The sequence below is a fragment of the Microcoleus sp. PH2017_24_DOB_U_A genome, assembly GCF_020738205.1.
GTDB lineage: Bacteria > Cyanobacteriota > Cyanobacteriia > Cyanobacteriales > Microcoleaceae > Microcoleus.
On sequence record NZ_JAEQCT010000017.1, the window covers coordinates 1 to 57,671 of the forward strand.

A 57,671-nucleotide genomic window follows, 5' to 3' on the forward strand; every position below is an offset into this window, starting at 1 on the left:
AAATAGTCTCGTGCGATCGCCCGAGTTGCGGACAAAGCTACCCAAATAGTCAAGGATGGGTAGCTTTGTCCATAAATTAAGTTACAGTTTCAAACCCCGACTTCTTAAAGAAATCGGGGTTCTAACAGAAAAAAACAATTCTACACCTAGGCTTCAGCAGAAACCAATTCGACTTCATCTTCTTTGAAGTGAGCTCTAAATTTTTTGTCAAACTGAACTAGCACCGGCCAATTGGCACTGACAGGTCTGCCGTGCCATTCGTGAACGATCGCCACGATTTCTCCTTCCATACCCTTAATCTCAACTGGTTGACTGCGATTTTCCGGGTGGTGGTAGACAACAACAGAGTTTTTAACGCAAACGCGATCGCCAATTTTCATAGCTAAAAAATTTAGTGTTCTTTCTTCAAAACTCTACAAAGCCTGCAAGTGCAGAACACTTGTTGGCTTTGGGGACAGTCTTTTCATCTTCCCACAGAAGTAGAGCGAATACTCAAAGAAAATTGGCGGTTGTTTGTCGGTACTTCGATTCCGGGAAGCCTGAATGCCGATCGACTCTAGCTCGATCCCCACCGCCCGATCGGCATTTAAACCGATCGGGCGGATTCTGCTGTGCCGGAATTGATCCAGGCTAATCGACCAGCGATCGGCTTAACTGATCCAACCAACACTCAACATCAACGGCGAGAGTTTGACCCAACTCCAGCAACTGCCGGATCGAAGACAACTCCCAGCCACCGTCTGAGCCGACGATATCTAAAGCAACCGGGTCAACCTTATTTTCGCCGTCCGAAGTAGCTTGCCGTTGCAGCCAGCCCAAACACAGAGGCACAATTTGACTGTACAGAGAATCGAAATACAGTTCCTGCGATTTGTCCAAACACAAACCCAGACTCAGCCGATCGCCCACAGCAATCAAACGCTCGATGTACCGGATATCGGCTTCTAACTCCAGAGGCGATCGTTCATCTACGCCCGATCCTGCTTGCAGCAGCGTGTCTAGCGATCGCCAAACCAGCCGTTCCAAAATTTGCTTAACTTCAGGAACCTTCAACCGACTGCGGAGGAGACCGGCTTCAGTGGCGATCGCTTCAATGTCAGCCAGCAGAGGTTCCGCGTCTCCGGTTTCCAGTTCCAGCGCCTTCGCCGCCGTCAAACAGCGGTGTCCCAAAGCCACCTCAGCAGCCACTTGCAACTCAACCGGCACCGGCAACTCATCGCGATGGAAAGCCATCATCACCCCGTAATTTTCCCGATAAACCTGAGTGTAAAGTTGATCCAAGCGAGTCAAATTTTCTTGACTCAGCAACTGGACGATGCGGTGGCGTTCCTCTGCGAACAAATCCCGCAAGCTAAACGACTGATCCCCAAACAACCGCACCATTTCCAGAATCGCGTGGGCCGCCGAAGCTTCTTGCAGAACTCCAAACAACCGCTCTTTGAGCATATTGTAAGACCGGCGGCTGCCAAAAGGCTGAATGCAGCAGTGGAAATCCCAGCCCCCAAGGTGGAATGCAGCAAACACAAACACGTCTGTTTCCCGGGTAATTTCCGAGGTTAACTGCAATTGACCCACAGCCAGAGTCATCGAACCCATGCGCTGAATTTGGAAATCTTGCTGTTCGGCCTGATAGCAGTAAACTCGCTGTTCGCGGGGATATTTGGCAAACAGAGCACTAATCGCGTAGTGGGCGGCGACTTGTTTGAGACTGACTTGGGCTGTTGTCACCAGTTGGCGGTAAACTTCTGCGCCTGTTTTGAAAGAGTCAACGTTGCTGGGTATTAGGGCTAGTCGATCGATAAAATCCTGTTCTAGCTGAACACCAGCAACTTCCCCCGCCAATTCCAGCGCCCTGGCGGCGTAGCGCAAAATTTGCACGCCTTCGGGGCGAGAGACTTCTTCAAAAAACCAGCCGCAGCTAGTGAACATTAACAAAGTGTGGCGCTGCATTTCCAGCAGGCGCAGGGCGTCTACCTGTTCGGCGGCATCCAGTTCGCGAATTTGATGGCGTTGGAGGAAACTGTCAACATTCGCGGGCGATCGATCGCGGATGACATCAATATATTCATCTCTGGCTTTCCAGGGATCGCAAAACAGCTTGCGCCCCGCTTCCTCATAAATCGGAATCAGTCGATCGCGCAGCCAATTCAAAGTATCGCGCAAAGGCTTGCGCCACAGGAGATGCCACCCGCCGCCGCCACCGCACCCACAATCATCTTGCCAGCGATCGACCCCGTGAGAACAACTCCAAGCCGTCACCGGTTTGAGTTCCACTTCCCAAGTGCTGGGATTTTGACCTAAATAATGAGCATAATTCGTCACAGTCCAGCCGCGGCGGGGAAACTCCTCTGTGAAAGCGTAGGCGAGACATTTTTCCGTACTGTTTTTGTGGTGGCCGAAAGTTTCGCCATCTGTGGCCACGGAGATTAATTGAGCCGGTCTGTGGTCTCCCCGCACTGCTTGACCCAAGCGCCCAGCCAAGTGGTGGCTGCTGCTGAGAACGTCATTGAAGCCCATATCCCGCGAGATCGGGCCGTCGTAGAAAAAGATATCGATGTAGGGAGTGTGAGGATTTGGGGCTGAGGACTGCTGGCCGTGTCCGCGAGTAAAGTGGTAAGTGCTCAGGGGCGAAAGTTGGTGGTCAGCCATCAACCGCATTTCCGGCTTCAAATAGCAGCGGTAGGGGCGAGTCGGATCGATTTGGCCGCCGCCGACTTCGTGCCATTCGCCATCTGTTTGTTGCTCTCCTTCTTGGTTTTGCGCGATTAGCGGGCGGCAGCGTTCGGCTTGGGAGGGGGCTAAGACAATAAAACGAATGCCTTCAGCCACCAAAACTTCCAGGGTGGCGTAGTCTACGGCGGTTTCGGCCAGCCACATTCCTTCGGGATGGCGATCGAATCTAGAGCGAAAATCTGCGATCCCCCAGCGAATTTGGGTGTATTTGTCTCGCTCGTTCGCCAGCGGCATGATGATGTGATTGTACACTTGGGCGATCGCGTTGCCGTGACCGTTGAGGCGCTGACAGCTTTTGCGATCGGCTTCCAGAATCCGTTGGTAAACTTCGGGATCGTAGCGTTCCAGCCAGCTCATCAGAGTCGGGCCGATGTTGAAGCTGAGATATTCGTAGTTGTTGACGATCCCGGCGACTTCACCGCGATCGTTGAGTATGCGCGCAAAGGCGTTCGGGCGGTAGCACTCGTTGTCAATGCGTTCGTTCCAGTCGTGGAAGGGAGAGGCGCTCCCTTGGCGCTCGATCGCGTCTAGGTAAGGGTTTTCTCGGGGGGGTTGGTAAAAGTGACCGTGAATCGTCACGCACACTCCAGTTGCAGTTGCGGCGGTGCTTTGGGTTGCAGTCGTTACGGTTGGTGCAGACACAGAGAGCACGTTGGACTGAGTTTTAGAAATCGAAACCATGCGATCGAATCCTCAAGTAGTTAAAGACATGAAAACCAGCCTAATCAGTAAGTTAAACCTTACGCAGCAGGCGTTTGGGCTAGGCATCTGTAGGTGCTAAATTTTGGCAGATAATTTTTGATTCATTTGTAGTATTTCGAGCAAAGCATTCGTTGCAATATACCAACCGTCGATCCCTGAGTTTTTCTGCCAATGCTTTGCTGTTGAAAGAGTTATAAAAGTTAGCTGTTGCTGCTTTGTGGCACTTTCGACCCATTTCAGGTTAGTGCGTGCAGGGCTGCTCGTTGAGAGTTTATATTTACATTGCTGCATCTTAAAGTCTTATTCATTAAATGGCAAGTTTTCCCCGGAAAAATTTAATCTTTGGCGATCGATGGTGGTTGTGCTGTTGAAAGTTAACAATAGGGTGAAACCCCTCAGCAGGCAAAACTTTGGCTGAGGGGGGCTGCTGCACGAAATTGCTGCGTTGTGTCGGCGCAAAATCTTTTGTTGAGTTTTCTTGGTGAAAAGTTACTTTTACCCGACACCAGTAACTTATGGAAGCCAACAGATAGCCTCATTAATGCGATCGCGTGCGTGGGGATTTTCATGTCTTACCTCGACTTGATGCCGACTGCTGAAACAGCCTCGATACAATAATAGACTTGAATTGCATAAGTCTTCGATCGCTCCCTCAAGCGCAGATGTCAGACAGATGCAACCGACGATGCAACGCAGATAATTTCAGGGTGTTTTCCGATTTTTGCAATTCAAGTCTATTTTTTATCGATTGTTGGGGTATTCGAGCATCATTTTTGGTGGGCGGGGAAACAGACTCACATACTCGCGGGGCGATCGAGCAATTGACGGTTGATGCTGCTGCATGGCACATTTACCGTTCAGGACTATTCCAATTATATGCGACTGCTGTCCCGGCTCCTTTCGTCCGCCCTCACCGTGCCGTGCAAGTGCCGTTCAGCCCCTGCACAGCCTATTTTCAGCCAACTTTCTCCACCGTAAATCCAATTTCTTGCCCGTAGGATAGTTCCAGAGTATGACCGTCCGGGTCTCGCAAAAAGGCCCAATAGCCGATCGGATATCCAGAATCTTTTGGTTCATCAACCAGCACACCTTCTTGACGTGCACTATCGCAGAGAGAATCCATATATTCCCTACTCTTGCAACCAACCCCAAGGTGTGCCAGCGGAGACAAAACTGGATGTACAGAGTTTGTCTGAATCAGCACAATTACAAAAGGACGAGTGCCATCAGAAAGCCATACAACAGCAACACCTGCTGCTGCATCAATCCGGCGGTGAACGACCTGCATCCCAGCATACTTCGAGTAGAATTCAATACTTTTCTCAACATCGGAAACTGGGAGTGCGATGTGAGTAAAACCGATATCAATCATTTGAAATTTCCTCCATGCTTTAGACTTAAAACTTTGCAAATACTCCTGGACGCAGCGGATGTTAGAAACCGTTTTTTCAGAAATATATTTCACGGGAACATCATATATTATGTTAAAAACCCGGTTTCTTTGGTCTTAATGCGTAAGTCATGACCAAATGACTTCATAATGTTCGACTGTTGGAAATGGGTCGTAAAAATGATGCAATAAGGAACGCCACATTTGATAATCTGGCGATTCTCGAAATCCAACGGTATGGTCTTCCAAACTTTGCCACCGCACCAGCAAAATATAACGATTTGTGTTTTCTATGCAGCGTTGCAGCTCGTGCGAGATATACCCCGGCATAGAAGAGATAATCGCTGAAGCTGTTTTGAAAGCAATTTCAAACTCAGCAGTCCTATTAGGTTTAATGTCAAGAATTGCAACTTCTAATATCATAGATTTAATCAGATGCTCTCCACTTGGCAGCCTTCATATCCATTGCTTTAATAAATCCAGCTTTTCCGTCCATGTACCCCTGAATATTATCATAGTATTTATTGGCGAGTTCTTGTTTTAGTTCGCTGTATTGCTGCGCTTCTTCAGATCTACTAAAGCGAGATAAACCCTTAGGGGACACAGATTTGATACTTGACACAGTTTCCCGATGCTAGTATCATTTGTTAGTAAACCGTCGAACAAAAATGGAAGATTACAAATCTGCTTTTTTACAGCGCTATCAGGATACCGAAATACTTTGTTACTCTGCCAGAAAAGTGGCGGCCATGCACTTTGCTGGTGTGACAATAGAATGTCTGCTAAAATCAATGATATTCGCTTCCCTACCCAAAAATGCCAAGCGAGAATGGAAAACGGATTCTAACACTCCTGGTCATACACTTACTAATCCAGGACATAGTTTTCAAGATGCTTTGAGACGGCATAATAAGCTGCATGATAGGATTCAGAAATTTCCACAGGTAATGAAATGGCTGGTCACAGTTGAAAATCCCAAAAATCAACATTTTATAGATATGCGCTACTCTGGTAGTGAACCTAACGATCCAGACTATAAGCAGTGGCTGTCTGCATATAAGGGTCTCATAGGTTGGCTACAGAAGCAAGCTACTACACTTTGAGGATACAGAGATGCAGGAAACCTGGCAAATATCACTTAAACGGGAGCTGACAGACTGTTATGTGCAGAGTCCGCAGGAATGGACTGACATCAATATTTCTACTTCTGGACTTTTGAATTTGACGATTGTGAGCAATACCTTTAATGGCTTATGTTTCGAGCGTCGAAAGGAACGAGTACATAGCATCCTTAGGAAATTTAAAATATCCCCAGGTTTTATTTCTTTATATACGGTAGACGAAGCAATTTCCCTGAATTTGTCACGCCCACAGCTTACAAATGGAAGTTCAGTGCAAACTTGGCAAGATTTAGCTTTGTGGGCTGCAAATCCACAAAATCAATCCCAACTTTCTCAACCTGAACCCCGCATTCCTCGAACCATTACATTCTATTCCTTTAAAGGAGGAGTGGGGCGAACAACTGCCTTAACCCATGTGGCTTGGATTTTAGCTATGCGCGGTCGAAAAGTTGTGGCTGTTGACTTAGATTTAGAAGCGCCTGGTTTAAGTACAGCTTTTAGTTTAAACCCACTACCTGAATTTGGTATTGTCGATTATTTTTATGAGCGCTCCTATTTGCCTGAAGAGTTAGAACCCAATATTTTAATCACTAAGATATTTGGTGAAGTTACAATACCTGATGCAACAGGAAGACTCTTTATTGTTCCTGCTGGTTATTTAAGTCTTGACTACATTGCTAAAGTTGATGATCTGCGAGCAACTACTATTCTGGATAATGGTGAAACCCTCTGGTCTATTTTTAGTCGTGAAATTAAAGAACAGCTAAAACCAGATGTGATCTTGGTGGATTCACGTACTGGAATCAATGAATGGGGTGCTTTATCTCTACTCCAGGCTGCTGATGAGGCAATTATATTTTTGTTTCCCAACGAACAAAATCGGCAAGGAATTGATCTTCTTTTAAAATCACTCAATTCTTTTGGCAAGCTGTCAATTAATTTTGTATTTTCACCTGTTCCTGATATCAGTGATACTGGAACGACTAAAGTTACAGAAATTTGGCAGCTTTTACGCAAAGTCATTGAGCGCGAAATAGATCGAGATGAACCAAATGAAAATGGTGATGACTTAGATGAGTATCAATCTGAAATAGCAGAACCATTAATAGTACCTTACCTTCCCTCAATTGCTCTAGCAGATCGTCATCCTGTAACAGGATTGTTGGATTACTACAATCGAATTGCTAACTTAATTGATGAAGAAACTAATCAAATTCGCTCACAGGAAATTCTAGCTGCAACAGATACCGAACAACGCTGGAAAATTATTGAAAGCCTTCAATTTCCAGCCTTAAATGCTGCCGATCCTACGTCAAACCTTCTCGCTTTATTTCAGAAGACTGCTAATTTTGAAAAATTCTTAGATGAGACAACTTGCCTAATCAGAGGCAGAAAAGGAACTGGCAAGACAGCACTTTACTTGCTTTTATTAAAGCATGAATCTAAGGCTAGACAGCTAGCTCGCGATCGATTAGATTCTGTATTTTTCCTCTCGGGTCATGGTGGATTCCAGAACAGTCGCCCAACACGCAATGAATTTCAAATTATCAATCAAAGTCTAAAAGATAATGAGGGAACTTGGGAGGCATTTTGGCGAGCCTACCTGATATTTCGAGTTTATCAAGCAAGTTATTTAAAACTGCCAGATAAAGGGAGTCAAAAACCTAAATTTGAAAGTATACGCAACATTTTGAAGGGACTGCCGGGAGAAAACTGGCAGTCTGAACATACGCTCGCCTTAATTCAATTATCAACTGATTCGCAGTTGAGACTTGTTTTGTCGGATGTCTTAGACATTCTGAACGAACAGCAACGGGATAAAAATCAAACACTTTGGCTTTTATATGATGATTTAGATGAAGACTTCCCCGAAAAAGATGGAGTGAGACAGCAAGCTTTAAGTGGTTTGTTTCAACTTATTCAGGCTTGCGATGCCCGTCGATTAACATCAATTCGCTTTAAAATATTTATCCGAGAAGACATTTGGAATCGTTTAAATTTTGACAATAAAAGTCACTTCAATGGACGCGATCTTTTTTTGAAGTGGACAAGGGTAGATTTCTTGCGATTAGCTCTTCGCCAAGCCATGCAATCAGCAGAATTTAAAAATTTAGTCGATCGTTCTTCGCCTGTTGAAAACATTGATAGTGCTAATGAAGAAACCTTAAACCGCGCCCTAGACTTATTGTGGGGAATTCGTCGAAGAACCGGAGACAAAGCTAAATATGTTTATAGATGGGTTTACGAACGTTTATCAGACTCAAATAACACGGCTTTTCCCCGCAGCTTAAGTGCCTTGCTTGATGGAGCAAAAGAGCAGGAGTTAACTTACAAAGGACAAACATCAGTTAAGGCTCCAACCGATCGTTTACTGCGACCAACATCTCTGGAGATTGGTTTAGAAAAAGCATCAGAGGAACGTTGTGATGCCATTAAACAAGAATATCCTGAGTTATGCCAATTTTTTGAAGCTCTAGAAGGTGTTCCAGCTTTACCTACCAGACAAGACCTTGAGAACGCATGGCAGAAAAGTGTACGGGAAATATATCCTGACTTTGATGAATTTGCCAGTTTTTTAACTGAAATTGGTCTGGCTAAATGGCGGCAGAAAGAAACCCGTTATGGGTTTCCTGATATTTATGTGTATGGTTTCAAGATGATTCGTACAGGGACGAAGTAGCAAATTATGAATTTCATTGCCACTTCATCTACCATACCTAAACGAGCATGGTTAAATGACACCATCTTTCTATCCTCCCCAACAACCTGGCTCTTGGTGAAATCGCGTTCATTTCAGTTGAGGGAGGACAAAAAAGCGGAATGGTGCAGTCTCCTGTGCTAGTTGATTTCAATCATCGTCAAGCTTCGATCGCCCGAATCGATTCCAACTCCCGTACAACAGGCAATCCCGATGCGACAAGTTCAGGCGGCACCTGATGGGTTTCCAGGTATTTTCCGTCGTGAATTAGCTGCACAACGTTCATCCGGTGAGGGCGGGTGTAATAGCGGTGGGTTGGTTCCGTCTTTTGCCTTTCTTGCAAGCTGTCGTTGGCAATTTTCTTGCGGAGTTTGACGATCGCATCCATAATCGCTTCCGGCCGCGGCGGACATCCAGGTAAATAAACATCCACCGGAATTAGCTTGTCCACACCGCGCACAACAGTCGGAGAATCTGCACTAAACATTCCGCCCGTAATCGTGCAAGCGCCCATTGCAATCACGTATTTGGGTTCGGGCATTTGTTCGTACAGCCGCACCAACACAGGAGCGTACTTCATGGTAATCGTGCCGGCGGTAATCATCAAATCTGCCTGTCGGGGAGACATCCGGGGAAATACACCTAATCGATCCAAATCGAAGCGGGAAGCGAGCATGGCGCTAAACTCAATGAAGCAGCAAGCAGTGCCAAACATCAGCGGATACAGGCTGGACATTTTTGCCCAGTTGTAAAGGTCATCGACGGTTGTGAAAATTACGTTTTCCGATAGCTGTTGCGTAACTTCGGGATAAGCAGCCGGATTGGCGATCGACAAATCTTCTGAAGCAATATCTCGTGTCATGTCAGGTGAATTCATGTTGACAAAACTCCTGGAACGATATAGCTGTTGGTTGTTCGTTGACACTCTAATTCTGGCATCGAATTTTAGCTCCCGCCACGAACTGTCAGATATCTTGATACTCGCGCACTCTCTCATCTTCAGAACAGGCAATTTATCTGTGTAGCAGCTTAGTTCTCGGCTGAGTCATTTTCAAATTATCGATCGACCTTTTCAATTTTATTAAGTATCTTCGCCAACTTCTGACCAAAAAAAGTGAGTAAGTGCGATCGCCAATAGCCTTAAACCAGCATCCAATTCCTTTCCCCCTCCCCTTGGCTAAACTTGCTGGCAGGCTATGATTGACGGTTGGGAGCTTTTCAGAATTTAAATGCTAAACACAACCAACATAATTTCCAGCCTGCTGCTATTTATCCCAGTTTCGATCGCCGGACACTTTCTCGGCTGGGAATCCTCCACAATCTTCATCACCTCCGCCCTAGCCATCATCCCTTTAGCAGCCTGGATGGGTACGGCCACCGAAGAAATCGCCGTTGTCCTCGGCGCCAACTTGGGGGGTTTGCTGAATGCTACCTTCGGAAATGCCACGGAATTGATTATCGGCATCGTCGCCCTCAACGCCGGACTAATAGATGTTGTTAAGGCCAGCATCACCGGTTCAATTATCAGCAACTTACTGCTGGTGATGGGATTTGCAATGCTGCTAGGCGGCTTGCGCTACAAAGAACAAGAATTTCAGCCCACAGTCGCGCGGTTGAATGCTTCCGCGATGAACTTAGCTGTGATTGCCATTTTGGTGCCGACGGCTGTTAATGTCACTTCTATCGGCATCGCCCCGGAAACTATGCAAAATCTCTCTAGCGCTGTTGCGATAGTCCTGATTATTGTCTACGTGCTGACTCTGCTGTTTTCGATGAAAACCCACAGTTATCTTTACGATGTAGGGGTGGCAGAAGTCGAAGGTCTCGAAGAATTAGCCGAAAGTAACTTAGCACCAGACAGTCCCGACCACAAGGTGAATCTACCGTTGTGGATTTCGGTACTGTTGGCTTGTACGCTGATGGTGGCGATCGAGTCAGAACTCCTGGTTAGTAGTCTAGAAGAAGCGACGGCGCGTTTGGGGCTGACATCACTGTTTACCGGGGTGATTTTAGTGCCGATTATTGGCAATGCTGCCGAACACACGACGGCGGTGACGGTGGCGATGAAAAATAAAATGGATTTGTCGGTTTCTGTGGCTATGGGTTCGAGTTTGCAAATTGCTTTGTTTGTTGCCCCGCTGTTGGTTTTGGTGGGTTTTATCGTGGGCCAACCGATGGACTTGAACTTCAATCCGTTTGAACTTGTAGCAGTTACGGTGTCGGTGCTGATTGCGAATTCTATCAGTTCTGATGGCAAGTCTAACTGGCTCGAAGGTACTTTGCTGTTGGCTGCTTATGCGGTTTTGGCGCTGGCGTTTTTCTTCCATCCCGTAATCGAAGGACTCGTTTAAAAGGGTAAAGAAGTCAAGCGTGAAGTCGGAAGTTCGGCAACGAGAAATGTGCGGGATTTAACTCATGTAACGGATAGAATTCCCGATTACCCATCAGTTATGCCGTCATCGGGAAGAGGGAAGTCCTAGGGAAGAAAGCAGAAGGAAGTTCGGCCTTACTCGCAATGTGCGGGATTTAACGGATGTAACGGATAGAATTCCCGATTACCCATCAGTTATACTCGCAATGTGCGGGATTTAACGGATGTAACGGATAGAATTCCCGATTACCCATCAGTTATGCCGTCATCGGGAAGAGGGAAGAAAGCAGAAGGAAGGAAGATGGAAAAGGCATTAGGCAGATGTTTGTCCCCCACTCTCCCCATCTCCCCCTCTCCCCCTCTCCCCCTCTCCCCCTTTCTCCCTCTCTTTTATTTCTTCCTTCCAGAGTGCTCCGGAGCGATCGTACAATGGAAAGCGGAAAACGAGCTAGAGTTCACTCCGCTTGACATTAGCGACGCGAAGGATTTAAATCAAGAGTGCTCATCAGTCTTGTACTGGGTGTGATACGATCGTCACAGGTTGAAAATTGAGTATAACTAGACAACGTAAAAACTTAACTGGATTGTTGAGTACGCAGTCACACCGATCGGTGTTGCCGTCTAGGAAAACTCGTATTTGAACGAAAACCTGACTAGATCGAGACGATCGAGTACGGTAGGGCATACCGGAATTTACGCTTCAGGAGAAGACACTTTTACTTGACCTGGAGTAATCCAGTCGCAAGCAAGTGACTTCGTTGAACCAAGAATCTCAGTCACCAAGAGTGCTGAGAGTGCCAAAGTAAAACTTGATAGAGGTTAACTTACAGGGCGAAATAGTTATCTAAACTTAGTTAAAGCTCGCTGGACAAGATAAGTCTAGAAAGGCTATGATATCTGCAATGCCGAAAACCAAGGCTCAATTATCCGGTTTGTAAACCGCAGTTATGTCTGTACTAGCCAGCCTGTTAAGGTCGAGAAGGAAGTCCACAACTCGTTAAATTGGCTGAAAATAGTGGGTGACTCATGGCTAATAGCGACCGCTAGAATTGTTTTTTTGAGAAAGTTTAGCTAAGTTTTGTGTAGCAGCAACCTCAATCAGGGTTATGTGGCTTCGTGAGTTATTGCCTCAATCCCAAATGCCCGAATCCCTCCGATCCAGCCAACTCTGGTAAATCCGCGTGCATCCACTGCGGGTCTGAACTTTTGTTGCAAGGTAGATATCGGCTAGTCGCGCCTCTCGGAGGCGGTGGCTTTGGCAGAACATTTGAAGTGGACGACAACGGCGCCCGAAGAGTGCTCAAAGTCCTGCTGAAAGAACATCCCAAAGCTGTAGAACTGTTTAAGCAAGAAGCCGACGTATTGGTCAGGCTGAGACATCCAGGTATTCCAAAGGTCGATCGCGACGGTTATTTTACATTTTCGCCAGCTCACAGCACAGAGTCTTTTCACTGTCTGGTGATGGAGAAAATTGCTGGGGCCAATTTGCAAGACTGGCTGAAACATCGGGGCCGCCCGATCAGTCAAGAACAAGCTCTGAACTGGCTCAAACAACTGTCGGAAATTTTAGACCAAGTTCACCGACTCAACTATTTTCATCGGGATATCAAGCCGCACAATATTATGTGCAAGCCGAACGGGCAGCTAGTGCTGATTGACTTCGGGACTGCTCGGGAAGTGTCGGCGACTTATTTCGCTAAGGTGGGCCAGGGGCAAAATGTCACTGGTATTGTTTCCCCTGGCTATACCCCGCCCGAACAAACTAATGGCAAGGCTGTTCCGCAGTCGGATTTTTTTGCTCTGGGGCGCACTTTTGTTTATTTGTTGACTGGGAAGCCACCGACTGCGTTCCCAGAGAACCCCCGCACGGGCAGATTAATGTGGCGCAAAGGAGCTCCTCAGGTTTCCGACCCCTTGGCTAATGTCATCGATTACCTGATGGCGCCTTTTCCCGGAAATCGACCTCAAAGTCCGCAGATGGTTTTGCAGTGCTTGGAGGAAATTAATCTTGACGGTGCGGAAACTCAGTTACCAACTCAGTTGCCGACGACGGGACAAACTAAAATTCGCGGAACTTCCGGGGTGTCTGGGGCGACGAAGCAGACTTCCATCAACCGCCTCAAACCTCTGAATTCTGGTGGCTTGAACCAGTCGGAGCAAGAGGTTTTAGATTGGAAAAAGAAGTTGGTGGCGGGCGCTGCTGTTTTGATGCTGGGTATTGGCGCGTCTCAAATTTATGGTTCGATGCGTTACGGGGTGTTTCCGGCAAATCCGTTGTGGCTGCTTTCTAGTTTGCCTAGCAGTCAGTTTTTGCAAAGAAGTTTGGATAATGTCGGAAGTGTAAATGCGATCGCCCTGTCGCCGGACGGTCAAACTTTGGTCAGCGCCAGCTTTGGGACGATTAGAATTTGGAATCTGAAGACGGGACGCCTGGTGCGGACTCTGAATCCGGTGCATTCTAAAAAATCGGTTAGCACGCTAGCGGTGAGCCCGGACAATTCGACTTTGGCCAGCGGCGGCAATGACAATAATGTGATTTTGTGGGATTTGAAGACGGGGCGGCGGGTGCGGACAATTCCTGCTCACAAAGCCCCTGTCAACGCGATCGCCTTCAGCAGCGACGGTCAAAATCTGGCTAGCGGGAGCGATGACAAAACTGTTCGCTTGTGGAATGTCAGAACCGGCAGCAGGTTGCTGACTTTGACCGGTCACACCGGAGGAGTAAACGCGATCGCTTTGAGCCGGGACGGTCAAACTCTCGCTAGTGGCAGTGAGGACAAGACTGTGCGTTTGTGGAATCTTGACACCGGAGAAGTCAGAAGAATTATCACTGGCCACGGGGGCGCGGTTAATGCTGTGGCTTTTAGCCCGAACGGTCAAGTTGTGGCTAGCGCTAGCAGCGACAATACGATCCGTCTGTCGAACGTGCAAGACGGGAAGCGCACTCGCACTTTTAAAGGCCATTCGAGCTGGGTGAGGACGATCGCTTTTAGTCCCGATAGTCGCACTTTGATCAGCGGGGGCGGAGATATTATAGTGTGGGATTTGAAGACGGGGAAAGAAAGAAACACTCTTTCTGGTCACGGCCAGTTTGTGAATTCTGTGGCTGTTGCCAGAGATAGCAAGACTTTGGTGAGCGGCAGTCCCGATCGCACGATTAAGATTTGGCGAATGCCTTAGTCAGTTGTTATTGGTTATTAGTTATTGGTTATTAGTTATTTGTGATTAGAAGAGTGCAAATAACTAATAATCAAGTAGCAATTATATCATCTCTGGTGAATTAACCATCATATAATTGAAGGGTATTTTCAGCTTTTCCCCTATCTTTAAACAGAGAAGAAATCTTCAGTGCCGATGAAATTGGGAGGAACGCCTGTCAAAAATGCTAAAACTTCACCGCTGCTGGCTACTCCAATTAATGTGCCGTTCATTCCAGCAGAAATTGATAGTTGTCCGAAGGTCAAACCATTAATTAATTGAATGGTATCTTGGCCGTTGGCAAAATCAGAGATGGTATCAATTCCCAACCCCGTACCTAAAACAAATACATCGTTGCCCAAGCCGCCGACGAGATTATCGTTGCCCAAACCGCCGTTGAGGGTGTCAAAACCTTTGCCGCCAGACAGGATATCGTTGCCGTCGCCGCCATTTAAGACATCATTAGCCCGCAAACCGGTCAGCACGTCATCACCTTCCAAACCGTTGATGATATCGTTGCCACTTGTGCCAGTCAGGTTGTCGTTGCCGAGAGTGCCGTTGATGACGTTTGGAGTGCTGCTGGTGTCAGCAACAAAAATGTCGTCTGTATTGTTAGTATCCCCCGGCACTACGTTGGAGGGAGATGCATAAAACGCCACAAACCGCCCGTCGGCTGAGATGGAGGGATTACCTCCCTCCTCCGGATAGCCTGCTGAGTCAAAAGAGACGTTGGTGGTGGTATTGGTGAGCGTGTCCCGCACGAAGATGTCGAAGGTCTTGGTACCCACTATGTTGAAGACACCAGATTCAAACGCCACAAACCGCCCGTCGGCTGAGGTGGAGGGGTTGTCGGAGCGAAAGTTCCTCTGATTGCCTGCTGAATCTACAGAGACGCGGGTGGTGGTATTGGTGAGCGTGTCCCGCACGAAGATGTCTCCGCTACTGTTAGTATCCCCCGGCACGAGGTTGGAGGTAAAAGACTCAAACGCCACAAACCTCCCGTCGGGTGAGATGGAGGGGGTTTGGGAGACACTGTTCCCCTGATTGCCTGCTGAGTCTACAGAGACGCGGGTGGTGGTATTGGTGAGCCTGTCCCGCACAAAGATGTCTGTGTAACCGTTGGTATCCCCCGGCACGAGGTTGGAGGCACTAGAATCAAACGCCACAAACCGTCCGTCGGCTGAGATGGAGGGGAAGTTGAAGAAGCTCCTACTACCATACTGCTGATTGCCTGCTGAGTCTACAGAGACGCGGGTGGTGGTATTGGTGAGCGTGTCCCGCACAAAGATGTCTCCGCTACTGTTAGTATCCCCCGGCACGAGGTTGGAGGCATCAGAATAAAACGCCACAAACCGCCCGTCGGCTGAGATGGAGGGGCGGCCGGAGGCATCGTTCGCCTGATTGCCTGCTGAGTCTACTGACACGCGGGTGGTGGTATTGGTGAGCGTGTCCCGCACGAAGATGTCGTCTGTATTGTTAGTATCCCCCGGCACGAGGTTGGAGGCAGCAGAAGAAAACGTCACAAACCGCCCGTCGGCTGAGATGGAGGGGCGGCGGGAGTTACGGTTCCCCTGATTGCCTGCTGAGTCTACAGAGACGTTGGTGGTGGTATTGGTGAGCGTGTCCCGCACGAAGATGTTGTTGTTATTGTTAGTATCCCCCGGCACGAGGTTGGAGGCAGCAGAAGTAAACGCCACAAACCGACCATTGGCTGAGATGGAGGGGCTGTAGGAGTCATTGTTCGCTTGATTGCCTGCTGAGTCTACAGAAACGCGAGTAATTGTCATAAGCCCTCACATTTAAAAGTACAAGTTTGGATTTGCCCTTTATCTACATGAGCTAATAACTAATTCCTCGCCCGTTTTTGGCAAATTCATCAACTGTTTGCTGCGACAATTCGTGAACGGCCATTGCTTGCAACACATCCAAAGGCAATGTCAAATGATGCGCGCCCGCTAATAAAGTCTTCACCGCTTCTTCCGGCGACTTAATACTGGCTGCCAAAATCTCTGTATTCGTTCTCTTTAAAACATTTGCCATATCCCGCACTAAGGCAAAACCATCTCCCAACAATCGGGTGGCACGATTCACGTAGGCGATCGCATATTTGGCGCCGGCTTCTGTGGCAACAACGGCCTGGGCTGCACTGTAAATAGCCGTCACTGCACAAGGAATTTCCGGCGACAAATGGGCTACTGCTTGGAAGCCCGCCGCCGTTGCTGGAACTTTCAAAACTGTCTGTTGTCCAATTAATCCAAAAGCTGCCTTTCCTTCTACTACCATGCCATCAAAATCAGATGCTGTTAGCTGATAATAGACTTCCCCGGAAATCAGTTGTGCCAGTTGTTTTAGTGTCTCTTCAGGAGATAGCTCGCTTTTTGCCAAAAGTGTGGGATTAGTAGTAATTCCCGCTATCCACCCGAACTTGCTCGCCCGTATGGCTTCCGCTACAATTGCTGTATCAACATAAATCGCCATCGGCTCTACACCTTCAGTTTCTTAATATTTTCCAGACCCTTGCTTTCAGCTTGAGAGCGATCGCAGTCAAATTAATTGTTAAGCTTTAACCATATCAGAATTTCGGAAATATTACTGTTAAGTAAATATAACAATTCAGTGATGTGCATCACTGGCAGTGTGTGAGTTAGGAATGCTTCAACAGTTGACAGTTGACAGTTGACAGTTGACAGTTTAAGAGCGACCTCTACCTAGAAGGAAGAGGATTGGAGTAATGAATAGCGTGATTTTAATTTCTCCCGGGCGGGCGGGCTTTCAACCAATTCTGTCTGGTAATATCGTGCCTGCGGTCACGAGCGCAATGAAATTAGTTTGTATGGAGGACTCGCATTCCTCACTCAAAACCGGATCGCGGTTATTTTATCGGAAAATACGAGGTATTAATTCAACAGGACTTACCCAAAAAGAATGGGTTTCTGAGGGAAAGTGCATAAGTGCTGTTGAAGATATCTGATAACTGAACTCAAAACTTTCAAGTCTCTTGGTAACTGCGATTCTCGGGGACTGAAAAATTTACTTCCCAAATCCCGGATACAGATAAGTTGTATTTGTAGTCATGGTTATGTATCTAATCACTCAAGGAGGTGACTCAGAAATGACTGAAAAAGAAAATCAGCACCCACAAATCAGATTTGAGGCGTCTTCTGAACCAGCCCAATCGCAAAAAGCACCAGCAACCGCTGACGAATTTTCGGCAAATGTTCAGTCTGAAAATGCGTTTCAACTTATTCAAAATATCCAACAAGACAATTTAAAAGCTCTAGAACGTTTCTTGATGGCGAGCATAGATTGGAAGATTTCAGAATTTTCTAAACGCAAGTAATTTAGGGAGCGCTACCGCAACTGGCGAGTTCTGAGTTGTGAGTTGCGTTGGCAATTTTGTTTGACTCAAAACTGACAACTCTTGAACTTAAATAATTTGCTGTTCTTGATAAACAACCCCGTTTGTAGTGAGGACTTTAGTCCTATTTTTAAGGGCTAAAATCTTGAACGCAGCGCTCATAACTTTTATTTTATTACTCTTGAAAAAGTGCTTGGATAAGCTGCTATTTTGGTGTCAGATTATTATGTAAGCATTTTTTTTAAGTGCTGTACTCAGATCCAGGTATGTAGTTGCGCTTCAGCGCTCTTTCTTTATATCTATGAAAGAGCGCTGAAGCGCAACTACGTACCTTGAAAAATGTTCGACTATTTAATATTTTCCGAACCAACGGCCTCTGAAATTGAATTAAATCCTTTTTCTTCTAACTTTTGCAGCAAGCCTGCCAAAATTCGGCGTACCATCCAAGGCCCTTCGTAAACCCAACCTGTGTAAACTTGAATTAAACTCGCACCGGCGGCAATTTTTTCCCAAGCATCTTCGGCGGTGAAAATGCCACCTACTCCAATTATTGGTAATTCGCCTTTGGTATATTGCCAGATAAATCTGATTACTTCTGTCGATCGCACTTGCACTGGTATTCCGCTAATTCCGCCCGCTTCTTCGGCGATGGGTTTGCCTGTTTCTGGCAAGATTTGGGTTTTCAATCCGTCGCGGCGGATCGTGGTGTTGGTGGCGATAATTCCTGCTAGTTGGTAGGTTTTTGCTAAGTCGAGGATGGATGCGATCGCCTCTGGTTCCAAATCCGGCGCAATCTTGACTAAAATTGGCTTGATTCCCCGATTTTCTTGTTGCAAAGTTTCCAAAATTGTGCTAAGCCCAGCAGCATCTTGGAGCGATCGCAATCCAGGCGTATTGGGAGAGGAAACGTTGACTACAAAATAGTCGCCCCAATCTTTGAGCAGCTTAAAACTCTCCAAATAATCGGCTGCGGCCAGCTCTAACGGTGTTACCTTAGATTTACCAAGATTGATGCCCAAGGGGAAAGGAGGCTCAGGCATGGGGCGCGAGCCGTCTAATTTTAACTTTTTCTGTGCTTCCTGAAACCGGGCTGCCATTGCCGCGGCTCCTTGATTGTTAAATCCCATGCGGTTGAGGGCTGCACTGTCAGCAGACAAGCGAAACAACCGAGGTTGGGGATTTCCCGGCTGCGCTTGGGAGGTGACTGTACCGAGTTCGGCAAAGCCAAAGCCAAAATTTGCCCAAATGTCCGCAGCTACGCCATTTTTATCAAATCCTGCGGCTAAGCCGACAGGATTTTTAAAGCTCAGTCCCCACTTCGATTGTTCGAGGCGAGAATCTTGGACTCCCAAAGATTTCTGCAATCGAGAGAGCATTTGACTGGTGGCAGGATTAGACTGGGTTCGGGCTGCTATTTCTAGAACTTGAAGAGTGCGGTTGTGCAGCCACTCGGCATCGGTTTTCAATACTGAAAACAACAGCGGGCGCACACCTAATTGATAAATATCCAATGACTTGTCCTGGGGCTATTGACAAATGAGAAATCAGAAGGGAAATAAAAATAGTCAGCAGGAGACTGGAAAGGGGGAGTATCTCAGTTTTGCCTTGATAGTGCTGTCCCCGCTCGCTTGCGGTTATAACCAAGCGAGCCGGGACAGCACTATATATATACAATAAAATGCTTTTTATAAAAATGAGCTACTCCCCTGGGAAGGTGAGATTTTTACTTTTACTGCGATCGACCGGATCGACATTTTAGATTGAAGCATAATTTAGACGACTATATTATAGGTTGATTCTTTTCCATTTTAAATTTTGAAATTTTTAAGTTTGTAAGTTGAAATTGGACAAAGGTGTGGGGAATCTGGGACATGGGGCAGGAGCAAAGAGCGAAGGATTTAGACGAACAAATCGCGGGGCTGGAGCGCGTGCTCCAGACTCTCCGAGAAGAGGAGAATGTGGAAGTGCTGCTGGAGACGGCACTCGGTTATTTGCAAGCGGAATTTGACTGGCGGTTGATTTGGATCGGGTTGTACGATCGACAGGCGCACCGATTGTTAGGGAAAGGCGGCATGACTCCTAATGGCGACTTGTCTTTTCTCAAACAGCGGTTTTCCCTGACTCCCGGGGATTTGCTGGAACAAGTGGTGATTCAGCTCCGGCCCGTGGGAGTCCCGGATTTGCGATCGGAAAACAGGGCCGGAGAATGGCGCAAAGCGGCTCAAACTTACAATATTCAAGGCACGACTCTGTTTCCGTTGCGCTACAAAGACCGCTGCTACGGTGTGATTCTGCTGGGGACAGACGTGTGGGGTTCTGCGCCAAATTCGGCAGAAAAAACGCAGTTGGCGATCGTATTTGGAGCACTGGCAACTGCTCTTTATCAAATAGAAAAAGATTGGCAGCGACAACAGGTCAAACGCCCGGATGAGTCTCTGTTAGCACTGATTTCGCAGTTGCGGGAATTGCGATCGCTCGACCAATATTTGCAAGCGGTAGTCGAACAAGCCCATGAATTTATTGAGCCGACGCGCACTAATGTTTATTGGTTCGAGCGAGAGCGGCGCTATTTTTGGCGCCGAGTTAGCAACCGCCAAATTGCTCCTGGTTTGGGCCAGATCCGACCGGCTTCGGGCATTACTGTGCAAGACTTGGGCGAATTTTATCAGGCTTTAGCGGCCCAACAAATAGTTTGGATCGGTGAATCTCACAGTTCTCTGAAAACTGAGCTGACGGGGCGGTTGATGCAGCAAATTCGCGCTCGCTCTCTGTTGGCGGCGCCGATTGTTTTGGAAGGGGAATTGTTGGGATTTTTGGCAGTGGAAGCTGGCGAGCCGCGGATTTGGCAAGACAATGAAAAACAGTACCTGCGGGGAGCGGCGCAATTAGTGGCTCTGACGGCTCCTCTGTCGGAAATGGAGGAGAGGATTGAGCAAACACAGCTCGATCGAGATTTAACTGCCGGAATAGCTCGCGCCATCTACAGCGATGCTGACTGGGAGGCGACTTTGAAAAATACGGCGGAGCAGTTGTGCTCTCGGCTCAAGTGCGAATACTTTTTGCTGTTGTTGTACAGGGAAGAACAAAATCGCTTTGAAATTGTCTCCCAAAATCTGCCCCGCAACCGCAGACAAGTACCGTCGCCACTCAACGCCCTTGATGTGGCTGATGTGGGGCTGCTGCAAGAAAGCGCGGAACCTCTGGCGATCGAAAATTGGGAGGAAGACGGGCGGTTGGGCGCTTGGCGGGAAGTGCTGGCGGAAGCGGGGGTGCGATCGCTTTTGGCATCGAGCACTCGCACAAAACAGTCCGAGGGAGAAAACCCCAGTCGAAAATCGAAAATCGAAAATCGAAAATCGATCGAGGGTTTGCTGGTTGTCGGGCACAGCGCAACTCGCACTTGGAGGCGATCGGAGCGAGAATTAGTTCGAGTAGTCAGCCAACAGTTAGGATTGATTCTGCACTCCTGGCAGCAGAGTTCGGAAATTGACAAATATCAGGAATTTGAGCGATCGATCAAATCGGGTTTGGCGCTGTTGCAGCATTCGGGCGAGCCGCAATCTCCACAACAGAAATCTGTTGCTTCGCCGAATATGTTCCCAGAGTTGCCGCTGCAAAAGCTCGATCGTCATTTTGCCGAACACGTTTCCCAGACAATTGCCTGTCCTTTAGTGGCAGTAATTACTTGGAATCCCGGCCACGAGGCAGCTTCAATCTCCGCCGCAGTAGCTGCCAATCCCGTATTTGCCCTGAATCCCGAGGCGCTGATTCCTGTCCAAACAGACGCTTTGATCCAACAAACCCTGGCGGCAGGAGGCGTGCTGCAACAGAGTATGAGCCAAGTGCTGCTGGCGACAAAGCGGTGGCTGCGGAGTCCAGGAATTGGCGAAATTATGACAGTGGCGCTGCGGAGTGCCCCAGAACACGCTCCCTTGGGCATTGTGGTGGTGGCGGACGCTCCGGGCCGCCAGTGGTCGGAGTTGTCGGTGAATTTGCTGAGTTCGATGGCATCTCAGTTGGCTTGGCGGCGCAGGTATGTGGCAGTGCAATCGGCGCAGGAGTCGCAGCGATTGGATCTGGAGATGCTCAACTGGTACAAGCAGCGCCGTTTCGAGGATTTTTACCGGACTGTGGCAGCGGGCCTCAAGGAGTTGGGAGAGTTGAGCCAGTCGATTTTGCAGTCGGCGAAGGAACAAAAGGATGCTCTGAAAACCTTGCGCTACCAACAGGTTTTGCGGCAAATTGGCAATGCTTTGGGGTCAATTCATTTGGTGCTGAAACAGGAACAGTGGCGGCCGCAATTCGGACAAGATGCGGTTCCTGTGAGCGCTTGGCTGAGGCGATCGCTCGATCGCACGGCCCCCCTGGTCAAACAGTCGGGAATCTTGCTGGAAGTGAACAGAGAGACCGCTGTGTCGCTGCCTGCGGGTAAGACTTTGGGAGTTCGCGGAGATAGCATCAAGCTGGATTTGATCCTGTGCGAGTTGCTGGCGATGGCTTGCAGGCGTTCTGGAGCTGGCGATAAGATTGAGATTCGCTCTCAACTTTTGGGGGAAGAATGGCTAGAATTATCTGTGATTGATAGTGGCGAGTGCGATCGACAGTTACTTGCCGGCTTCAACGGCGGTTTTCACGGCGATATATTGGCCGTTACGTCAAATAGGTTGATCGGGCAAAATCTCTTAATTTGTCAGCGAGCGGTACGTTTAATGGGGGGAGACTTTTCCTTAGAAATCTTAGAAAATAACTTAATTGTCGCCCGCTTAGTCCTACCTCTAGCAGGTTCGTAGTCAGGACTTCAGTCCTTCTTCCAGGTTCGTAGTGAGGACTTCAGTCCGCATCCATAAATCTCAACTTAAATCCTCACCACTAAAACCTGCATCAAGAAATGGATGATTAACATCCAAACTATTGAAAACCCTCTGCTTAAACCGAAGGACTAGCAGTTTCCACCACATCAGAACTCGGGAAAAACTTGTCAGTAATCCAAGCAGTTAGAATATGAGAAAGCAATCCCATCGGCCCAGCAAACAAACACAAAGCCAAAGAATGAACAGTCCAAACACCCGTCCGTTGTCCTTCCAAATAAATCCAGCGTCCCACAAACAAATCCATCACTAAAAAATGAATCCATCCCGTAGCAGCAGCCGTTTCCTCCCCCAGAAACTTAGCAATATCTGCCAACTTAGGATTGGACAAAGCAGCCGCATTTTCTGGAGTCAGACTGCTACCAAACAAATATATGTACAAGACGGCGAGCACGGCAAACGGAATAAAGGAATTCATCACTTTGCGGGTGATTCCCCAGTTGGGCAATAAAATCATAATTGCCCAGAAAGGCAAAACGAAGACATTACCTACATCGAAAATTAGTTCTGGCGTCATAGTCGGCTGTTGGCTCCTGTAAATGAATGCAATAAACGATGTTAAGATTACTTTACACAATTTTTGCTAACATTTCTCAAAATCCGCAAAAATCCGATTCACAAATTAGACATAATTGCTAGATTTACGGGAAATGTAAGATTTACACGTGCAGGTACAGGTATGTAGTTGCGCTTGAGCGCTCTTTCATATAATAAAGAAAGAGCGCTCAAGCGCAACTACGTACCTTAAGAACTAACAGGTAAAACCTATGACAACAAATTATAATAACTTTCCCGATTGGTGTAAGCACAAAGATAATCTCTCTCCCGGCGCGAAACATACCGTAGAAATACTGTTGCAAATATCAGATACTACCGAGTGCGATCGAGCTAACGAAGTGCTTGCTAATACAACAGAAATAAATCTTAAACTTGCTCAACTTACCGATATCAGTCCCCTGTCATCTTTCACTCAACTTACTAATCTAAATCTTAGTAGCAATCAAATATCTGACCTCGCTCCCCTGAAATCTTTAACCAACCTGAAAACTCTGATAATAGATGTCAATCAAATATCAGACATCAGTCCGCTTTTATCTCTAACAAATCTGACTAAACTCGTTCTCGATACCAATCAAATATCAGACATCAGTCCCCTGGCGCGTCTAACTAATCTTGTCGAACTTGTCTTGTTTGATAACAAAATTTCTGACATCAGTCCCGTGAAAACTTTAACCAACTTAAAGGCGCTGATTCTGTACAAAAATCAAATATCAGATATCGCTCCTCTGTCAAATTTAACTGAACTTCAGACACTCTACCTTTACAAAAATCAAATATCGGATATCAGTCCGCTGGCTGCTTTGAAAAATCTCACTACGCTGTTTCTATTCGAGAATCAAATATCGGACTTAACTCCGCTGAAAGCTTTGACTAAATTAAATAAACTGGTTTTGTTTGAAAATAAAATATCTGATGTTAGTCCTTTGGCAGGTTTGACTAATTTAGTTGAGCTGAACCTTGGCAACAATCAAATTTCAGACATTACTCCGCTGAAATCATTAACTAATTTGACTCAACTTTATTTGTTCAATAATCCGATTGCTGATATCAGCGCGGTGCAAGCTTTGAATAATTTGTTTGTACTCGACTTGTACAACAATCAAATTTCCGATATCAGTCCACTGCAATCTTTGCAAAAGCTAACGACGCTTGACTTGCGCGGAAATTCGATTGTAAATAAGATTTGCCCGGTGACTCCTGAATCAATCTGTCGGTTTTAATTGTTAAGGCGGTGGCGAAATCTGGGTGGGTATGATAAGCTATCGAACGTCGGTATCAGGAGAAAGTTATGAGCGGACATGATGCTTTGATGTTAGGAATGCTGCTGTTGCCCGGTTTGGCTTTGTCGATCGCAGTTATGGGCGCTTTTGCCGCTGGTGGATAAAGTGTTCGTAGTGAGAACTTTAGTCCTATTTAAAATTATAAGAGGACTAAAGTCCTTACTACGAACCTGTGGCGGCTGGGTTTACAAAAATTGTGCTGTGATGTCGGAATTGACTAGGGTATTCGCGCACAAAATACCCGATGCTGCGACGGCGGGAACCCCGATTCCGGGCATGGTGCTGTCTCCCACCCGATATAAGCCTTTGACTGGTGTTTGCGGCCCCGGAAATGTGCCTTTTCCAGCGGCGATTGCAGGCCCGTAGGTTCCTTGATAGCGGTGCAAAAATCGGGCGTGGGTTAGCGGTGTGCCGATCGACTCCAGGACTATTCGCGATCGCAAATCCGGTATAATTTTTTCTAAAGCTTTGAACAGAGATTGCGATCGCTCTTGTTTCCTTTCCTGATAACCGCCGCCATACTCCCAGCCTGCGTAAGGTTCCAATGTATAGGCGTGAATCGCGTGATGTCCCGGCGGTGCAAGAGTTGCATCCCACACAGTCGGAATCGAAATCATGCAGGTATTTCCGGGTACTGTAATGTCAACCTTGCTGTCATGAACGACGACGTGGTGGCCGGTCAAGCCTTCGATTCCTTCGGCTTTAATGCCTAAATGCAGGTGCATGAAACTGTCTACGGCGGGCATCGATAAGGCAGTTTTTCGGTAACTTTCCGGCAAATCTTCAGGGCGCAGTAATTTTGTATAAGTATCCCAAACTGTAGCATTTGAAATCACAATTGGGGCGCGGATAATTTCGCCATTTTGCAAGCGAACTCCCGTAGTTTTACCAGATTCAACTAATATTTGCTCGACTGGTGTTCCCAATCGCAATTTTCCACCCCAGCGCTGCAAGCCTCGAACTAAAGCATCGACGATCGCACCGCTGCCACCTACAGGATACTCGATCGCCGATCGCGATCGTTCGCCAATCATAAAAGCGATCTCTGGCGCGACGGTTCCATGCGCTTTCAAGCCCGATAGCAAGAAGCACTCCAAATCGATCAAACGCCTCACCCAAGGATCTTGCACGTCCCTATCCATTAATGTACCAGCCGAACTGGCGATCGCACCTAATGACGGCAAAAGCTTCAGCAAAGCAGGCGAGTAGCGAGACAGCAACACGGGTATCAACTGCCAGTCGGATCTCAGTGCTAAAGCCGGAATTCCCCGCAAACCTTCATACAAAACTAATAAATTTTGTTGAAATTGCTGCAATTCTATAGCGCCTTGCGGTGCGAATTTAGCTACAGCATCTAAGTAATTTCTCGCATCAGCATAAACTGGCAAACTTCCCTCAGGAAAATGGTAATGCCCCAGGGGATCGTAGGCAATAGCTGCGATCGATTCCTCCAAAATATTCAAGACTTGCCGCAAAGGATTCAGCGACTGGGGGTCACTCAAACCGCAATAAAAAGAAGGCCCCGAATCAAAATGAAATCCCCGGCGCGAAAAGCTGTGAGCAGCCCCCCCCGCTATGGTGTGGCTCTCGCAGACGAGTACCCCTTTGCCGTAGCGAGCCAGCATCGCACCCGCCACTAAGCCGCCAATACCGCTGCCAATTACGATCGCATCAAAGTCTTGCATTTATCAAATGTGGTATGATTTTATTATTTATCGCTGACTCTTGACTCGCCCAAAAACGGGTACAAGTCCCCGACTTAAGTCGTGGAGATACTAAGATTTTACACTCCTGTTCGGGTTCCTTTGATTCAATGTGAGAGTAAATCTAAAATCTAAAATCTAAAATCTAAAATCTAAAATCGACTAATAGGGTATTTTTTGGGAGAGGAAAACTATGCAATCTTTATCTATTTTAGATGAAGTTGTTCGCGAATTTGAACAAGATCTCAATCTTTCGCGCATTAAAAAAATCATATTTTTTGCTTGTAAAGAAAGTTGGGAAAACGATCCGGCAAAACTCGCCAGCGCAGATGTAGGAAAGTTGATCGAAGAAATCTGTGCTAAATACAGCAGGTTAGAAGATATTGAAACAGTTTTAAACAATATCGTTGCCAAGGTTAACAAAAAAACCGAGTACGCCTTAGTCGCAGATAAAATCGTCTGCCAACTGAGCAGGCTTTACGAGTACCAAGATTTTACCAAATTAGAAACAAATATATCTAATTTTGGTGGTCACGAAGCACCTGCATTTGATGACCACTTCAATTCGCAACTGCCCGCAGGAGAGTCGCTAGAAAGAGACGCCGGAAATTTGTTTGATGTCCGACAAAAAATTGTACAGCAAACCAATCCGCTGAGAGCAAAAATCCTCATTTTTTCTACTCTTTATCACGACTTCACTTTTAGCGAGCGCGATTGGCTGCTGCTTAAAACCCAAGAACTTGACAAGCTGCTGCGACAACTATTTAATGTCTGTGGCAGCCTGGCCGAACTCGAATCTAATTTGTACGGAACTGCGGGCAAACTCGACAACACCGACGAATGCGACCAAGCAGCTAGCGTGATCATCAAAGCAATGAATCCTTGTTACGCAAAATTGCAACAGGAAGAACGCGATATAGCCGAAGATTCGGTTAGCGAAGATTCGTCTACCGAAGACTACGATCAGACGCATTTAAACAACAGTTTTTATGAAGATATTGTCCCGGTTGACAGGCGCAACGAATATTTTGAACCTGGGGATATTACTCAGATCATTCAAGCTGCTCCGGCTCACTATCATTATGACCCCCAGAAGAGTTACTTAGTGCCTGCTCCGGTAGAAAATATACAGTTTAAAGACTCAAAAACCAGCAGCAATAATCCCACTGCTGATGTCAGACAGGAATTGGTAGAAACAGACGAAGTTGCAGAAATGCCGACCATTGTCGAAAGTGTAGAACCAGCCGCTCCTGTTACTATCAATATTACCGATTCCATCAAACGCAAGTTGGGATTGGAAGAGGAAATGAAAGGCTTAGTCAGCCAAAGTGCTAACTTCACAACGGCGCAAATAGAACAAATATTCAGCGACTTAGAAGCTGCTATGAACGGAAAATTTTCTACAGAAAGTGCCGAGGAGCGTTTGTATTGGAAATATAAAAATCTCAGAAATTATGTAGCAAAAGTTCAGGGATTTACTGACAAATTAATGGAAATGCTGAGCGAAGTTGAGTCAAAAGAAAGCGGGGGTTCTCCTGCTGAAATCCAGGAGAATATTGCCGAAAATAGTTCAGCAACAGAGCCACAAAACTCTAGCCACAAACCAAATCAGTATCAGCTTGTGGAAATGGCAAAACAAGGCAAACCAAAGGCGATCGCCATTTTGATCAATCAATTGCTACAACCCAGGGGAATTACTGCCACAGCGGGATTTAAAGAGGGTTGGCTCCACGTCATTCTGGAGTCTGCCGAAGTCCCAAGCCAACAGGATACAGCTACATACATTTACAAAAAACTGGGTACTTTAAAATCACCATCTCTGACTCATGTAAAAATTCACGGGCGTCAGTTAGGCAACAAAACAGTCGATTGGACTCAAGAATTTGTGAATAAAACTAATTAAATTCCCAGATACAAATTTGGGGTTGCACAAACTTTCGTCCTTCTTTAAGAGACTATAACTACCATCAATCTCTAAATAGCAAGTAGAGTTTCTCAAAAATCAACAACAAAACAACATGAATGCTAGCGAAATTTTAAGGCGATATACATCAGGAGAACTTGATTTTCAAGGTATGAATCTGAGAGGCGTTCATCTGAGCGGTGCAGATTTAATTGGCGTCAATTTAAGCAGTGCTGATCTCTGGGGTGCCAACTTAACGATGTCATACCTGAACAGAATTAACCTTCAGCGCGCCAATTTAACTAATGCCAAGTTTTCGGGTGCTAACTTAAATCAGGCAAACTTAAGCGGAGCAAATTTGTCTGATTCCGACTTCCACGGAGCTAGTTTGCAAGGTGTAGATTTTCGCAAAGCCAACATTTCTTTGGCAGTTTTTATCGATGCAAATTTGACTGATGCAGATATGCGAGGCGTCAATTTGCAAGGTGCAGATTTACGCGGTGCTTGCTTGCGTGGTGCGAATTTCCGGAAGGAACAGCGGATTTTTGAGGGTGTAAATTTACGGGGTGCAAATTTGCAAGGTGCAGATTTGCGGGGTGTCAATTTGCTGGGTGCAGATTTGACTAAAGCTAATCTCAGTCAAGCGAATTTGACTGAAGCATCTCTGCGGGAAGCAAATTTGACTCAGGCAAATTTGAACCAAGCTATTTTAGATGGCACATTTTTAACTGAAGCAACTTTGGTAGAAGCAAATTTTTCCTGGGCTGTGATGACAAATGCTAAGTTGGAAAGAGCTGTGTTAATTGATGCTGAATTGGCTGGTGCTAATTTGCGCGGTGCGTTTCTTCCTGATGCTAAGTTGAGTAATGCTAATTTGGTGATGGCTGATTTGAGTCGTGCTAATTTGGTACGGGCTGATTTGAGTCGTGCTAATTTTAATCAAGCGAATTTGAGTGAAGCTGATTTGACTGATGCTTATCTAGCTCGAACTGATGTGCGGGATGCTATTTTGCACCGTACAAGTTTGATTAGGGCTGATTTGAGCACGGCTAATTTAGCGGGCGCTCAATTCCGCGGCACGATTATGCCTAATGGAGAATTGCACGGTTAGGAATTGGTAGTTGTTAGGTACGTAGTTGCGCTTGGGCGCTCTTTATTTCTTTATATATGAAAGAGCACAGGAATTAGGTACGTAGTTGCGCTTCAGCGCTCTTTCTTTATATAAGCAAAGAGCGCTGAAGCGCAACTACATACCTGGAAATTCTATAATCAATCTATATTCTAAAATCTACAATCAAATGGCAACACCAGTTGATTTTCCTAAATATCTGCAATCCCTAATTAAGTCCTATGAAAGCCAACCGGATCTCTACACGCTGACGGATTTACAGGTGGAGGTGCGAGTGGAAATTTCACCGGAAGATCGATCGCCCCAAACCCCAAAAAATAAACCAGAAACGAAAATAGAGCGCCTGGAAGTGCTCTCAGGAATCCGCAAATACCTGCGCGACGGAAATGTGCTGTTAGTGGGGAAGCCCGGTTCGGGAAAATCGACGGTTTTGCGGCGTTTTCGGTGGGAATTGGCACTGGAAGCACTCAAGGATTGCGATCGCCCGATTCCGATATTAGTGCAGTTGAGGAGCGATCGCTCGATCGAACAAGCAATTTGTGCCGAATTTCGCCAAGCAAAACTCAGAGTTAGTGAGGAAGTGGTGAATGATTTGCTGCTGGATGGCAAATTGCTGCTGTTGCTGGATGGCGTGAATGAGATGCCATCCAAACAACGGCGGGATGAATTCCAGCTATTTCGCGACGACAATTCCGATACGCCGATGATTTTGGCGACGCGGGATTTGGCGCTTGGCGGATCTTTGGGAATTGAGAAACAACTGGAGATGTGCGCGCTGACGAAACCGCAGATGGAAGAGTTTGTGCACAAACATTTGCCACAACATGGGGATTCGCTGCTGCGACAATTGCGCGATCGCCTGCGAGAAATTGCCGAAACGCCGTTGCTGTTGTGGATGATGTGCGAGGTGTTTGAAAGTACCGGGGAAATTCCCCAGAGTAAGGGCGAATTGTTTCAGAAGTTCGATCGCCAGTATAACGAGTTTAAGGACGATGCCTGGTTTTTGGAGGATTTTTCGCTGTTTAAGTCGGAGTTTTTGGAGCAGTTGGCTTTTGTGATGTTGCAGCAGCCTACGAAAAGCTTGGTGATTCGTCGCGATCGGGCTGGGATAATTTTGGAGGGCTGGTTGCGCGATCGGGGGGTAATGGATGCGCCAATAAAGGCAAGAAAATGGCTAAAAGATCTGCTAAAACATCATCTGTTGCAGGTGGCGGCAAAGCCGGAGGAAATTGAGTTTCATCACCAATTATTTCAGGAGTATTATGCGGGGCTGGCGTTGCAGAAACTTTTTGATGATAAGCATTCTGATGTGACGGATGATCAAAGGTTACAGCATTTCTATTTGAATTATTTTAAATGGACGGAGCCTCTGGCGTTCATGCTGTCGCTGTTGGAGGATGAGGTGCACGCGGTGCAGGCGGTGCGGGTGGTGCGGCTGGCTTTGGATGTGGATTTGATGTTGGGGGCGCGGCTGGCGGGGGAGGTGCAGCGGCAGTTTCAGAAGCGCACGGTTGGGTTGGTGGATGGCTTGGATGTGCCGGGGTGGTTGAAGGTTGAGCTTTTGGGGGAAGTGCGATCGGATGCGGCGATTCCGGGATTGCTTAAATTTGTTGAAGATTCAGACTCGGATGTGCGTAGGAGGGCGGTAGATGCGTTAGGTGCGATCGGTTCCGAGGTGGCGATTTCTGAATTGTTTAAACTCGTTCAAGATTCAGACTCTGAGGTGCGTAGTAGCGTAGCATATGCCTTTGGCGAAATAGGTTCCGAGGCAGCGATTTCTGAATTGTTTAAACTCGTTGAAGATTCAGACTCTGATGTGCGTTGGAGTGTGGCAGATGCCTTAGGCAAAATCGGTGACAAGGCAGGAATTGAGGGATTGCTTAAACTCATTGAAGATTCAGACTCGGATGTGCGTTGGAGTGGGGCCGAAGCTTTATGCAAAATCGGTGACAAGGCAGCTATTCCAGGATTGCTTAAACTCGTTGAACAATCAAACTATGCTATGCGTAGGATGGCGGCAGATGCCTTAGGCAAAATCGGTGACAAGGCAGCAATTGAGGGATTGCTTAAACTCCTTAAACATTCAGACTCTGATGTGCGTTGTAGTGTGGCAGAACCCTTAGGAAAAATCGGTAACAAGGCAGCAATCGAAGGATTGCTTAAACTCGTTCAACATTCAGAGTATTCTATGCGTAGGATAGCGACAAATGCCTTAGGCAACATCAATAACAAGGCAGCAATTGAGGGATTGCTTAAACTCCTTGAACATTCAGAATCTGATGTGCGATCGAGTGCGGCAGATGCCTTAGGTAACATCGGTGACAAGGCAGCAATTGAGGGATTGCTTAAACTCCTTGAAGATTCAGACTCTGATGTGCGTTGGAGTGTGGCAGATGCCTTAGGAAAAATTGGTGACAAGGCAGCAATTGAGGGATTGCTTAAACTCGTTGAAGATTCAGACTCTGATGTGCGATCGAGCGTAGCAGATGCCTTAGAAAAAATCGGTGACAAGGCAGCAATTGAGGGATTGCTTAAACTCCTTAAAGATTCAGACCCATATGTGCGATTGATGGCAGCCAGTGCCTTAGGAAAAATCGGTGACAAGGCAGCAATTGAGGGATTGCTTAAACTCCTTGAAGACTCAAACTATGCTGTGCGTGAGAAAGCAGCCAATGCCTTAGGAAAAATCGGTGACAAGGCAGGAATTGAAGGATTGCTTAAGCTCGTTAAAGATTCAAAATCTGCTGTGCGTTTTAGTGTGGCAAAAGCCTTAGGAAAAATTGGTAACAAGGCAGCAATTGAGGGATTACTTAAACTCGTTGAAGATTCAGACTTTTATCGTTGGAGCGCGGCAGATGCCTTAGGCAAAATCGCTAAGCAGCACACAGAGAAAATTGCCACTTATCTCCCCCACCTCCTCACCTTAATTCCCTCCAAATCAGGCAAAGAAGTTCACCACCTCATCCTCGCCATCCAAGCCGCCTGCAAATACTACAACTACCCGATTCGTCAGTTGTCCCTAACACCGCAGCCAGCCAAACCACCGCAGCCAAACGAGATCCTTGCTAAAATTGACGAAACCACCCAGCTAATCCACAAAACAACAAAAGAAATGTCTGATAAACCCACCCAGGACTTCTCCAATTCAACCTTCTACGCCCCTTTGAACTTCAGAGATAACCACGGCAATCAAGCCCAAAATATCACCATCGCCGCCCAACAATCCTCCCCTGAAGCCGCACTAAATGCAGTAGTGCAAATCATTCAGGCATTAGAAAAAAAGTATACCTACGTGCAAGACGAACAACAAGCACTCAATATTATTGATGCAGAATTTAAGGAAATCAAAGAGCAAAAACCGATCGAGTGGCAAAACCTAATCAGCCTCAAACGGCTTTACAACGGTGGCAAAAAAGCAGCAGTAAAAGTTGGCGAACACTTCACCGAATCAAACCCCTGGGGCAAAGGACTTGTTGCCTTTATCGAAGGCATATCCGAAGACGTGAATTAGCCATAGGAATTACGCACGGGAGGTTAGAAACCGGGTTTTTGCGAAGATACTTCGTTCGTACTCGAAGATTCGGTAAAAAACCCGGTTTCTTTGGCGGAGTGCGTAAGTCGTGACGAAAATTTGATAGAAAAGTAAGCGCTATCCCAACCAAAGGCTAACAGGATGATTCAAGATCCGGCAAACTATCAGATGATATTAGACACCTTTTGCACTGCGCTACAGGATGCCAGCCCCGCTATCAGGGCAAAAGCAGCAGAAGCATTGGGAAAAATGGGAGATATGGCGATGGAACCGCTATTAGTAAAAGCCCTCAAAGACACCGCCCCAGAAGTCCGCCACAGCGCCATCCAAGCCCTCGGACAACTGAAAAATGAAGCCTCAATTCCTCACCTGCTAGCAACAGGCAAAGATTCAGATAACTTTGTGCGTCAAAGTGTCGCTGAAGCATTAGGCGAAATCGGTTCCGAGGTGGCAATTCCGGCTTTACTCAAACTTGTTGAAGATGCCAACTACGATGTGCGTAAAAGTGCGGCAGATGCGTTAGGAAAAATTGGTTCCGATACAGCAATTCCTGCCTTACTCAAATTAGTTGAAAATCCTAATGCCGAAATTCGTCAAGCAAGTGCGATCGCCCTTGGAAAACTCGGTAACGAAGCCTTGATTCCAGTCTTAATCCGCTTGCTAGAAGACTCCAACGCCCACGTCAGGGAAAGCGCCGTAGATGCCTTGGGTAACGTTGCCCAATACCAAGTTGCTTAAAGAAAGTAGAAGGCATCAAAATCGCGGCCCCTGCCTTGGGAATTCCGATCGCAATAACTCAGCGACTCTATGAAATATACGATCGCAACCGCAACCAACCCCCCGGTAACTAAAAGCAGTTATTAGATGATGTCCAGTCGATGCCATGGGAGCTCAGAAACCGGGTTTTTTACGAAGATACTTCGTTGTTATGCAGAGATTCGGTAAAAACCCGGTTTCTCACCCCACCCGCCACTACTGTCAACTGCCAACTGCCAACTGACTAATGACTCCTTAAAACAACTTTAGCCGATCGCGCAAAATCTCAGCTTGTTTTTCCGATTCCGCCAAAGCATCCCTCGCGCCCTGAACCACATCAGGAGTAGCCTTATCCACAAACTTCTGATTAGTCAAACGCGCCGCCGTATGCTTAATTTCAGCTTCCACCTTGGCCAGCTTCTTCTCCAACTTACCACGCAAAGCCGCTAAATCGACCACACCAGCCAGAGGAATCAAGACTTGGACAGTACCAACAACCCCAGCAATTGTCTGTCCCAAATCTGCGTCTAAATTAGCTGTCACCGTCAGATTTTCGACTTTCGCCAAATCCTGAATGTAAACGCCTCCATCCAAGAGAATTTGGCGTTCCTTTTCATTTTCGCTTTGCAAAATCGCCGTCACCTTCACACTCGGTTTGATATCAGAATCTGCCCGCAAATTGCGAATAGTGCGAATTGTCCCAAACAACAAATCAAACTGGTGTTCTAATTCTGGATCGATTAGCGATGTGTCAGGTTCAGGATAAGCTTGCAAAGCCAAACAATCACCATCACCCGTTTGAGTCAGAGTGTGCCAAATTTCCTCAGTAATGTGCGGCATAAAAGGATGCAGCAATTTCAGAATGCCTTCCAAAACAAAAGCAAAAGTTTGCTGTGCAACTTTCTTAGAATTTGGTTCAGCATCCTGCTGCAAGCGAGACTTGACTAACTCAATATACCAGTCGCAAAAATCGCCCCAAATAAATTCGTAAAGCCCCTTCGCTGCTTCTCCCAAACCGTAATTTTCTAAACAAGTGCGACTTTGTTGTACAACTTGATAATAGCGAGAAAGAATCCAGCGATCGCACAATTCCAACCCTTCTTCACTCCCCCCCTTAGCAAGGGGGGGCTGGGGGGGGTAAGGACTTCCCAACTGCTGTGGAGTTTGTCCTTCCAGATTCATCATCACAAACCGGGCGGCATTCCACAACTTATTCGTGAAATTCCGGGAAGTCTCGACTGATTTAGATTCATCAGTTTTGCGATCGTACTCCATGCGAATATTCTGCCCGGCCCCAATCACTTCCTTAACCAAAGTGTAGCGCAAAGCATCAGTCCCGTACTTCGCAATCAACAGCAGCGGGTCAATACCGTTGTTTTTACTCTTAGACATTTTGTGGCCGTTTTCATCCAACACCAAACCGTGAATGTAAACAGTCTCAAAAGGCATCTTTCCTGTAAAATGTCCTGCCATCATCGTCATTCTAGCAACCCAGAAAAAGATGATATCAAAACCAGTCACCAAAGTAGTTGTCGGATAGTAAAAATCCAAATCCTTAGTTTCATCCGGCCATCCCAGAGTTGAGAAAGGCCACAATCCCGACGAAAACCAAGTATCCAATACATCTGGATCTCTTGCTAGCTGGACATCTGTGCCAAACTTAGCCTCCGCTTTTTCCCTCGCCTCAGCTTCAGTTTTCGCCACCACAAACGGCGTTGTATCAGTAATCTCGCCGTGAGTTTCGCTAACAGCATACCAAGCCGGGATTTGGTGTCCCCACCACAATTGTCGGGAGATACACCAATCTTTTAGCTTCACCAACCAATCGCGATAAACCTTTGTCCATCTTTCAGGAACAAAGACAGGTGAATTATTTTGATCTAAGGCTTCCAAAGCGCGCTGAGACAGAGGATCGATTTTCACAAACCATTGAGTAGATAGCAACGGTTCGACAGGAACTTTGCCGCGTTCGCTGTAGGGAACTGTATGTTTGTAATCTTCAATTTTTACCAAAACTCCGTCTGTTTCTAACCGCTTTATCACATTCTTGCGGGCAACAAATCGGTCTTGTCCCTGGAACTCTCCGGCATTTTCATTTAAAGTGCCGTCTTTATTCATGATATTGATAAACGGCAAATTGTGGCGCTTACCCATCTCGAAGTCATTCGGATCGTGGGCGGGAGTCACTTTCACGCAACCTGTTCCGAAAGTCGCGTCAACTAATTCATCGGCAAAAATTGGAATTTCGCGATTTATAATTGGCAAAGTGACAGTTTTACCGATAAGATGCTTATAGCGATCGTCCTCTGGATTCACAGCAACGCCAGTATCGCCCAACATCGTCTCCGGCCGAGTCGTCGCCACCTCCAAATAACCCGAACCATCCGTCAAAGGATAGCGGAAATGCCACAAATGCCCCTCAACTTCCTGCTGGTCAACCTCCAAATCAGACACAGCAGACTGACTCGCCGGACACCAATTCACCAAGTAATTGCCGCGATAAATCAGCCCCTCATCGTAGAGGCGGACAAAAGCTTCTAAAACCGCAGCGGATAAGCCTTCATCCATCGTAAAGCGTTCCCGCGACCAATCGACAGACACGCCCAAACTGCGTAATTGATTAGTAATAGTATTGCCAGACTCAGCTTTCCATTCCCAAGCCCGTTCTAGGAATTTTTCTCGACCTAAATCGTGGCGAGTTTTGCCTTGTGCTTTGAGTTGTTTTTCGAGAATAGTTTGAACTGCGATACTAGCATGATCCGTTCCCGGCAACCACAGGGTATTGCGTCCAGTCATGCGGTGATAGCGGACGAGGACATCAATTAGGGTTTCTTCAAAGGCGTGTCCCATGTGGAGGCTGCCGGTCACGTTGGGCGGCGGAATGACGACGCAGTAGGGTTCGCCGCCGCCTTCTGGGTCAGCTTTGAAGGTTTGGTTGTCTTCCCAGTATTTTTGCCATTTGGTTTCGGTGGCTTTGGGGTCGTATTGGGGTGGTAGGTTTCCGGTCATGGTGGCTTGAAGGTTTGATCTTATTTATGATTGTGCCATAGAAGGGAGGAGAAGAGTTTTGAACCGCATCCGCGTCAGAGGCAGAGAGAGGGAAGAGCGATATTCAAGGCGGGGCGGGTTTACGTTAAAATTAAGGTAAAATCAACAGGTTTGATGACATTATGAATGTAGCAGCACTTCGACATCAAATCGATCGATGGCTCGATCGACTCTCTCCAGAAAATCTGGCATTAGTTGCGAGTTTTATAGAGTTTCTCAGCCAAAAGCAACGTCAGGGGATAATCATTTCGCAAAATAATCTGCCAGAGGTTTTCTCAGCAGAAATCCAAGAGATGCCGACTGCTAATTCTTTTAGTATTCCAGAACCCTCAGAAATTGACGGAGAGGGTCAATCTAAAGCAGCGCTTCTACAAGATTTTCGGCAAGCTTGGCACGAAGCCATGAGTGGGCAAACCATTTCGGTTGCTCAAATGTGGGAAGGAATTGAGAATGACTGACTTGCCGTTAATTCAAGTTATAGTTTCGCGAACCTTCAACCGCAATTTACGCACTCTTTCAAAAAAATACCGCAGCATTCGCAATGATATTCAACCCGTTATCGAACAACTCACACAGGGAGAACTGCCAGGAGATCGAATTGCTGGAGTGGGTTATGCAGTCTTCAAGTTGAGAGTCCGAAATAGCGACACTCAAATATTTTCCGAGTTCAAAGATGCTTGAATAATGTAGTCTTTAATTTCTGCCTCCATCTCAAAAATTTCTGTCATTATGCTTTGACTCAATTCGCTTTCTCCAACTAATCCCTAATTATATTTCTCTTTGATCCAGATGCGATCGCCAAAACGCAGAACATAAGACCAGATCGCAGAAGGTAGCTCGGAATGCGTCACCCAAATGACAGATGTACCTGCTTCAATAATTTTTTCAACAATGCCTACAACTTTATAAGCTGTTTCAGGATCTAAATTTGCTGTAATTTCATCGAGTAGCAGGAGTTGAGGAGAGTGTACCAGCGCACGGGCAAATGCTGCCCGTTGCCGTTGTCCTCCTGATAGTTGATTGGGGTACTCATTCGCTTTATCTTCAATCCCAAGCTGAGCTAACTGATGCTTGGCAGCTTCATCTGCTAGCTTTTTACGTTTACCGTTACGCAACCAAAGGGGTAGTGCTACGTTTTCCAGAACAGTCATGTGCGACCAGAGGTATAGTTGTTGAAAAACCATGCCAATTTCTAGCCGACTGTTCACACGATCGAGATGACCTGCTTGGGAAACGACTCTTTCATTGAAGATAATTTGACCTCGATCGATCGATTCTAGCAACGCAATGCAGCGCAACAGGGTAGTTTTCCCGCAGCCACTTTTGCCTTGAATCAGCATACTCTCACCTTTTTCTAGCGAGAAGCTGACATTCTCTAGAATATTGGCATTATTAAACCGTTTGCCCAGATTTTCGATGCTTAGGAATGAACTTTGCATTGTAGGATTGAGAGCTTATATTGTCTCCGTGCCACCCAGTTCTTTGACTTGCTGTACCCGTCTTAGTAAGAGGTTGAGAGGAACAACGGTAGCAATGAACATCGCGGCAACTGTTGAATAAATTTCGATCGGGCGGTAGGTTTGAGCAATGATTGAATTGGCTGTATGAAGGATTTCTGGCACAGCAATTACTGATGCCAGGGTAGAGAATTTGTAGGTGGTGATGTACTGTCCCATGAGGGGCAGCCAGGATTTGCGAAAAACTTGAGGAATCAGGATGTAGCGAATCGTTTCTAAGCGAGTCATACCCGTGCAGTAGGCAACCTCGATTTCTCCAGGGGGGATGGAGTTAATCCCACCCCGGATGATATCTGCAACAAAGGCAGCGAGGCTCAAACCTAGCCCCAACACGGCACAGCTTTGCCCGTCCAGGATAAAGCCGGGGATGAGTAGAGGCAGACTGTAGTAAAGCCAAACGAGTAGGACTAAGGCGGGGAGTGCGAGGAAAAGTTCGATGAAGAATTTGGCGAACCCAGAAATGAGTCGGGAGGATGTGAGGGAAAGCACCCCGACTAACACGCCGACGATCGTTCCAAGAGCAATACTACCAAGACTAATCCCGATCGTGGTTAGTAAGGCAAAGCACAAGGGTAACAGGTTATTCCAGATGATGGAAAAGTTCCAGTTCATTGATGAATTACGACTTGGTAAATTCCCAAACTTTCTTGATGTGCAACCAGTTTGCACCTGCTTTTTGTTCCCACTCCCGCAGGCGACCTTGGTAATCTAAAGATTCTAGGCTGCTGTTGAGGAAGTTCAACATTTCGGTGTCGCCCTTACGCACTGCCCAGGAGACAGGAGTGAGGTTATAGGGGGCTTTGGCAAAAAGGTCTTTGACTTGGGGGTTGGCTTTGGCAAACTGGGAGGTAACATAGGCATCACCGAGGGCAATATTGGCGCGACCTGCCACAACAGCTTGGAAGGCAAGGGATTGGTCGCCACCAGAGAAGCGGGTGATTTTGGCTTTCTTGAAGTTGGCTTTGGCATATTCGTCGCCAGCTTCGCCTTGGGTGACAGCAACGGTGACTCCGGGTTGGTCGATGCTTTCCAGGGTTGTGAAGCGGGTTTCGTCGGCTTTAGTGATGGCGCTGTTGCCTGCGTAGAAGAGGGGATTGGTGAAGTAGACGGATAAGGCTCTGGGGACGGTGACGAAGGTGGGGACGATCGAAACATCAAACCGACGGGAGTCCAGCCCGGTAGCAAAGCCTGACCAATCGGTTTCGATGAATTCGGGAGTCCAGTTGTTGAGCCGCGCAATTTCTTTGATTGTATCTACTAAATGCCCGCCCAATTCTCCAGTGGTTTGGTTTTTGGTGATGGTTGGCGGAAAGACGAGATAGGCGACTTTGATTTTGCTACTGGCTGCGATTTGCCCCAAGGTTGACGTGCTGGTGGTATTTGGACTGGTTTGTTGTGCAGAATTTTTTGTGCATGAAGCCAAGCTGACCAAGAAGACTATTGCTAGTGAAATGGCGATCGTAAACCATCTCTTTCTAAAAGTTTTAATGCCCATTGTGTTCCTCCAAAGGAATCAAAATTTTTAAATACAGCAATCTGTTGTTTTGTCTTGTAAGTGCGCTATTAATCCACGCCACATTTCAGTTTGTGTCTGAAAAACAAATTCTTTTGCCCGATTGAAGGCACTTTCTCCGCCTTCTTGTTTTCTAAGCCAAGCTACAACATCTTCAAACATTTCAAAGTGGTTGGCGACAGCATGAAGCTGAAAGAAACGTAGCCCTTGCTGTGAGACATCTGCTTGTTTCACAACCCGTAGTAGTAGTTGGTAGTCGGGGATGTCAAAAGCTTCATAGATTGCGATAGTAAACAGGGCTTCTGCAAGGGGCGCTTGCCGACAGTAGGTTTGCAGCGCCCGATTAAACAGGGAGGCAAATGCAGGTTCCTTTAGAGAATCTTCTTCCCGAGCGCCAACGGAAGCTAAAAAATCTCGGTACAACTGGTTGTGGCTCTGCCCACTTTTTCCGCCCAATTCTTCGTACAGATTTTTCGCTATTCCCTCCCACAAAAATTCATTGGTGCAGCACCGCTCACCCACAATAAAGTTGAGGTGGCAGAAGTCATAGCGGATAAAGTGAAAAGCTTCAGCAAATTGCTTTAAGCCCTCAATATTACTTGTAATATCACACAGAGATTTTTCCACCGCCAATTCTTTGAGAATTCGTTCTTCGTCATTAATTATTTGTTCTGCTAACAGACTAAATGAAATTTTCACAATTTGACTAGCTCCTTGCACTGATGATTTATGAAACTTGATTGACCAACTTCAAAACAGCATTAACAGAGGCGGTTAATTGTTCTTCATTTGGGTGAAAAGCAAATGCTGGATACAATTCCAAATCCTTCACACATCTTATATTGAGAACTTGCCAGTTATTCTCATCAGCTACACTTTTACAAAGAACGTGGTCAGAGCATAGAATAGGAATCACATCACTTTCCTTGGACTCAAAGGCTTTCATATAACTAAAAGCTTTTGCTTTGTCTGCAAATGCCTCTCGCTCGTAATAATTACCGAGCATACTGACTACCCAATCTCCGATCTCATTTTCTATGTAAACCAACCGAACACGTTTATGTGGTAAATCTTCTAGAAAGTCTGCATCAATTTCTATTGGTAGAGTAACTGCGGTCAGTTTAAGTTTTCCCCCTGAATACCACGGATCAGATAAGCGGTAATCAAAAAATCTGCCTGGTGCAGCCAGCATGAAAGGGGCAATTCCATGAACTTTACGTTCAGCAATTGCAAGAGGCATTTCTTGCCAAGTTAAGTATTGCCATTCTGTGTCTATCCCAAGCAAATCACCTACTCTTTCAGCGCAGTCAATGGCAATACCAATAGGCTTTTCTCCATACCTTTCCGGAGGCTCTGCCCAATTTGGATAAACAAGAGTATACCCAAGTTTCCATGAGCGATTATGAGCTATTTCTTGCCAGCTAGAATCAACTACCTTTCCCCGAATACTGGCGCTGTACCCTGCCGCTTCAAGCAGTTCATTCAACAAGCCATCAATCGTATCAGAAACTGGAAAGGGATTATGAGGAAGATTCTGATAGACTTCATCTAAGCGACGACCTAAAAATACTGCAATACGATTAACAATTGCTTTTGACGGAACGTTTTCGCCCCTTGCCCACCGATAGAACTGAGCTTCCCCAACCTGGATTTCAGCCATGAATTGCTGCTTTGTCCAGTTTGCTTTGGCAAGATAGCCTTCCACAACCTGAACAAATTTTGACTGAGACCCGGTATCTTCAGAACGAGTGCGTTTTGGGCGTGCCATTGAGATTATTTACTCTCCTTTTTTTTTGAAACCAATAGACTCGCAATAAAGCTGACTTGCTGCGAGGTGCTAGTTGCCCTGCTTGCATTTCAGAGGTCAAGCTCGGCTGGCAAGCTTGAGGTCGTTGCAGCTAGCTGTATGCTAAGCCCACAAAAGTTTACACCATATAGCTAGCCTTTGAGCATCACAACTGTAAGTTTTGACGATCTTGATAAGACAAATTCATTTGCCATCTGCCCCAATCCTAACAGACATACGCTGGATCGTCATGAGTGGATGCCGTACCTAAGATAATTAAACATACTCATTTTGCAAAAACCGGAAATCGTGAAACGATAGTCTTCCTTGCCAGACTGATTGACACATAAGACTTTTCCTTTGTCCCAGAGGTGCGGGAAACCTAACCTATTAGGTCTACCCACTCGATCGGGACTTACGAAAAGAGTCTTTTACACTATCTGTAGAGTACGCAGTGCATACTCTACAGATAGAGTTTATGTGTAAGTCCTATCTATAAAAGGGTGCGGAGCAACACAAGAGTAATGGCTCAGCAGCCCTCCAGAGTGGCTTTACGCCAAGATTTGGTCATTCCAGGGAACGTTTTGGAAGGCTTCTGCAAGAGCGATCGACTGCTAAATTATATTAAAGATAGTCGTGATTGTCGTAAAACGCAAAAAATATTTGCAAAATATGTTGACAAGAGCAGGCGCGAGTAGTAAAGTGTAAATAACAAACGAAAAGAGTCCTGCCTCGGCAGAACTCTTCTGAAATAAACTTTCCCTCTAAGATTACTATGAAACTTGAAGCTCTGACAAGTGCTGCCGCTTCAGATGTAGGCTATTGGGCTGTTCGCGATCGCCTACCCGAAGAACAGGTCATTCTAGATCCCAATACCCTACTGGAACCGCCTGCTCCAGAAAATCCAAAGAGACTCGCGATCGTGGTCGATCGCACCCTAGAGTCTGGACTAATAGCCAATGCTGTCGCGATCGTCTCAGGCGGCTTGCAATGTGAAGCCTTTGGCTCCCCAATTCCTGATGCTCATGGGAATCTTTAGCCTGCAAGTCTCTGGAATTCAGTAGCTCTGATTACTCTTCTTGTGAGGTTCACTGTATGTTGCTCACTTTTAGTCGTCTCGATCGTCAAATCAGTCAAGTAATCGAGGGTCTCTTGCAATCCCATTTATCAGAAAGCTCTATCAGCGAACTTAAAACTCGGGAGATTATTGATCAAGTAAACGATCGAATTTACGATGACTTGATCTGCTTTTCTAATAAAGATCCAGCGGCGAAAAAATCGCCTGAGTATATTTTTGAGAGTTATCTCTCTTTTCAAGCTCTCATGTATTATCGAGTAGCCAATGCCTTATATTATAGTTGTCACAGTAATGGAAATGAGATAACCCATCTAAAAATCGTTGCGCGAAGGATATCCGAGCAAGCCAAAGCTAAAAGTGGAGTTGAAATTCATCCAGCAGCCACAATTGGTCGTAGATGTATTATAGATCACGGCTATGGTACTGTGATTGGTGAAACTTGTGAAATTGGTGATGACTGTTACATTCTTCAAGGCGTAATTTTAGGTGCAAGAGGGATTTCTGGAAATCAATATAGTAAAAGGCATCCAACGTTAGGAAATCGTGTGGAAGTAGGTGGATGTGTCAGGATTTTTGGTGCGGTGACAATTGGTGACGACGTAAAAATTTCTCCTTATATTGTCATCACCGAAGATATCCCTGCTAATTCTAAAGTATTGCTACGAACAACCAATCAAATTATCAAGAAATAAAATGAAGGCTATCTACATACAAGGTCAATCTCTACGTTCAGAAATAGAAAAAAATATTTCTGAGGAGCTGCTTGAAAAAGTTTACTATTTTGCCCGCCAAAGTTATCCAGATGAATGCTGTGGGTTAATTCTTGAAAAGGGCATCAGATCTTGCAAAAACATTCAAAATCAATTACATCAATCAGATCCAGTAACTTATCCCAGGAGCGCAAGAGAAGGGTTTGTTTTTTCATCAGAAGATTCCTTGTTCTTAAGCAGAAATATTGCTTCAGTCAATCCAGTCAAGGCAATCTATCATTCTCATCCTGATGTAGGAGCTTATTTCAGCAATGAAGACAAAAAAAATGCTCTATTTGATGGCAAGCCAATTTATCCAGTAGATCACCTGATAATTGATATACAAAGAGATGAAATTATCTGTTCTAAACTATTCAGATTTATTGCAGAAGATTATCAGTTAATTGCTGTTTTTCCTGGTAGAAAGATCTGAGAAGATACTCAAAAAAAGATTGCAAAACACAAAACAGTGATACTAATTATGATTTACAACTCAATTTTAGAGACAATTGGTCAAACTCCAGTGATTAAGCTTCAAAAAATAATTGATAAATCCCTTGATTCAAAGTTTGCCATTTATATAAAAAATGAAACGTTTAATCCTGGAGGTAGCCACAAAACTAGAATTGCCTTTAATATGATTAAAGATGCCGAAAAACAAGGGATTCTCAAACCAAATACAGGACAAACAATTCTCGAACCAACTGGAGGAAATACAGGAATGGGAATTGCTATAGCTGCTGCTATCCTCGGCTACAATGTGATCTTAGTTATTCCTGATAACTATAGCTCACAAAAACAAAAATCATTAAAAGCGTTAGGAGCAAAAATTATCCTTTCTGATAGTCGTAAAGGAGGTAATTCACATGGTGAGCTAGCAATGGAAATTCAGATTGAAAATCCTGAGTATGTGATGCTAAATCAAGGTCAAAATCCAGCAAATCCAGAAATTCATCGATTAACAACAGCTCCAGAAATTCTGGAAGACTTTCAAAATGAAACAATTGATTATTTTATTGCCAGTATTGGTACTGGAGGTCACATTACAGGAATAGGAGAAATTCTCAAAAAAGAAAAACCAAAGGTAACAATTATAGGAGTTCAACCAGACGGCTGCGAGCTTCTAGAAAATAAATTTTTTCCTCACAATATTCAAGGTCTTGCTGTTGGCATTATCCCCAAAGTATTGAATGTTAATATCATAGATCGAATGATTTCTGTAACATTTGAAGAGTCATTACAAATGATGAAAAATCTGAGCGTAAAAGAAGGCTTGTCAGTAGGTATTTCTTCTGGAGCTAATGTCGCCGCTGCTTTAAAAGTTGTTGAGGAAGTTCAGCAAAAGAAACAGCTACATCACAAAGTCAATATTCTGACGATGGCTTATGACTCAGCTATTGATTACTTAGATCTTTTTGATTGATTTTTTGATGACATCAAGCTTTGTTGCTCAGTTTTGAGTAAACTGTGAACTTTCCAAAATAAGGAGATTGAAATGACGATTTTTATTCTTAACAGTCCAGAAAAACTACCCCCAACTCAGAAGTTGTGGATTGATGAACCCTATCAGACTGAATGTGAAGCTACCGTGCTGCATACACAAGATGATTTGCTGGTAACAGATCGAACTATATTTTATGCAGAATCAGGAGGGCAAGTACCTGACAAAGGCTTTATTGACGATGTAGCTATCATTGACGTACAAAAGCAACCCGGAAAACCTATCTATATAAACCGTCCAGATGTCGAAGTTCCGATGGTACAGATTGATACTGTGGTGGTTCATAAACTAGATAGTCCTTCCCCTTTTATCGTAGGACAAAAAGTGCATATGAAGATTGATTGGGATTATCGATACAAGCTAATGCGTTACCACAGTGCAACTCACTTTGTTTTACACGCCCTTGAAGAAATCTATGGTCATCAAGAAAAGCTATATATCAAAGGTTGCTATATATATGAACAGAGTGCCCGTTTAGACTACGCTAATAAACTCAATCCTGAACTGATTCCAAAAGTGTCTACTTTAGCTAATAATTTGATTGCTCAAGGCGATGAAATTTTGATGGAGTCAGATCCTAGTACAAAAGATATCTCTTACTGGCGTTATGGTGATATCATTATTCCTTGTGGTGGGACTCATGTAAGTAGTGCCAAAGAAGTGGGTGCCGTTTCTTTGAAGCGTAAAAGTCATGGTAAAAATCTCGATCGAATTTACATTTCTCTATGTTAAAAAGTTGGAGCGAGTTAAAATCTCTTTGGCACATAAACTGAATGTCACTCAAATCCAACTTCTACCGAAACCCTGACATTACTTGCGATTCAAAGAGGGGGATTAACAATCGCCCCTATTGGTTGAACCATCCGGGTCAATTTCCACCAAGGTTCCCGTTCCAATAGCCGTCAACTGAATGTACCGCTCGGCAATCGCATCACTACCTTTATACTTACGTTAAAATGAAGGTAAAATTAAAAGGTATGATGGCATTATGAATGTAGCAGCACTTCGACATCAAATCGATCGATGGCTCGATCGACTCTCTCCAGAACATCTGGCATTAGTTGCGAGTTTTATAGAGTTTCTAAGCCAAAAGCAACGTCAAGGGGTAATCGTTTCACAAAATAATCTGGCAGAGGTTTTCTCAGCAGAAATCCAAGAGATGCCTGCTGCTAATTCTCTTAGTATTCCAGAACCCTCAGAAATTGACGGAGAGGGCCAATCTAAAGCAGCGCTGCTACAAGATTTTCGGCAAGCTTGGCACGAAGCCATGACTGGGCAAACCATTTCGGTTTCTCAAATGTGGGAAGGAATTGAAAATGACTGACTTGCCCTTAATTCAAGTTATAGTTTCGCGAACCTTCAACCGCAATTTACGCACTCTTGCAAAAAAATACCGCAGCATTCGCAATGATATTCAACCCGTTATCGAACAACTCACACGGGGAGAACTGCCAGGAGATCGAATTGCTGGAGTGGGTTATGCAGTCTTCAAGTTGAGAGTCCGAAATAGCGACACTCAAAAAGGTAAAAGTGGTGGCTATCGTTTAATTTACTACGTCCAAACAGCAACGGGAATCATTTTGCTGACCCTTTACACAAAATCCGAACAAGTCGATATTGCAGCAGAAGATATTCAAAACATTATTACAGAATACCAGCAGCAGCAGAGCGAAGATCGAGAGGATATCTAAGAGTTTGGGAATCCTGCGCCGTAGAAGGAGACTTGCTAGGTCGGGTGCTGGAAGCTAAAATAGGCATGGAACGAATTATTGCTAGATTGGAGAACTTACAATGAGACAGCTACCGGATGAAAAAGAATTACTTGAACTGCTGGAAATGACAAAAATAGTTGAACGGCAAATGATAGAAGTAGGTCAGATGATAACGGCGGTGGATGAGAAATCTGCAAAACGCATTGGTAAATTTAGAGAAGCGATGTTACAGAAAAAAGAAGTTTCAGGTGTTTGAGTTGAACCAGCAAAGAAAAAGCGATCGCACTTTGTCAAAAAAAAGTGCGATCGCTCTTAATTAGTTTACAAAATTTCCTATTTCCACCGAATATTTCGCTCGTCCCCTACTACTTCCTTAGATCTATTTCACCTCTTTATAATCCACGCCATAACTCGTATCTCTCCCCGACAAATAAGTAGTTTTCCCCGTTAAAGTCTCCAAAGTTTCCCTTGTTTTACTCGAAGTAATCGTATTTAGCGGCACTCCCAACTTGCTAGCCAAACCCGCCGCCACGCCCACGCCTTGTCCTTGATAAATATTCACCGTCGCAATTCGCCCGACTGATACCGCCATCCCGACATAACCGGACGATCGCCCTACGATCGCCAAATTACTCACTTTACTCGCCAAAGCGCTCTCTATCCCAAAATTATAGGTCGGCAGCGGCGGAATTCTCGATTCCAAATCCTTGACTCCCCCCCGCAAGTCGAAATCATAGGAAAAACTGCCGATCGACTTGGAGGGCTCTGTTCCTCCTTTGATAATCTCTTTCCCACTTAGCGGCGCCACCACATCCCGAACATTCAAAGTTTGTCTGATATAAATCTCTTCCGGGATAAATACTCTCACATCTTTACCAGATTTTTTTTGCAGCCATTCTTGGAGATGTGACATTTCTTTCACCATCTCAGCATTCGGTTTTCTGCCGTTAGCTTCCATCTTCATCAATTCATCAACTTGATATTTAAATAAAAACCCGTTCCACGACAGCGAATTATCTTTATAAACGCAAACATTGGCTTTATCAAAGAAGAATCCTTTATCTTGAGTAAAGGGCAAGTTCCTGTCTACGTGATATGCCGCACCTAGGGCTACGCTTCTGATGTTGTAGCCGTCTCGATATGCCTGATAAATCGGACTCAAGAAATTTCTCATCCAGAATTCTGTACTTGCGGGGTCTTTATATTTGGTAATGCTTGCTTTGATTTTTTCGACTAAAGGCGTGTCGTAGAGAATGTCATCTTCTATTTTGCGGAAGTCTGCCATCGTTAGCCCCGTAATTGTCGGCACTACAGATACTGCTAAAGTTTCATTTTTTGATTTAATATTTTGCGATTCATATCCTGTATAATAAGATAATCCGGCTTTTCTTGCCAGTTCCGCGTCTTGAGTTACGTCAATAAAAGAGTTAGCTTGAATTTTAATATTGCTCTCTTTGACTTCGGCATATTCTATTTTTTTATCAACTACGTGAGGAGTCAGAGTTGAGTGGGAAATAAGTTTAACTCCGGCTTCCGAAAGCATCTCTCTCAGAGCTTTATCAGCGGTTTTTGGTTCCAAGCAAGATTCAGGAACATTCGCTTTGTCTAGGAATTCCCGGAAACATTGGGCGTAGGGTTGGCGGTACCAGTCGGGGATTTTATCTAAATCGACGTAACCTAAACCGCCGCGGGTGAGTACGCCGCCCAAAAGAGCAGTTGCGTAGTTCGATCGCACAACAGCAACTTTACCCTTTTCACCTAAAGTCTTTTTTGCCCATATAGCCGCACATATCCCCGGCACTTCATCGCCATATACTACTACATCAAACTTTTGATCCGGTGATTTGTGGGGTTCTGCTGGGGGCGGGCTGCTGGATTTTTGCCGGATAGTTTCGGTATCTGATGTGGCGCTGGCTGGGTTTCTGTGTGTGATGTCATTGGCGGCTTGTTGGAAGTGCCCAGAGTCAACTAAAATTTTTACGGCTACGAAGAAGATTGCAATGGCGGCTAATTTCTTGAAAGTAAAGGGCATTTAGTTGACTCGTTGATAATTTTGGCATACCTGAAAGCGCTGTTCAGGGTTTACGGAGTTGAATATAACACTTTTCAGTAAGTTTGGCACAAGTTTCGCATTTGTTTGGCTGCGCGCTTGTGGTTTGAGAAGGCAAGTGGCGGCGGTGGAGGCGATCGCACTTTTGACTCTCTCACTCCCCAATTTACTGGTAATCTGATACGTGGTAGGCATAAAAGGGCGATCGTGAGTTTGCTCAATAGTGTCTAATCATGCAACTACGTTATGAAATAGAGGGAACCGTAACAAAATGACAAAAAATATACAGATAACGATCGAAGCAATCGATCATAGATCCCCTCATTTACAAACCGTTATAGCATTAAGCGATGCCAATAAAAAAACTCTTGGCTTGTTACCAAGAGATGCTTTTACAGAATATGCAATCAAGCGCACGATTCTTGTGGCTATTGATCCCGATAAAAATTGTATTGGTTATCTGCTATACCGGAAGGTGATCCGAAAACACGCAATTGTTATTGTTCATCTCTGCATCGCTCCCTCATGGCGTGGCAAAGATGTTGCTAAAAAGCTAGTCAATTACTTAAGTCAAAAAACTCAGGATTTTTATAGGATTGAGCTTAAATGCCGCCGAGACTATGGAATAGACGGGATGTGGTATAAATTAGGCTTTGTTCCCTTAGATGAAAAGACAGGCAAAAGTAAGGATGGTAAACTTCTTACAATTTGGTGGCTAGAACACAATCATCCTACAATATTTTCTTATGCTGCTAATCAGAAGCTTGAATCTAAACTTTGTGCAGTCATCGACACAAGCGTTTTCTTGGAATTGCACGGAAATGAAGAGCTTAAAACTACAGAATCCGACTCTCTACTCGCTGATTGGTTGCAGGATGACTTGGAGTTGTGCATCACTGATGAAATTTTCAAATCAATCAACAGAATAGATGATGCTAAATTAAGAGATAGCAAACGTTACCTCGCTAATAGTTTTACTCAGTTGTTGTATGACAAAACTAGACTTGAAGGTATTTTATATTCTATCGCTCAACTGTTGGTCGGCCAATCTATAACTTTCGACCAAGGTACAATAAATCAATTAGCTATAACTATTGCTTCTGATTCTCCGGTATTTGTAACTCGCAACATAAAAATTTTGAATTTAGCTGATGAGATTTATAAGAAATTTACACTGGAAGTAATTAGCCCAACTAATTTAATTTTAAAATTCGATGATATTCGCAGAAATGTTGAATATCAACCTGTTCGCTTGGCAGGTACATCTATAAAGATGAAACTCATCCAAAAATTTGAACAATTTCGATTAATTGATAGTTTTCATGCTAGTGAAAAGGGCGAAACAGAGGGAGAATTTAAACAACGGCTGCGCCACCTTATTGCTAATCCAGATAAATTTCAATGTTATGTTTTTTTAGAAAATGAAAATACACCCCTTGCTTTAATTGTTTTTGATCGACACCAAACTTACGAACTAAAAGTGAAAATCATGCGAGTTCGTCCAGGCGCTATAGCGGCTACGCTGGCACGGTATTTGATTTTCTATTCTATATCACTCTCAGCCGATGAAAAGCGACAATTTACCAGAATTATTGACCCATATCTGGAAGAAACTGTTTTACAAGCTATTCAAGAAGATGCTTTTGTTCGAGTTAATAATGGGTATTTAAAGGCGAATCTTGCTGTTGCAAAAACATCAACAGAACTATCTAAGTACCTTGCCGAATTAGGTAATATGGAACCAGAATATCATTTTTGCATTCAGCTCGCAGAAACTCTTACTATCAGCGAATCAACTCAAGATATAAAGACTATATCGGAGATAGAACGTCACCTTTGGCCTGCTAAAGTTATTAATGCTGACTTGCCTACATTCATTATTCCTATTCAACCCAGATGGGCAAAAGATTTGTTTGATGAACACTTGGCTAACCAGTGCCTCTGCCTCTTTGAATCTCAAACTGATCTAGCACTCAGACGCGAACTGGTGTACTATAAGGGAAATAATGGCGGTCTAAAACCTGGTGTTATTGGTAGAATTTTATGGTATGTTAGCTCCGACAGAGCATTTACTGGGACACAAGAGGTTAAAGCTTGTTCTAGGTTAGATGAAGTTATCATAGACAAACCTGAAAAACTATATAGACAGTTCCGCCACTTAGGTGTATATGGGTTAAAAGATTTAATGAATCTAGCAAGAGACAAACCAGATGAAGATATTATGGCTATCAGATTTAGCTATACCAAGATTTTTACTAAACGACTGACATTAAATAGGCTTCGGGAAATACTTGAAAATAAAACAACCGTTCAAAGTTTATTTAAGATTTCAAAGGAACAATTCGGTATCATATATAATGAAGGAACCGCGACATAAATAAAGGAGTGTAACCCATGTCAAGTATCTTGCTATTATCTATTCGACCGGAATATGCCAACAAAATATTTGATAGCAATAAGACTGTTGAATTGCGGCGCGTCCGCCCTCGATTATTGAACGAAGGCGATTTGGTATTAATTTACATTTCTTCCCCGACTAAAGCTGTATTCGGTTCATTCAAAGTGGATACTATCATAGAAAAACCAATTGCGGAACTTTGGGAGGAAGTTGAAGATAAAGCGGGCATTTCATCTGAAAAATTTTATGATTATTATCAAGGTACAAAAACAGGTATTGGAATTTTTCTTAAAGATATTCACAGGTTTAGCCAACCAGTAGACTTACACCGTTTAAGAAAAAAGTTGCCTGAGCTTAAACCACCACAAAGTTATCGTTACATCACCGATAAACAGTTGAGAATAGTCTATTCTCTAGGAGAATGTTCGAGATAAATATTTACTACAATAATTTATTAATCAATAGTTGGCAAGAGCAGTATGCTAGCGAAAAAAAAAGCTGAGTTTGTCAGGCTATTTCAGGAATTTGTCAGTTCATATCCCTACACTCCAGATGGGTTACGTCATAGGGTGGCTTACGAGGAGCAGCGTCAGCAGGGACGTAGAAATTTTGAAGCGATCGCTTCTGCTGCTGAGTCTGGAGAGGATGTGACTGAATCCGTAATCTTGCAACTTCTACCTTACCAAGACTCTCCTGCTAATCGACAAAGAGGAGCCTGGGTTCATATTAATCCGTGCATAACACAAGGGTTATTATGGAATTCAAAATTGTATAAAAATTTGTCATTAATAACACCAGTAAGAATTGCCCAATTAATTATCTATTTAGTCTGCTGTTGTAACGACGATCCGAGTCAACTATCTTCTGCCTGTAGAAACTTTTCCGAAGAAATGCCAGCCTCCTTATTCGGCGAGATAGGAATGTTAACACCTATCCTGAATGCTCTCCATCCCGATGACTTTCTTGCGATTAATGACAAGTCAATACAGGTGATTAACTATTTCGCCAATACTTCGTATAGCAAAAAGCTAATAGACTACTCATCTGCTAACTTCACCGGACGCGAGCTCATTGAAGAATTAACTAAAGAAATGCACCAAAATGGCGCTCCCTCTATTCGAGATGACGATCTATTTGATATGTTCTGCCACTGGCTTGTCGAGATAAAAAAATATGACTTTCCTAGTAACGAAGTGCCACTGGTAGATGAGGAAATTATGTTTAAATACGCTGTAGAAGAAGTAAAGTTGCAACCAGAATATCTTTTGAACCAATGTGCCGAAGAAACTGGCTTCACCGAAACCCAACTAGCCCAATGGATACACACCATTAACCGCAAAGGTCAAACCATCATCCAAGGCCCGCCCGGCACTGGAAAAACCTTCCTCGCGCAAAAACTTGCCCAACACTTAATCGGCGGCGGTGACGGTTTCTCAGACACGATCCAATTTCATCCAGCTTATACTTATGAAGACTTTATTCAAGGCCTTCGCCCACAAAGTCAAGATGGGCAATTAACTTATCCAATAGTTCCCGGTAGATTCCTTGAATTTTGCGAAAAAGCCGAAGTCTGTGAAGACACTTGTGTTCTGATTATTGATGAAATTAATCGCGCAAATTTATCTCAAGTCTTTGGCGAGTTAATGTATCTCCTAGATGACCGACAAGATACAAAACGCTTTATTACACTAGCCAGCGGTCAAAAATTCAGAATCCCGACAAATGTCCGCATCATCGGCACAATGAACACCGCAGACCGCTCTATTGCCTTAGTCGATAACGCACTCCGCCGCCGTTTTGCATTCATTCCCATCTATCCCAACTATGAAGTCCTGCGACAGTATCACCAGAGAGAGAAAACGGTTTTCCCAGTCGATCAATTAACTAGGATTCTAGAAAATGTCAATCGGGCAATTAACAACAAACATTATGAATTAGGCATCTCCTTCTTTTTGACAAAAACCTTAGCTGAAGATATCCAAGATATTTGGCAAATGGAAATTGAGCCATATCTCGAAGAATACTTTTTTGATGACCAGGCAAAAATGGATGAATTTCTCTGGGATAAAATCAAAGACAAATTGAGCAATTGAGCATCTAACGCTACCATTACCAAAAATATGCCGTTACAGCATCTATGAAACAATGTGATTGACTTAAGAGAGTCCTAGAGGGAAAACTGTGTGAACAATAGATACTGCGATTGCTTTCCTACGGATCGCTTCGCTAACGTTCCTCGCAATGACAACTACTGACTGAACCGTATTTCTATGAAACGAGAATCACCCCAAATTATCGAACTCACAGAATATCAATTAGCGACCTTTGAGCGAGATGCAATCCCCCAATCAGTAGGAGAGAAAATCTACCATAATTATGCTAAGGAAATAGATATTGAATTTCCCAACCCTAAAACAAAATATAAATGGCAATTAAAGTCTCAAGGCCGAGTTGGCAATATTCCAATTACTCCACAATTTCACATTGTGATCAAACCCAAAGTTCCGATCGCAAATTTATTCGGAATGCTTGAGTATGCCTACGAACTTAAGATAAGTTTTCCGAAAGGACAGATTGAGTGCGAATCTTTGAAACAAGTATATGAACGATTAGCTAACATCCTGGCGCTGAAAATTCTCGAACGCTGTCGCAAAGGATTATATCGCGATTACTTACCAAAAATAGAAAAACTTTCCTATATTCGCGGTCGCATCGATGTCCGGGAAGCTGTGCAAAAACCTTGGGAGGTTAAACTAAAATGTCACTATAACGAACAAACAGGCGATATCGAAGATAATCAAATTCTGGCTTGGACACTTTTCATTATTGGCCGTAGCGGTTTGTGCCGCGAATCTGTCTCATCGAGGGTGCGAAAAGCTTTTCACGCACTCCAAGGATTTGTTACTCTAACATCTTTTAAACCAGAAGCTTGTATCGATCGCACTTATCACCGTCTTAATCAAGATTATCAACTTTTACACGCCCTCTGTCGGTTTTTTTTAGATAACACAGGGCCCAGTCACGAAATGGGCGATCGCGAAATGCTCCCTTTTCTGATCAACATGGCTAGTTTATATGAACAGTTTGTCGCTGAATGGCTCAAGGCTAATACACCAAAAGGCTTCTTTGTCAAGAAAAAACACACGGTCACACATGACCAAAATTACTCCGATCGCATTGACTTACTGCTGTGCGATATAGAAACAGGTAAAGTCCAATACGTCCTCGATACCAAATACAAAGCTCCCGATCGAGCAGACAGTGGAGACCGCCATCAAATAGTTGCCTACGCAAATGCACTAAAGTGTAAAAATGCAATTCTTATCTACCCGGAACACCTCAAACAGCCACTAGACATAAAAAATGGCGATCTGCGAGTTCGCAGTCTAAACTTTTCCCTAAATGACGATCTCAATGAAGCCGGACAAATATTCTTAACCTCTCTACTTCCAAGCACCGTCTCCTATTGGTGACAACTTAAGTAAAGGTACAAATTTTTAAGGCATACAAAAAAATGTAAATAGCTGAAATACTTACAGGCAAAGCAGTTTAGCTCTACTGAAGGAGTAAGGTAGCTAAAGTGCTTTGCTTGTTTACTGCGATCGCTCCCGATCGCCCCCGATCGCCAATGAGATGATTGCCAAAACAGTCTTGATCTAGACCAGATCAATTAATAAGCCGTATAATTAAAACAGGACAAAAAGTAATTATCCAGAAACAACTTCCGTTCCCCAAAAGCACATTGATTCGCGCCGTCATATACGTATTATTACTGCAATGTGACAGTTTCGAGACTGCTAAATAAGCAATCCACAAAAAGCTGTGATCTGGATCAATGCGCGATAAGGAATTTTCCCTAGGGTGCCTCTCTTAATCTCCCTCACTCTACTTAAATCAAAAATATGATGAATTCTCAAGATGTTTTGACGAGTCGTGATGGGTACTTACCCAACCAGGAAACTGATGCACTAAAAACTACCCACGATGTCTGTGTCGATCTTCCATTACATAGTCAGGATATTTCCTCTGTCGAGGACTCTCAAGTCGATCGAACTCCATCTGACTATGTGAGTATCCATCAATGGTTTGAAGCACAGGTTAAGGAGACTCCTGATGCGATCGCCCTTTCATTTCAAGGGCAAGAATTAACCTATGATGCCTTAAATCAACGCGCAAACCAGCTCGCCCATTACCTCCAAGCACTAGGAGTGCAACCGGATGAACTGATTGCTATCTCTATGAATCGCTGCATGGAAATGGTGATTTGCTTTTTGGGGGTGATGAAGGCTGGGGCGGCCTATGTGCCGATCGACCCAGCCTATCCCCACGAACGTCGAGCGTACAAGTTACGAGACGCCGCTGTGCGATTCATTTTGATTCAACAGGATCTGGTTAAATTTTTGCCCGAACACAATGCTCGCGTGATTTGTCCAGATACAGACTGGCACGATATGGCGCCATACAGCACTGAAAATTTGTCTCTGCTGACAACGCCCGAGCATTTGGCTTACGTTATTTACACCTCTGGTTCGACGGGAAATCCCAAGGGTGTAATGATTACTCACCGGGGCATGGTTCACCACAGCAAGGCGATCGCACAGGCATTTAATCTTCAGGCTGGCGATCGGGTACTGCAATTCTCTAGCATGAGCTTTGACATCATCATTGAGGAAGTTTTTCCATCCTTGGTAAGTGGTGCAACAATCGTGCTGCGAACTGAAGACTGTATTAGCTCTACCCGCCAATTCCTCGAATTTATTGAGCAAGAACGAATTACTATTCTGGACTTGCCAACTGCTTTTTGGCATGGTCTCGTCAGCGGACTCTCATTGCTAGGTGTTCCCATGTCCCCAGATGTGAGATTGGTGATTGTGGGCGGAGAAAAAGCCTCTCGCGCTCTGTATGCTGAATGGCGACAATTGGTTGGGGAATATCCTCGTTGGCTCAATACCTACGGGCCGACTGAAACTACAGTGACGGCCACCATTTTTGACCCGATCGCTGAAAGCTACGATCTCAGTAGTGAAGCAGACATTCCCATCGGTCGTCCCCTTCCCAACAGCCAAATTTACATTCTGGATGACAACCTAAATCCTGTCCCAGATGGCGATATTGGAGAACTGTATATTGGCGGCCCAGGGGTTGCCAGGGGATATCTAAACTTGGCAGAACGTACTGCTAGTAAGTTTATTGCTAATCCATTTAGCGATCGACCTGGAGACAAACTTTACATAACAGGGGATACTTGCCGCTATTTACCCAATGGAACGTTGGAGTTTATTGGTCGCATCGATTTTCAAGTAAAAATTCGAGGTTTTCGGATTGAGTTACTAGAGATTGAAACCTATTTGGAACAGTACCCATCTGTGCAGCAAGGTATAGTTTTGGCACGGGAAGATGTACCCGGTGAAAAGCGCTTAGTGGCATATATCATTCCGAAGCCCGGACAACCAATTCAGGTGTCTGAATTGCGTAGTTTTCTACAAACCAAACTACCGGCATACATGATTCCGGCAGCGGTTGTAGTGATGGACTCTTTCCCGATGACGCCCAATGGTAAGGTCGATCGCCGTGGGTTTCCAGAACCTCAGGTTGCCGATCTGGTTACAAATAGTGAAGTTGTGTTGCCTATTGATGGACTAGAAGCTCAACTTGTTCAAATTTGGGAGCAGATACTCAATATTAAGCCGATCGGCACTACGGATAATTTCATGGATTTAGGCGGTACATCCCTGTTAGCCGCTCGCTTAGCTGACAAAATTGACCAAAAGTTCCAGCAGAAAGTCCCACTATCGATTATCTTCCAAGCCCCAACCATCAAGCAACTATCCCAGATTCTACGTCAAGGCGATATCCCCAACCAAAGCCTTTCCCTTGTCGAGATTCAACCGAAAGGTTCTCAGCCACCACTCTTTCTGTTTGAAGGAGTGTCTATTTATCATCCGTTAATTCCATATTTAGGGCTAGATCAGCCGATATATGGCTTAATTGCTGTTGTTAAAGATGGCGTGCACGGGCCAGTCAATCAGGTTGAGGCGATCGCAGACTATTACATCAATGAACTCGTGAAGGTGCAACCAGAAGGCCCCTATTATTTGGGTGGTTTGTCATTTGGAGGTATTGTTGCTTTTGAGGTTGCTCAAAAATTGGCAGCTAAAGGACAGGAAACAGCGTTATTGGTGATGTTTGATTCCATGTTGCCCTCTGCCTACAAGCCCCTACCCATTCAGCAGCGGCTGCGCTTCCATGTCCAAAAAATTGCTAAGCAGGGCGTAGGTTACATCGTCAGTAGTGTCGTCGATAAAATAACGACAGTTACAGACGGAATGACAATGCTGGCCCGCAAGACGATCGGGCGAGACAACAAGGTGAAAGAACCTACAGAGTCAATGTCTTACACCACCGACTATTTGATCAGAGAGAAGATAATTGATCTGGCAGAACGAGCTTACGCGCCAAAACCCTATGCTGGCAAAGTAGTGATGTTTCGAGCACAGGATTCTCAAGATGGCGTAAGTGTCAGTCTCGATCCGGATCTAGGCTGGAAACCTTATCTCAAAGACGGTCTGACCATTTACGATGTACCTGGAGACCATCTCAGTATTTTACTGGAACCCAATGTCGGGGCGATCGGCAATCGAATGAAGCTATTACTGGAGGAGGTAATGGTGTAGCAGTAAAGTTTTTGGCATTCTTAATCGATATTCACACAGGGTTGCATCAAATTAGATAATTCAAAAAAGTAGAACTTCCCTCAATCAAGCCGGAAAAACATTTTTAAACTCTCTATTGCCAAATACTCTACCCTAACTCAATAGGCTTGGCTTAAAGATTTTTTACGAATTTCGTCTCACGATTTCATAGGCAATACAGGCATTTTTAAAAAGTCAGATAGTTCTTAAATGAACCGTATTACGCCTTAATTATTCGCTGTGCCAATATCACCATCTGCCGTTCATTTCACCCACAAAAAAAAGAGGCGCACTCGCGCCTCTCAAATCTTTCATCAAAAAAAG

46 protein-coding genes are annotated in these 57,671 nt (G+C 45.0%); 28 read left to right on the forward strand and 18 right to left on the reverse strand.

The annotated features are described in order from the left end of the window. Window positions 1-146: 146 nt before the first annotated feature. Window positions 147-380, reverse strand: coding sequence for a ferredoxin-thioredoxin reductase variable chain (locus tag JGK07_RS01795; protein ID WP_293182347.1), 234 nt, complete (start codon window positions 378-380; stop codon window positions 147-149). Window positions 381-428: 48 nt separating this feature from the next. On the opposite strand from JGK07_RS01795, the gene JGK07_RS01800 reads away from it, so the two are divergent. Next, entirely contained in the window at window positions 429-560 is a 132-nt protein-coding gene (locus tag JGK07_RS01800; RefSeq protein WP_293182345.1) for a hypothetical protein, read from the forward strand. A gap of 70 nt (window positions 561-630) precedes the next feature. Here JGK07_RS01800 and JGK07_RS01805 read toward each other — a convergent pair whose 3' ends face one another. The 4 genes from JGK07_RS01805 to JGK07_RS01820 all read right to left on the reverse strand — a co-directional run bounded on the left by JGK07_RS01805 (window position 631) and on the right by JGK07_RS01820 (window position 5,447). Beyond that, the gene (locus JGK07_RS01805; RefSeq protein ID WP_293197113.1) at window positions 631-3,414 is read right to left on the reverse strand and encodes a DUF3536 domain-containing protein; all 2,784 of its coding nucleotides are present in this window, start codon (window positions 3,412-3,414) and stop codon (window positions 631-633) included. Window positions 3,415-4,390: 976 nt separating this feature from the next. After that, window positions 4,391-4,807 carry a VOC family protein gene (locus JGK07_RS01810; RefSeq protein ID WP_293186869.1) on the reverse strand — a complete coding sequence of 139 codons (417 nt, stop codon included), beginning with the start codon at window positions 4,805-4,807 and terminating at the stop codon, window positions 4,391-4,393. A gap of 147 nt (window positions 4,808-4,954) precedes the next feature. Continuing rightward, complete coding sequence (locus tag JGK07_RS01815; RefSeq protein WP_293186868.1) at window positions 4,955-5,248, reverse strand: antibiotic biosynthesis monooxygenase; 294 nt, start codon at window positions 5,246-5,248, stop codon at window positions 4,955-4,957. A gap of 4 nt (window positions 5,249-5,252) precedes the next feature. After that, on the reverse strand, window positions 5,253-5,447 hold the full coding sequence (locus JGK07_RS01820) for a GrpB family protein (protein WP_293186867.1): 195 nt from the start codon (window positions 5,445-5,447) through the stop codon (window positions 5,253-5,255). A gap of 46 nt (window positions 5,448-5,493) precedes the next feature. Between JGK07_RS01820 and JGK07_RS01825 the strand changes: the two genes are divergently transcribed. Then, a complete protein-coding gene (locus tag JGK07_RS01825) occupies window positions 5,494-5,928 on the forward strand; it encodes a hypothetical protein (protein ID WP_293186866.1) in 435 nt (144 codons plus the stop codon). 10 nt (window positions 5,929-5,938) lie between these two features. Beyond that, window positions 5,939-8,626, forward strand: coding sequence for a ParA family protein (locus JGK07_RS01830; protein WP_293197114.1), 2,688 nt, complete (start codon window positions 5,939-5,941; stop codon window positions 8,624-8,626). 178 nt (window positions 8,627-8,804) lie between these two features. Here the strand turns inward: JGK07_RS01830 and nuoB are convergent, their stop codons facing one another. Then, complete coding sequence (nuoB, locus tag JGK07_RS01835) at window positions 8,805-9,506, reverse strand: NADH-quinone oxidoreductase subunit NuoB (protein WP_293186872.1); 702 nt, start codon at window positions 9,504-9,506, stop codon at window positions 8,805-8,807. A 367-nt stretch (window positions 9,507-9,873) separates the two neighbouring features. Between nuoB and cax the strand changes: the two genes are divergently transcribed. Next, window positions 9,874-10,995 carry a calcium/proton exchanger gene (cax, locus tag JGK07_RS01840; protein ID WP_293216486.1) on the forward strand — a complete coding sequence of 374 codons (1,122 nt, stop codon included), beginning with the start codon at window positions 9,874-9,876 and terminating at the stop codon, window positions 10,993-10,995. A gap of 1,136 nt (window positions 10,996-12,131) precedes the next feature. Continuing rightward, entirely contained in the window at window positions 12,132-14,195 is a 2,064-nt protein-coding gene (locus JGK07_RS01845; protein ID WP_293187182.1) for a serine/threonine-protein kinase, read from the forward strand. Between the two features lie 146 nt (window positions 14,196-14,341). On the opposite strand, the gene JGK07_RS01850 is transcribed toward JGK07_RS01845, so the two are convergent. Both JGK07_RS01850 and JGK07_RS01855 read right to left on the reverse strand, forming a co-directional pair. Continuing rightward, entirely contained in the window at window positions 14,342-16,000 is a 1,659-nt protein-coding gene (locus JGK07_RS01850) for a calcium-binding protein (RefSeq protein WP_293216490.1), read from the reverse strand. A gap of 52 nt (window positions 16,001-16,052) precedes the next feature. Beyond that, window positions 16,053-16,691, reverse strand: coding sequence for a transaldolase family protein (locus JGK07_RS01855; RefSeq protein ID WP_293223826.1), 639 nt, complete (start codon window positions 16,689-16,691; stop codon window positions 16,053-16,055). A gap of 634 nt (window positions 16,692-17,325) precedes the next feature. Here JGK07_RS01855 and JGK07_RS01860 point away from each other — a divergent pair. Continuing rightward, complete coding sequence (locus JGK07_RS01860) at window positions 17,326-17,553, forward strand: hypothetical protein (protein ID WP_293174374.1); 228 nt, start codon at window positions 17,326-17,328, stop codon at window positions 17,551-17,553. A 365-nt stretch (window positions 17,554-17,918) separates the two neighbouring features. Here the strand turns inward: JGK07_RS01860 and JGK07_RS01865 are convergent, their stop codons facing one another. Next, window positions 17,919-19,082 (reverse strand): quinone-dependent dihydroorotate dehydrogenase, encoded by a 1,164-nt coding sequence (locus JGK07_RS01865; RefSeq protein ID WP_293174371.1) that lies wholly within the window; start codon window positions 19,080-19,082, stop codon window positions 17,919-17,921. Window positions 19,083-19,442: 360 nt separating this feature from the next. Between JGK07_RS01865 and JGK07_RS01870 the strand changes: the two genes are divergently transcribed. Then, complete coding sequence (locus tag JGK07_RS01870; RefSeq protein ID WP_293174368.1) at window positions 19,443-22,361, forward strand: GAF domain-containing protein; 2,919 nt, start codon at window positions 19,443-19,445, stop codon at window positions 22,359-22,361. A gap of 136 nt (window positions 22,362-22,497) precedes the next feature. Here JGK07_RS01870 and JGK07_RS01875 read toward each other — a convergent pair whose 3' ends face one another. Beyond that, window positions 22,498-22,956, reverse strand: a complete 459-nt coding sequence (locus JGK07_RS01875) for an ABA4-like family protein (RefSeq protein ID WP_293174365.1) — start codon at window positions 22,954-22,956, stop codon at window positions 22,498-22,500. Window positions 22,957-23,206: 250 nt separating this feature from the next. Between JGK07_RS01875 and JGK07_RS01880 the strand changes: the two genes are divergently transcribed. After that, complete coding sequence (locus JGK07_RS01880; protein WP_293210366.1) at window positions 23,207-24,220, forward strand: leucine-rich repeat domain-containing protein; 1,014 nt, start codon at window positions 23,207-23,209, stop codon at window positions 24,218-24,220. Window positions 24,221-24,465: 245 nt separating this feature from the next. On the opposite strand, the gene JGK07_RS01885 is transcribed toward JGK07_RS01880, so the two are convergent. Continuing rightward, complete coding sequence (locus JGK07_RS01885) at window positions 24,466-25,965, reverse strand: NAD(P)/FAD-dependent oxidoreductase (protein WP_293189280.1); 1,500 nt, start codon at window positions 25,963-25,965, stop codon at window positions 24,466-24,468. A gap of 211 nt (window positions 25,966-26,176) precedes the next feature. Between JGK07_RS01885 and JGK07_RS01890 the strand changes: the two genes are divergently transcribed. The 4 genes from JGK07_RS01890 to JGK07_RS01905 all read left to right on the forward strand — a co-directional run bounded on the left by JGK07_RS01890 (window position 26,177) and on the right by JGK07_RS01905 (window position 33,285). Then, window positions 26,177-27,886 carry a hypothetical protein gene (locus JGK07_RS01890; RefSeq protein ID WP_293223828.1) on the forward strand — a complete coding sequence of 570 codons (1,710 nt, stop codon included), beginning with the start codon at window positions 26,177-26,179 and terminating at the stop codon, window positions 27,884-27,886. A gap of 115 nt (window positions 27,887-28,001) precedes the next feature. After that, entirely contained in the window at window positions 28,002-28,997 is a 996-nt protein-coding gene (locus tag JGK07_RS01895) for a pentapeptide repeat-containing protein (RefSeq protein ID WP_293174353.1), read from the forward strand. Between the two features lie 187 nt (window positions 28,998-29,184). Further along, the gene (locus JGK07_RS01900; protein WP_293223830.1) at window positions 29,185-32,526 is read left to right on the forward strand and encodes a HEAT repeat domain-containing protein; all 3,342 of its coding nucleotides are present in this window, start codon (window positions 29,185-29,187) and stop codon (window positions 32,524-32,526) included. 189 nt (window positions 32,527-32,715) lie between these two features. Then, the gene (locus JGK07_RS01905) at window positions 32,716-33,285 is read left to right on the forward strand and encodes a HEAT repeat domain-containing protein (RefSeq protein WP_293189284.1); all 570 of its coding nucleotides are present in this window, start codon (window positions 32,716-32,718) and stop codon (window positions 33,283-33,285) included. Between the two features lie 273 nt (window positions 33,286-33,558). On the opposite strand, the gene JGK07_RS01910 is transcribed toward JGK07_RS01905, so the two are convergent. Beyond that, a complete protein-coding gene (locus JGK07_RS01910) occupies window positions 33,559-36,312 on the reverse strand; it encodes a valine--tRNA ligase (protein WP_293197162.1) in 2,754 nt (917 codons plus the stop codon). Between the two features lie 161 nt (window positions 36,313-36,473). On the opposite strand from JGK07_RS01910, the gene JGK07_RS01915 reads away from it, so the two are divergent. Then, window positions 36,474-36,809: a hypothetical protein gene (locus tag JGK07_RS01915; RefSeq protein WP_293189288.1), complete on the forward strand. Its 336-nt coding sequence runs from the start codon at window positions 36,474-36,476 to the stop codon at window positions 36,807-36,809. Then, a complete protein-coding gene (locus JGK07_RS01920) occupies window positions 36,802-37,032 on the forward strand; it encodes a hypothetical protein (RefSeq protein WP_293174342.1) in 231 nt (76 codons plus the stop codon). The genes JGK07_RS01915 and JGK07_RS01920 overlap by 8 nt, the downstream gene beginning before the upstream one ends. An 83-nt stretch (window positions 37,033-37,115) precedes the next feature. Here the strand turns inward: JGK07_RS01920 and JGK07_RS01925 are convergent, their stop codons facing one another. The 5 genes from JGK07_RS01925 to JGK07_RS01945 are packed head-to-tail and all read right to left on the reverse strand — an operon-like array spanning window position 37,116 to window position 41,149. Further along, window positions 37,116-37,790 (reverse strand): ATP-binding cassette domain-containing protein, encoded by a 675-nt coding sequence (locus JGK07_RS01925; protein WP_293189290.1) that lies wholly within the window; start codon window positions 37,788-37,790, stop codon window positions 37,116-37,118. 15 nt (window positions 37,791-37,805) lie between these two features. Beyond that, window positions 37,806-38,480, reverse strand: a complete 675-nt coding sequence (locus JGK07_RS01930; RefSeq protein WP_293174335.1) for an amino acid ABC transporter permease — start codon at window positions 38,478-38,480, stop codon at window positions 37,806-37,808. 7 nt (window positions 38,481-38,487) lie between these two features. After that, entirely contained in the window at window positions 38,488-39,363 is an 876-nt protein-coding gene (locus JGK07_RS01935) for a transporter substrate-binding domain-containing protein (RefSeq protein WP_293174332.1), read from the reverse strand. Between the two features lie 27 nt (window positions 39,364-39,390). After that, window positions 39,391-40,080, reverse strand: coding sequence for an iron-containing redox enzyme family protein (locus tag JGK07_RS01940; protein WP_293174329.1), 690 nt, complete (start codon window positions 40,078-40,080; stop codon window positions 39,391-39,393). A gap of 28 nt (window positions 40,081-40,108) precedes the next feature. Next, window positions 40,109-41,149: a transporter substrate-binding domain-containing protein gene (locus tag JGK07_RS01945; RefSeq protein ID WP_293174326.1), complete on the reverse strand. Its 1,041-nt coding sequence runs from the start codon at window positions 41,147-41,149 to the stop codon at window positions 40,109-40,111. Window positions 41,150-41,942: 793 nt separating this feature from the next. Here JGK07_RS01945 and JGK07_RS01950 point away from each other — a divergent pair. The 8 genes from JGK07_RS01950 (at window position 41,943) to JGK07_RS01985 (ending at window position 46,463) form a co-directional block, all read left to right on the forward strand. Then, window positions 41,943-42,206 carry a hypothetical protein gene (locus JGK07_RS01950; RefSeq protein WP_293174323.1) on the forward strand — a complete coding sequence of 88 codons (264 nt, stop codon included), beginning with the start codon at window positions 41,943-41,945 and terminating at the stop codon, window positions 42,204-42,206. Window positions 42,207-42,262: 56 nt separating this feature from the next. Then, window positions 42,263-42,937 carry a serine O-acetyltransferase gene (locus JGK07_RS01955; protein ID WP_293174321.1) on the forward strand — a complete coding sequence of 225 codons (675 nt, stop codon included), beginning with the start codon at window positions 42,263-42,265 and terminating at the stop codon, window positions 42,935-42,937. 1 nt (window position 42,938) lies between these two features. Continuing rightward, the gene (locus tag JGK07_RS01960) at window positions 42,939-43,427 is read left to right on the forward strand and encodes a Mov34/MPN/PAD-1 family protein (protein ID WP_293174318.1); all 489 of its coding nucleotides are present in this window, start codon (window positions 42,939-42,941) and stop codon (window positions 43,425-43,427) included. A gap of 48 nt (window positions 43,428-43,475) precedes the next feature. Continuing rightward, window positions 43,476-44,417 carry a PLP-dependent cysteine synthase family protein gene (locus tag JGK07_RS01965; RefSeq protein ID WP_293174315.1) on the forward strand — a complete coding sequence of 314 codons (942 nt, stop codon included), beginning with the start codon at window positions 43,476-43,478 and terminating at the stop codon, window positions 44,415-44,417. Between the two features lie 72 nt (window positions 44,418-44,489). Beyond that, complete coding sequence (locus JGK07_RS01970) at window positions 44,490-45,227, forward strand: alanyl-tRNA editing protein (RefSeq protein WP_293174312.1); 738 nt, start codon at window positions 44,490-44,492, stop codon at window positions 45,225-45,227. A 256-nt stretch (window positions 45,228-45,483) separates the two neighbouring features. Beyond that, on the forward strand, window positions 45,484-45,819 hold the full coding sequence (locus tag JGK07_RS01975; RefSeq protein WP_293174309.1) for a hypothetical protein: 336 nt from the start codon (window positions 45,484-45,486) through the stop codon (window positions 45,817-45,819). Next, entirely contained in the window at window positions 45,812-46,186 is a 375-nt protein-coding gene (locus JGK07_RS01980; protein WP_293174306.1) for a type II toxin-antitoxin system RelE/ParE family toxin, read from the forward strand. Before JGK07_RS01975 ends, JGK07_RS01980 begins: the two co-directional genes overlap by 8 nt. Window positions 46,187-46,286: 100 nt before the next feature. After that, a complete protein-coding gene (locus JGK07_RS01985) occupies window positions 46,287-46,463 on the forward strand; it encodes a hypothetical protein (protein ID WP_293174304.1) in 177 nt (58 codons plus the stop codon). Window positions 46,464-46,586: 123 nt separating this feature from the next. On the opposite strand, the gene JGK07_RS01990 is transcribed toward JGK07_RS01985, so the two are convergent. Further along, on the reverse strand, window positions 46,587-48,239 hold the full coding sequence (locus JGK07_RS01990; protein WP_293174301.1) for an FAD-dependent oxidoreductase: 1,653 nt from the start codon (window positions 48,237-48,239) through the stop codon (window positions 46,587-46,589). A gap of 105 nt (window positions 48,240-48,344) precedes the next feature. Here JGK07_RS01990 and JGK07_RS01995 point away from each other — a divergent pair, with 105 nt between their 5' ends. The 6 genes from JGK07_RS01995 to JGK07_RS02020 all read left to right on the forward strand — a co-directional run bounded on the left by JGK07_RS01995 (window position 48,345) and on the right by JGK07_RS02020 (window position 57,329). Further along, window positions 48,345-48,488, forward strand: a complete 144-nt coding sequence (locus tag JGK07_RS01995; protein WP_293189292.1) for a hypothetical protein — start codon at window positions 48,345-48,347, stop codon at window positions 48,486-48,488. Between the two features lie 40 nt (window positions 48,489-48,528). Continuing rightward, the gene (locus tag JGK07_RS02000; RefSeq protein WP_293189294.1) at window positions 48,529-50,634 is read left to right on the forward strand and encodes a GNAT family N-acetyltransferase; all 2,106 of its coding nucleotides are present in this window, start codon (window positions 48,529-48,531) and stop codon (window positions 50,632-50,634) included. Window positions 50,635-50,651: 17 nt separating this feature from the next. Further along, window positions 50,652-51,089: an ASCH domain-containing protein gene (locus JGK07_RS02005; RefSeq protein WP_293189296.1), complete on the forward strand. Its 438-nt coding sequence runs from the start codon at window positions 50,652-50,654 to the stop codon at window positions 51,087-51,089. A 45-nt stretch (window positions 51,090-51,134) separates the two neighbouring features. Next, complete coding sequence (locus tag JGK07_RS02010) at window positions 51,135-52,748, forward strand: AAA family ATPase (protein WP_293189298.1); 1,614 nt, start codon at window positions 51,135-51,137, stop codon at window positions 52,746-52,748. A 177-nt stretch (window positions 52,749-52,925) separates the two neighbouring features. Then, window positions 52,926-54,128 carry a restriction endonuclease gene (locus JGK07_RS02015; protein WP_293189300.1) on the forward strand — a complete coding sequence of 401 codons (1,203 nt, stop codon included), beginning with the start codon at window positions 52,926-52,928 and terminating at the stop codon, window positions 54,126-54,128. Window positions 54,129-54,557: 429 nt separating this feature from the next. Beyond that, complete coding sequence (locus JGK07_RS02020; RefSeq protein WP_293241333.1) at window positions 54,558-57,329, forward strand: amino acid adenylation domain-containing protein; 2,772 nt, start codon at window positions 54,558-54,560, stop codon at window positions 57,327-57,329. Window positions 57,330-57,671: the final 342 nt, after the last annotated feature.

Coding starts and splice junctions, on each gene's coding strand:
- JGK07_RS01960 (WP_293174318.1), top strand. CDS start 42,939: ATGAAGGCTATCTACATACAAGGTCAATCTCTACGTTCAGAAATAGAA.
- JGK07_RS01975 (WP_293174309.1), top strand. CDS start 45,484: ATGAATGTAGCAGCACTTCGACATCAAATCGATCGATGGCTCGATCGA.
- JGK07_RS01855 (WP_293223826.1), bottom strand. CDS start 16,691: ATGGCGATTTATGTTGATACAGCAATTGTAGCGGAAGCCATACGGGCG.
- JGK07_RS02005 (WP_293189296.1), top strand. CDS start 50,652: ATGTCAAGTATCTTGCTATTATCTATTCGACCGGAATATGCCAACAAA.
- cax (WP_293216486.1), top strand. CDS start 9,874: ATGCTAAACACAACCAACATAATTTCCAGCCTGCTGCTATTTATCCCA.
- JGK07_RS01980 (WP_293174306.1), top strand. CDS start 45,812: ATGACTGACTTGCCCTTAATTCAAGTTATAGTTTCGCGAACCTTCAAC.
- JGK07_RS01875 (WP_293174365.1), bottom strand. CDS start 22,956: ATGACGCCAGAACTAATTTTCGATGTAGGTAATGTCTTCGTTTTGCCT.
- JGK07_RS01970 (WP_293174312.1), top strand. CDS start 44,490: ATGACGATTTTTATTCTTAACAGTCCAGAAAAACTACCCCCAACTCAG.
- JGK07_RS01885 (WP_293189280.1), bottom strand. CDS start 25,965: ATGCAAGACTTTGATGCGATCGTAATTGGCAGCGGTATTGGCGGCTTA.
- JGK07_RS01950 (WP_293174323.1), top strand. CDS start 41,943: ATGAAACTTGAAGCTCTGACAAGTGCTGCCGCTTCAGATGTAGGCTAT.
- nuoB (WP_293186872.1), bottom strand. CDS start 9,506: ATGACACGAGATATTGCTTCAGAAGATTTGTCGATCGCCAATCCGGCT.
- JGK07_RS01900 (WP_293223830.1), top strand. CDS start 29,185: ATGGCAACACCAGTTGATTTTCCTAAATATCTGCAATCCCTAATTAAG.
- JGK07_RS01930 (WP_293174335.1), bottom strand. CDS start 38,480: ATGAACTGGAACTTTTCCATCATCTGGAATAACCTGTTACCCTTGTGC.
- JGK07_RS01860 (WP_293174374.1), top strand. CDS start 17,326: ATGACTGAAAAAGAAAATCAGCACCCACAAATCAGATTTGAGGCGTCT.
- JGK07_RS02015 (WP_293189300.1), top strand. CDS start 52,926: ATGAAACGAGAATCACCCCAAATTATCGAACTCACAGAATATCAATTA.
- JGK07_RS01920 (WP_293174342.1), top strand. CDS start 36,802: ATGACTGACTTGCCGTTAATTCAAGTTATAGTTTCGCGAACCTTCAAC.
- JGK07_RS01815 (WP_293186868.1), bottom strand. CDS start 5,248: ATGATATTAGAAGTTGCAATTCTTGACATTAAACCTAATAGGACTGCT.
- JGK07_RS01825 (WP_293186866.1), top strand. CDS start 5,494: ATGGAAGATTACAAATCTGCTTTTTTACAGCGCTATCAGGATACCGAA.
- JGK07_RS01945 (WP_293174326.1), bottom strand. CDS start 41,149: ATGGCACGCCCAAAACGCACTCGTTCTGAAGATACCGGGTCTCAGTCA.
- JGK07_RS02020 (WP_293241333.1), top strand. CDS start 54,558: ATGATGAATTCTCAAGATGTTTTGACGAGTCGTGATGGGTACTTACCC.
- JGK07_RS01810 (WP_293186869.1), bottom strand. CDS start 4,807: ATGATTGATATCGGTTTTACTCACATCGCACTCCCAGTTTCCGATGTT.
- JGK07_RS01965 (WP_293174315.1), top strand. CDS start 43,476: ATGATTTACAACTCAATTTTAGAGACAATTGGTCAAACTCCAGTGATT.
- JGK07_RS01985 (WP_293174304.1), top strand. CDS start 46,287: ATGAGACAGCTACCGGATGAAAAAGAATTACTTGAACTGCTGGAAATG.
- JGK07_RS01830 (WP_293197114.1), top strand. CDS start 5,939: ATGCAGGAAACCTGGCAAATATCACTTAAACGGGAGCTGACAGACTGT.
- JGK07_RS01910 (WP_293197162.1), bottom strand. CDS start 36,312: ATGACCGGAAACCTACCACCCCAATACGACCCCAAAGCCACCGAAACC.
- JGK07_RS01880 (WP_293210366.1), top strand. CDS start 23,207: ATGACAACAAATTATAATAACTTTCCCGATTGGTGTAAGCACAAAGAT.
- JGK07_RS01955 (WP_293174321.1), top strand. CDS start 42,263: ATGTTGCTCACTTTTAGTCGTCTCGATCGTCAAATCAGTCAAGTAATC.
- JGK07_RS01905 (WP_293189284.1), top strand. CDS start 32,716: ATGATATTAGACACCTTTTGCACTGCGCTACAGGATGCCAGCCCCGCT.
- JGK07_RS02000 (WP_293189294.1), top strand. CDS start 48,529: ATGACAAAAAATATACAGATAACGATCGAAGCAATCGATCATAGATCC.
- JGK07_RS01870 (WP_293174368.1), top strand. CDS start 19,443: ATGGGGCAGGAGCAAAGAGCGAAGGATTTAGACGAACAAATCGCGGGG.
- JGK07_RS01925 (WP_293189290.1), bottom strand. CDS start 37,790: ATGCAAAGTTCATTCCTAAGCATCGAAAATCTGGGCAAACGGTTTAAT.
- JGK07_RS02010 (WP_293189298.1), top strand. CDS start 51,135: ATGCTAGCGAAAAAAAAAGCTGAGTTTGTCAGGCTATTTCAGGAATTT.
- JGK07_RS01890 (WP_293223828.1), top strand. CDS start 26,177: ATGCAATCTTTATCTATTTTAGATGAAGTTGTTCGCGAATTTGAACAA.
- JGK07_RS01915 (WP_293189288.1), top strand. CDS start 36,474: ATGAATGTAGCAGCACTTCGACATCAAATCGATCGATGGCTCGATCGA.
- JGK07_RS01935 (WP_293174332.1), bottom strand. CDS start 39,363: ATGGGCATTAAAACTTTTAGAAAGAGATGGTTTACGATCGCCATTTCA.
- JGK07_RS01895 (WP_293174353.1), top strand. CDS start 28,002: ATGAATGCTAGCGAAATTTTAAGGCGATATACATCAGGAGAACTTGAT.
- JGK07_RS01850 (WP_293216490.1), bottom strand. CDS start 16,000: ATGACAATTACTCGCGTTTCTGTAGACTCAGCAGGCAATCAAGCGAAC.
- JGK07_RS01795 (WP_293182347.1), bottom strand. CDS start 380: ATGAAAATTGGCGATCGCGTTTGCGTTAAAAACTCTGTTGTTGTCTAC.
- JGK07_RS01805 (WP_293197113.1), bottom strand. CDS start 3,414: ATGGTTTCGATTTCTAAAACTCAGTCCAACGTGCTCTCTGTGTCTGCA.
- JGK07_RS01990 (WP_293174301.1), bottom strand. CDS start 48,239: ATGCCCTTTACTTTCAAGAAATTAGCCGCCATTGCAATCTTCTTCGTA.